The organism is Spirillospora sp. NPDC046719 (genome assembly GCF_040645715.1).
In the GTDB taxonomy this organism is placed as follows: domain Bacteria; phylum Actinomycetota; class Actinomycetes; order Streptosporangiales; family Streptosporangiaceae; genus Spirillospora.
Window position 1 is genome coordinate 1 of the sequence record NZ_JBEYYT010000026.1, and the last position, 48,796, is coordinate 48,796.

General features: G+C 73.3%; 43 protein-coding genes. 22 read left to right on the forward strand and 21 right to left on the reverse strand.

From position 1 onward, the window contains the following. Window positions 1-69 precede the first annotated feature (69 nt). From ABZ914_RS07320 to ABZ914_RS07335, 4 genes are all read right to left on the reverse strand, one after another. The gene (locus ABZ914_RS07320; RefSeq protein WP_500192209.1) at window positions 70-1,074 is read right to left on the reverse strand and encodes an amino acid ABC transporter permease; all 1,005 of its coding nucleotides are present in this window, start codon (window positions 1,072-1,074) and stop codon (window positions 70-72) included. Beyond that, window positions 1,071-1,754 carry an amino acid ABC transporter permease gene (locus ABZ914_RS07325; RefSeq protein ID WP_190856223.1) on the reverse strand — a complete coding sequence of 228 codons (684 nt, stop codon included), beginning with the start codon at window positions 1,752-1,754 and terminating at the stop codon, window positions 1,071-1,073. Before ABZ914_RS07325 ends, ABZ914_RS07320 begins: the two co-directional genes overlap by 4 nt. A 105-nt stretch (window positions 1,755-1,859) precedes the next feature. After that, entirely contained in the window at window positions 1,860-2,729 is an 870-nt protein-coding gene (locus ABZ914_RS07330; RefSeq protein ID WP_500192210.1) for a glutamate ABC transporter substrate-binding protein, read from the reverse strand. A gap of 40 nt (window positions 2,730-2,769) precedes the next feature. After that, window positions 2,770-3,492: an amino acid ABC transporter ATP-binding protein gene (locus tag ABZ914_RS07335; RefSeq protein ID WP_307799460.1), complete on the reverse strand. Its 723-nt coding sequence runs from the start codon at window positions 3,490-3,492 to the stop codon at window positions 2,770-2,772. Window positions 3,493-3,753: 261 nt separating this feature from the next. Between ABZ914_RS07335 and miaB the strand changes: the two genes are divergently transcribed. Together miaB and ABZ914_RS07345 are read left to right on the forward strand one after the other, a co-directional pair. Beyond that, a complete protein-coding gene (gene miaB, locus ABZ914_RS07340) occupies window positions 3,754-5,283 on the forward strand; it encodes a tRNA (N6-isopentenyl adenosine(37)-C2)-methylthiotransferase MiaB (protein WP_500192211.1) in 1,530 nt (509 codons plus the stop codon). A gap of 64 nt (window positions 5,284-5,347) precedes the next feature. Further along, window positions 5,348-6,121, forward strand: a complete 774-nt coding sequence (locus ABZ914_RS07345) for a class III extradiol ring-cleavage dioxygenase family protein (protein WP_500192212.1) — start codon at window positions 5,348-5,350, stop codon at window positions 6,119-6,121. Here the strand turns inward: ABZ914_RS07345 and ABZ914_RS07350 are convergent. Beyond that, the gene (locus tag ABZ914_RS07350) at window positions 6,118-6,339 is read right to left on the reverse strand and encodes an antitoxin (protein WP_500192213.1); all 222 of its coding nucleotides are present in this window, start codon (window positions 6,337-6,339) and stop codon (window positions 6,118-6,120) included. The genes ABZ914_RS07345 and ABZ914_RS07350 overlap by 4 nt on opposite strands. A 126-nt stretch (window positions 6,340-6,465) precedes the next feature. On the opposite strand from ABZ914_RS07350, the gene miaA reads away from it, so the two are divergent. Together miaA and dapF are read left to right on the forward strand one after the other, a co-directional pair. Further along, window positions 6,466-7,356, forward strand: a complete 891-nt coding sequence (gene miaA, locus ABZ914_RS07355; RefSeq protein WP_500192238.1) for a tRNA (adenosine(37)-N6)-dimethylallyltransferase MiaA — start codon at window positions 6,466-6,468, stop codon at window positions 7,354-7,356. Between the two features lie 30 nt (window positions 7,357-7,386). Next, window positions 7,387-8,220: a diaminopimelate epimerase gene (gene dapF / locus ABZ914_RS07360; protein ID WP_500192214.1), complete on the forward strand. Its 834-nt coding sequence runs from the start codon at window positions 7,387-7,389 to the stop codon at window positions 8,218-8,220. 262 nt (window positions 8,221-8,482) lie between these two features. On the opposite strand, the gene ABZ914_RS07365 is transcribed toward dapF, so the two are convergent. Next, complete coding sequence (locus ABZ914_RS07365) at window positions 8,483-10,447, reverse strand: sensor histidine kinase (RefSeq protein WP_500192215.1); 1,965 nt, start codon at window positions 10,445-10,447, stop codon at window positions 8,483-8,485. 326 nt (window positions 10,448-10,773) lie between these two features. On the opposite strand from ABZ914_RS07365, the gene ABZ914_RS07370 reads away from it, so the two are divergent. From ABZ914_RS07370 to ABZ914_RS07385, 4 genes are read left to right on the forward strand one after another with little or no spacing between them, the layout of a single operon-like run. Continuing rightward, the gene (locus tag ABZ914_RS07370) at window positions 10,774-11,775 is read left to right on the forward strand and encodes an ABC transporter permease (protein WP_500192217.1); all 1,002 of its coding nucleotides are present in this window, start codon (window positions 10,774-10,776) and stop codon (window positions 11,773-11,775) included. After that, window positions 11,772-12,683 carry an ABC transporter permease gene (locus tag ABZ914_RS07375; protein ID WP_500192218.1) on the forward strand — a complete coding sequence of 304 codons (912 nt, stop codon included), beginning with the start codon at window positions 11,772-11,774 and terminating at the stop codon, window positions 12,681-12,683. Before ABZ914_RS07370 ends, ABZ914_RS07375 begins: the two co-directional genes overlap by 4 nt. Further along, window positions 12,680-14,719 (forward strand): dipeptide ABC transporter ATP-binding protein, encoded by a 2,040-nt coding sequence (locus tag ABZ914_RS07380; protein WP_500192219.1) that lies wholly within the window; start codon window positions 12,680-12,682, stop codon window positions 14,717-14,719. Before ABZ914_RS07375 ends, ABZ914_RS07380 begins: the two co-directional genes overlap by 4 nt. Further along, on the forward strand, window positions 14,716-16,398 hold the full coding sequence (locus ABZ914_RS07385; RefSeq protein WP_500192220.1) for an ABC transporter family substrate-binding protein: 1,683 nt from the start codon (window positions 14,716-14,718) through the stop codon (window positions 16,396-16,398). The genes ABZ914_RS07380 and ABZ914_RS07385 overlap by 4 nt, the downstream gene beginning before the upstream one ends. 14 nt (window positions 16,399-16,412) lie before the next feature. On the opposite strand, the gene ABZ914_RS07390 is transcribed toward ABZ914_RS07385, so the two are convergent. The 5 genes from ABZ914_RS07390 to aceB form a co-directional block, all read right to left on the reverse strand. After that, on the reverse strand, window positions 16,413-17,117 hold the full coding sequence (locus ABZ914_RS07390) for a hypothetical protein (protein WP_500192221.1): 705 nt from the start codon (window positions 17,115-17,117) through the stop codon (window positions 16,413-16,415). A gap of 141 nt (window positions 17,118-17,258) precedes the next feature. Next, window positions 17,259-18,545, reverse strand: coding sequence for a (Fe-S)-binding protein (locus ABZ914_RS07395; protein ID WP_500192222.1), 1,287 nt, complete (start codon window positions 18,543-18,545; stop codon window positions 17,259-17,261). After that, window positions 18,546-19,751, reverse strand: coding sequence for an FAD-binding oxidoreductase (locus ABZ914_RS07400; protein ID WP_500192223.1), 1,206 nt, complete (start codon window positions 19,749-19,751; stop codon window positions 18,546-18,548). It abuts the gene before it with no gap. Continuing rightward, entirely contained in the window at window positions 19,751-21,199 is a 1,449-nt protein-coding gene (locus ABZ914_RS07405) for an FAD-linked oxidase C-terminal domain-containing protein (protein ID WP_500192224.1), read from the reverse strand. The genes ABZ914_RS07400 and ABZ914_RS07405 overlap by 1 nt, the downstream gene beginning before the upstream one ends. A 105-nt stretch (window positions 21,200-21,304) precedes the next feature. Further along, the gene (gene aceB / locus ABZ914_RS07410) at window positions 21,305-22,912 is read right to left on the reverse strand and encodes a malate synthase A (RefSeq protein ID WP_500192225.1); all 1,608 of its coding nucleotides are present in this window, start codon (window positions 22,910-22,912) and stop codon (window positions 21,305-21,307) included. 222 nt (window positions 22,913-23,134) lie between these two features. Between aceB and hflX the strand changes: the two genes are divergently transcribed. The 6 genes from hflX (at window position 23,135) to holA (ending at window position 31,852) form a co-directional block, all read left to right on the forward strand. Beyond that, complete coding sequence (gene hflX, locus ABZ914_RS07415; RefSeq protein ID WP_387031220.1) at window positions 23,135-24,580, forward strand: GTPase HflX; 1,446 nt, start codon at window positions 23,135-23,137, stop codon at window positions 24,578-24,580. 539 nt (window positions 24,581-25,119) lie between these two features. Continuing rightward, complete coding sequence (hutI, locus tag ABZ914_RS07420) at window positions 25,120-26,334, forward strand: imidazolonepropionase (RefSeq protein ID WP_173099701.1); 1,215 nt, start codon at window positions 25,120-25,122, stop codon at window positions 26,332-26,334. A 23-nt stretch (window positions 26,335-26,357) separates the two neighbouring features. After that, the gene (locus ABZ914_RS07425; RefSeq protein ID WP_500192226.1) at window positions 26,358-27,203 is read left to right on the forward strand and encodes a DegV family protein; all 846 of its coding nucleotides are present in this window, start codon (window positions 26,358-26,360) and stop codon (window positions 27,201-27,203) included. A gap of 101 nt (window positions 27,204-27,304) precedes the next feature. Beyond that, window positions 27,305-28,027 (forward strand): ComEA family DNA-binding protein, encoded by a 723-nt coding sequence (locus tag ABZ914_RS07430; protein ID WP_500192227.1) that lies wholly within the window; start codon window positions 27,305-27,307, stop codon window positions 28,025-28,027. A gap of 635 nt (window positions 28,028-28,662) precedes the next feature. Next, window positions 28,663-30,756 carry a ComEC/Rec2 family competence protein gene (locus ABZ914_RS07435; RefSeq protein ID WP_500192228.1) on the forward strand — a complete coding sequence of 698 codons (2,094 nt, stop codon included), beginning with the start codon at window positions 28,663-28,665 and terminating at the stop codon, window positions 30,754-30,756. Between the two features lie 145 nt (window positions 30,757-30,901). After that, window positions 30,902-31,852, forward strand: a complete 951-nt coding sequence (holA, locus tag ABZ914_RS07440; protein ID WP_347256656.1) for a DNA polymerase III subunit delta — start codon at window positions 30,902-30,904, stop codon at window positions 31,850-31,852. A 514-nt stretch (window positions 31,853-32,366) separates the two neighbouring features. Here holA and ABZ914_RS07445 read toward each other — a convergent pair. Next, window positions 32,367-32,786 carry an SRPBCC family protein gene (locus ABZ914_RS07445; protein ID WP_387031213.1) on the reverse strand — a complete coding sequence of 140 codons (420 nt, stop codon included), beginning with the start codon at window positions 32,784-32,786 and terminating at the stop codon, window positions 32,367-32,369. Continuing rightward, on the reverse strand, window positions 32,726-33,652 hold the full coding sequence (locus ABZ914_RS07450) for a LysR family transcriptional regulator (protein ID WP_500192229.1): 927 nt from the start codon (window positions 33,650-33,652) through the stop codon (window positions 32,726-32,728). Before ABZ914_RS07450 ends, ABZ914_RS07445 begins: the two co-directional genes overlap by 61 nt. A gap of 69 nt (window positions 33,653-33,721) precedes the next feature. On the opposite strand from ABZ914_RS07450, the gene ABZ914_RS07455 reads away from it, so the two are divergent. After that, window positions 33,722-34,246 (forward strand): hypothetical protein, encoded by a 525-nt coding sequence (locus ABZ914_RS07455; protein ID WP_500192230.1) that lies wholly within the window; start codon window positions 33,722-33,724, stop codon window positions 34,244-34,246. On the opposite strand, the gene ABZ914_RS07460 is transcribed toward ABZ914_RS07455, so the two are convergent. Further along, window positions 34,191-34,724 carry an RNA 2'-phosphotransferase gene (locus ABZ914_RS07460; RefSeq protein WP_433139200.1) on the reverse strand — a complete coding sequence of 178 codons (534 nt, stop codon included), beginning with the start codon at window positions 34,722-34,724 and terminating at the stop codon, window positions 34,191-34,193. The genes ABZ914_RS07455 and ABZ914_RS07460 overlap by 56 nt on opposite strands. 90 nt (window positions 34,725-34,814) lie before the next feature. Continuing rightward, the gene (gene rpsT, locus ABZ914_RS07465) at window positions 34,815-35,084 is read right to left on the reverse strand and encodes a 30S ribosomal protein S20 (protein ID WP_190856199.1); all 270 of its coding nucleotides are present in this window, start codon (window positions 35,082-35,084) and stop codon (window positions 34,815-34,817) included. Between the two features lie 269 nt (window positions 35,085-35,353). On the opposite strand from rpsT, the gene lepA reads away from it, so the two are divergent. After that, window positions 35,354-37,195 (forward strand): translation elongation factor 4, encoded by a 1,842-nt coding sequence (gene lepA, locus ABZ914_RS07470; protein WP_190856198.1) that lies wholly within the window; start codon window positions 35,354-35,356, stop codon window positions 37,193-37,195. A 96-nt stretch (window positions 37,196-37,291) separates the two neighbouring features. Here the strand turns inward: lepA and ABZ914_RS07475 are convergent, their stop codons facing one another. The 3 genes from ABZ914_RS07475 to ABZ914_RS07485 all read right to left on the reverse strand — a co-directional run bounded on the left by ABZ914_RS07475 (window position 37,292) and on the right by ABZ914_RS07485 (window position 40,448). Next, complete coding sequence (locus ABZ914_RS07475; RefSeq protein ID WP_500192231.1) at window positions 37,292-37,837, reverse strand: DUF4870 domain-containing protein; 546 nt, start codon at window positions 37,835-37,837, stop codon at window positions 37,292-37,294. A gap of 139 nt (window positions 37,838-37,976) precedes the next feature. Then, complete coding sequence (locus tag ABZ914_RS07480; RefSeq protein WP_500192232.1) at window positions 37,977-39,410, reverse strand: hypothetical protein; 1,434 nt, start codon at window positions 39,408-39,410, stop codon at window positions 37,977-37,979. 126 nt (window positions 39,411-39,536) lie between these two features. Next, on the reverse strand, window positions 39,537-40,448 hold the full coding sequence (locus ABZ914_RS07485; protein WP_500192233.1) for a hypothetical protein: 912 nt from the start codon (window positions 40,446-40,448) through the stop codon (window positions 39,537-39,539). A gap of 205 nt (window positions 40,449-40,653) precedes the next feature. Between ABZ914_RS07485 and ABZ914_RS07490 the strand changes: the two genes are divergently transcribed. Then, the gene (locus tag ABZ914_RS07490; protein WP_190856194.1) at window positions 40,654-41,094 is read left to right on the forward strand and encodes an antitoxin YezG family protein; all 441 of its coding nucleotides are present in this window, start codon (window positions 40,654-40,656) and stop codon (window positions 41,092-41,094) included. 30 nt (window positions 41,095-41,124) lie between these two features. Then, window positions 41,125-42,333, forward strand: a complete 1,209-nt coding sequence (gene hemW, locus ABZ914_RS07495; protein ID WP_500192234.1) for a radical SAM family heme chaperone HemW — start codon at window positions 41,125-41,127, stop codon at window positions 42,331-42,333. Window positions 42,334-42,657: 324 nt separating this feature from the next. On the opposite strand, the gene ABZ914_RS07500 is transcribed toward hemW, so the two are convergent. Beyond that, the gene (locus ABZ914_RS07500; RefSeq protein ID WP_433238518.1) at window positions 42,658-43,470 is read right to left on the reverse strand and encodes a DUF3097 domain-containing protein; all 813 of its coding nucleotides are present in this window, start codon (window positions 43,468-43,470) and stop codon (window positions 42,658-42,660) included. Window positions 43,471-43,657: 187 nt separating this feature from the next. Here ABZ914_RS07500 and hrcA point away from each other — a divergent pair, with 187 nt between their 5' ends. The 3 genes from hrcA to ABZ914_RS07515 all read left to right on the forward strand — a co-directional run bounded on the left by hrcA (window position 43,658) and on the right by ABZ914_RS07515 (window position 46,629). Then, window positions 43,658-44,668, forward strand: a complete 1,011-nt coding sequence (gene hrcA / locus ABZ914_RS07505) for a heat-inducible transcriptional repressor HrcA (RefSeq protein WP_190856191.1) — start codon at window positions 43,658-43,660, stop codon at window positions 44,666-44,668. Next, the gene (dnaJ, locus tag ABZ914_RS07510) at window positions 44,669-45,808 is read left to right on the forward strand and encodes a molecular chaperone DnaJ (protein ID WP_151596929.1); all 1,140 of its coding nucleotides are present in this window, start codon (window positions 44,669-44,671) and stop codon (window positions 45,806-45,808) included. 89 nt (window positions 45,809-45,897) lie between these two features. After that, a complete protein-coding gene (locus tag ABZ914_RS07515) occupies window positions 45,898-46,629 on the forward strand; it encodes a 16S rRNA (uracil(1498)-N(3))-methyltransferase (RefSeq protein WP_500192235.1) in 732 nt (243 codons plus the stop codon). A 66-nt stretch (window positions 46,630-46,695) separates the two neighbouring features. Here ABZ914_RS07515 and ABZ914_RS07520 read toward each other — a convergent pair whose 3' ends face one another. After that, window positions 46,696-47,394, reverse strand: coding sequence for a hypothetical protein (locus tag ABZ914_RS07520; RefSeq protein WP_500192236.1), 699 nt, complete (start codon window positions 47,392-47,394; stop codon window positions 46,696-46,698). Beyond that, on the reverse strand, window positions 47,391-47,978 hold the full coding sequence (locus ABZ914_RS07525) for a SigE family RNA polymerase sigma factor (RefSeq protein ID WP_190856284.1): 588 nt from the start codon (window positions 47,976-47,978) through the stop codon (window positions 47,391-47,393). Before ABZ914_RS07525 ends, ABZ914_RS07520 begins: the two co-directional genes overlap by 4 nt. Window positions 47,979-48,278: 300 nt before the next feature. Between ABZ914_RS07525 and ABZ914_RS07530 the strand changes: the two genes are divergently transcribed. Then, complete coding sequence (locus ABZ914_RS07530; protein ID WP_500192237.1) at window positions 48,279-48,623, forward strand: histidine triad nucleotide-binding protein; 345 nt, start codon at window positions 48,279-48,281, stop codon at window positions 48,621-48,623. Window positions 48,624-48,796 lie beyond the last annotated feature (173 nt).

Here is a 48,796-nt window from a genome sequence, read left to right on the forward strand (position 1 = left end):
GGGCGCCACCGCAGACCGGTGGCGCCCCGCGAGGCGGCCGGGAGCGGTCGGGCCCGCTCCCGGCGCAGGTCAGATCGCCGCGGACCCCATCTCGCCCGCGGTCACGTTCTTGACCGACAGCTCGCCCGCCGCCGAGGTCCCGGCGCCGAGCGTCCTCCCGCCGGTCTTGCGGTCGCGGCGGCCGCGGCCCTCCAGCCACGTCGCGAACCGGCTCACCGCCATGTTGATCGCGATGTAGACGACCGCGATGACGATCCCGGCCTGGATCTTGTTGTTGTGGTAGTTCGCCGGGATCAGGTTGAAGCCCGCGTTGAGCAGCTCGCTGTAGGCGATGATGAACCCGAGCGCGGTGTCCTTGAGCAGGACGACGATCTGGCTCACGATCGCCGGCATCATCACCCGGATGGCCTGCGGCAGCAGCACCAGCCGCATGACGCCGTTCTTGCGCAGGCCGATGGAGTAGGCGGCCTCCGCCTGCCCCTTCGGGATGGACAGCACGCCCGCCCGCACGACCTCCGCGAGCACCGAGCCGTTGTACAGCACGAGGCCGAACACGACCGCGGCGAAGGCCGGCACGACGATGACACCGGCGTTGATCTTCACGCCGAAGAGCGAGAAGAAGTCGTCCACCAGGAGCCGCTGGAGCGTGCCGAACTGCGAGTCGGCGATCGACGGGCTGATCTTGTTCGGCACGAAGAACGCCAGGAAGATCAGGATCAGCAGCGGGATCGCGCGGAAGAACTCGACCACCGCGCCCGCCGGGATCCGGATCCACCAGTGGTCCGACAGCCGGCCGAGGCCGAACACGATCCCGAACAGCATCGCCAGCACGGCGGCGACCGCGGCGGCCTTCAGCGTGTTGCCGAGGCCCGGCAGGATCAGCTCTTTCCACACCGTCCACTTCAGGAACGGGCTCCACAGCTCGCCCGCGAACTGGCCCTTCTCCTTGAAGCGCCAGATGAGGGCGGCGAAGATCGCCAGCAGGACGACCGCCGAGACGACGGTCATCACCCGGTTGCGCGCCTGCGCCCGCGGGCCGGGGGCGTCGAAGAGGACCGTCGCTTCCTTGCTCATCGCGCCACCGCCATCCGCTTGGCCAGCCAGCCGAAGAAGAACCCGGTCGGCAGGATAAGGATCATGAAGCCGACGGCCACCCCGATGAACAGCGGGATCGCGCCGCCGGTGAAGGTCGGCGCGTCCAGCAGCGTCTTGCTGACCAGCGCCGCCTCGGCGTAGCTGGCCGCGGCCGCCACCGTCGTGTTCTTGATCATCGCGATGAGGATGCTGCCCATCGGCGCGATCACCGAGCGGAACGCCTGCGGGAGGATGATCATCCGCAGCGACTGGGTGAAGGTCAGCCCGATCGACCGCGCCGCCTCGGCCTGGCCGAGCGGCACCGTGTTGATGCCCGAGCGCAGCGTCTCGCAGACGAACGCGCCGGTGTAGCCCGACAGGCCCAGGACCGCCCACCAGTAGTACGTCGTCGAGGAGTTCGACGAGAACGTCAGGTGCAGCGTGTCGTTGAGCCCCTGGGCGCACAGCAGCAGCACCAGGGTCAGGGGGGTGTTGCGGACGATGTTGACGTAGCCCGCGCCGAAGGACCGCAGCACCGGCACCGGGGAGACCCGGAAGCTCGCGAGGAGCGTGCCGATGATGAGGGACAGGACCGCCGACGCCGCGGCCAGGCGGATCGTCGCCCAGAACCCCTGGAGGATCTCGTCGAAGTGGTCGAAGAAGGCGCTGAAGTCAAACATTGCTTAGCTGTTCCATAGCGTTCCAGCCGGTCGAGTCCACGCCGGTGCCTCCCCGGGAGCGCGTCTCCGGGGAGGCACCGGCCGAGGGGGAGCCTCAGCCTGGGATCAGGCGCAGCCTTCCATCTGCGGGACGGTCGTGTTGAGCTTCAGGCCCGTGCCCGTGAAGTTCTTCTCCAGGTACGTCTTCGCGCTGCCGTCGGTGTACATCTTCTGGATGGCGGCGTTGACGGCCTCGCAGGTCTCCTTGTCGCCCTTCTTGATGCCGACGCCGTACTTCTCGTCGGTGAAGGGGTCGTTGATGACCTTGAACTGGCCGGGCTGCTGCGCGGCGAAGCCGGCGAGGATCAGGTCGTCGGTGCTGACCGCGTCCAGGGCGCCGGCCTTCAGCTTGCTCACGCAGTCGGAGTAGCTGTTGGCGTCGACCAGCGTGACGCCCTTGATGTTGAGCTTGCCGTCCGGCGGCGGCTCGGTGACGCGGCGGAACGAGTTCGACCCGGCGGCGCGGCACAGCTTCTTGCCCTTGAGGTCCTGGGCCTTCTTGATGCTGGTGTTGCTCGCCTTGACCATCGTGTCCTGGTGCGCGACGTAGTACGGACCGCCGAAGGTGATCTGCTGCTTGCGCGCGTCGGTGATGGAGTAGGTCGCCACCACCAGGTCGACCTGGCCGCCGCCGAGGAACGACTCGCGGTTCGCGGAGGTCGTCTCCTTGAAGGTGATGCCGCTCTCGGGGACGCCGAGCTGCTTGGCGATGTACCGGGCGACGTCGACGTCGAAGCCGGCGAACGTGCCGTCCGGCTTCTTCAGCCCGAGCGAGGGCTGGTCGAACTTGATGCCGATCGTCAGCTTCTTGTCCTCTTTGGCCTTCTGGACGACCGTCTTGGCCTCGGTCTTCTCCTTGTCACTGCCGCAGGCCGACACGGCCAGCGACAGGGCAAGGCCCGCGCCGATCAGAGCGCCGAAACGCTTGAATCGCATTGCTCGTCACACCTCTGCTTCTCTGCCGGAGCCCCGCGGCTCAGTGCGTGAGGATCTTGGAAAGGAAGTCCTTCGCGCGGTCGGTGCGCGCGTTGGTGAAGAACTCGTCGGGGGTGTTCTCCTCCACGATCTGCCCGTCCGCCATGAACACGACCTTCTGCGCGGCCCGGCGGGCGAAGCCCATCTCGTGGGTCACCACGATCATCGTCATGCCCTCCCGGGCCAGGCCGGTCATGACGTCGAGCACCTCGTTGACCATCTCGGGGTCGAGCGCCGAGGTCGGCTCGTCGAAGAGCATCACCTTGGGCCGCATCGCGAGGGAGCGGGCGATCGCGGCGCGCTGCTGCTGCCCGCCCGAGAGCTGGGCGGGGTACTTGGCCGCCTGGTTCGCGATGCCGACGCGCTCCAGGAGTTCCATCGCGTGCTTCTCGGACTCCTGCTTGCCCTGCTTGCGGACCTTCACCGGGCCGAGCGTGACGTTCTCGAGGATCGTCTTGTGGGCGAACAGGTTGAACGACTGGAACACCATGCCCACGTCGGCGCGGAGCCGCGCCAGCTCCTTGCCCTCCTTGGGCAGCTCCTTGCCGTCGACGAGGATCCGGCCGCCGTCGATGGGCTCCAGCCGGTTGATCGACCGGCAGAGGGTCGACTTGCCGCCGCCCGAGGGGCCGATGACGACGACGACCTCGCCGCGGTCCACGGTGAGGTTGATGTCCTTGAGCACGTGCAGCTCGCCGAAGTGCTTGTGGACGTGCTCGACCACGACGAGCGGTCCCGTGCCGGTTGCGGCGGCCTGCGTGATGGCGTCCTCCGGCCCTTGCCCCTTGGTCAGGTCGGGCCCGCCTTCGCTGTCCGTCATGCGGTCGGACTCTACGTCATCCCATTGCGTGCGTTGGTTCCGTAGCGGTACCGATCCGATCACGACTGCGCAGTTCGGCGGGTAGATGACGCGTCGCAGAGTGATCATCCGTGCCCGGCGCGCACCCTCCGGCGCGTACGCTTGGGGACTGTCATGAGTGCGCCTATGGAGACGAGCCCCCGCACGTACGAGATCCGTACCTACGGGTGCCAGATGAACGTCCACGACTCCGAGCGGCTGTCCGGGCTGCTGGAGGCGGCCGGCTACGTGCGCGCGGGCGAGGCGGAGCCCGACGTGGTGGTGTTCAACACCTGCGCGGTGCGGGAGAACGCCGACAACCGGCTCTACGGGAACCTGGGCCATCTCCGGCCCGTCAAGGACGGTCACCCGGGCATGCAGATCGCCGTGGGCGGCTGCCTGGCGCAGAAGGACCGCGACACGATCGTCAAGCGCGCCCCCTGGGTGGACGTGGTGTTCGGGACCCACAACATCGGGTCGCTGCCCGCGCTGCTGGAGCGGTCGCGCGTGCAGAGCGAGGCGCAGGTCGAGATCGAAGAGTCGCTGGTGACCTTCCCGTCGACGCTGCCGACGCGCCGCGAGTCCCCCTACGCCGCGTGGGTGTCGATCTCGGTCGGCTGCAACAACACCTGCACGTTCTGCATCGTCCCGTCGCTGCGCGGCAAGGAGAGGGACCGCCGGCCCGGCGAGATCCTCGCCGAGGTCGAGGCGCTGGTGGGCGAGGGCGTCCTGGAGATCACGCTGCTGGGGCAGAACGTCAACGCCTACGGCTCGGGCTTCGGGGCCCTGGCGGCGGCGCCGGACGAGGTGCGCGCCATGACGGAGGGCGGCCAGTCCGCCTTCGCGGGCCTGCTGCGCGCGTGCGGGAACGTGGATGGCCTGGAGCGGGTCCGGTTCACCTCGCCGCACCCCAAGGACTTCACCGACGACGTGATCGCGGCGATGGCCGAGACCCCCAACGTCATGCCGTCGCTGCACATGCCGCTGCAGTCCGGATCGGACGCGGTGCTGCGGGCGATGCGCCGGTCCTACCGGCAGGAGCGCTACCTCGGCATCATCGAGAAGGTGCGCGCAGCCATCCCGGACGCCGCGATCACGACGGACATCATCGTGGGCTTCCCGGGCGAGACCGAGGCGGACTTCGAGCAGACCCTGCACGTGGTGCGCGAGGCGCGGTTCTCCTCGGCGTTCACGTTCCAGTACTCCAAGCGGCCGGGGACGCCGGCGGCCACCATGGACGGGCAGCTGCCCAAGGAGGTCGTCCAGGAGCGGTACGAGCGGCTGGTCGCCCTCCAGGAGGAGATCTCCTGGGCGGAGAACAAGAAGCAGCTCGGCCGCACTCTCGAGGTCCTCGTGGCCGAGGGGGAGGGCCGCAAGGACGAGGAGACCCGCCGCCTGTCGGGCCGCGCGCCCGACAACCGCCTGGTCCATTTCCGGGCGCCGGACGAGCCCGTCCGTCCCGGCGACATGGTCACCGTGGAGGTGACCTACGCGGCGCCCCACCATCTGGTGGCCGACAAGCCGGTCCAGGGCGTCCGGCGTACGCGGGCGGGCGACGCGTGGGAGGCGCGCCAGGGCGAGGGCACGAAGGGCGTCTCGCTGGGCATGCCGACGATCGGCCGTCCGGCGCAGAGCCAGGCCGCCGCACCCGGCTGCGCCGCCCCGACGCCCGCATGACCGCTCGGGACCCGGAGCGCCGAGCCGCCGGGCGAGGCCGCCGGGCCGAGGGCGCGGGAACGCGGTGCTGATCTCGGCGGCGGTGTGCCCGCACCCGCCCATCCTGGTGCCCGACCTGGCGGCGGGGGCCGCGCCGGAACTGGACGATGTGCGCGCGGCCTGTGACGAGGCCGTCACCCGGCTCGGGGCGCAGGACGCGGACGCGCTGATCGTCGTGGGCGGGGCTCAGGCCACGCGGGCCTACGGCGCCGGTGCCTACGCCACGCTCCGCCCGTACGGGCTGGAGTGGACGAGCCCGGTCGATCCGGCGGGCGGGTACGGCGGTGAGGCGCTGCCGCTGTCCCTCACCATCGGGTGCTGGCTGCTCCAACGGCACGGCCTCGCGGCGGACGCGCGCTACGAGTCGGTCGCGTTCGACGCCGATCCGGACGCCTGCCTGCGCCTGGGCGCCGAACTCGCCGGTTCGGCGGAACGCGTCGCGCTCCTGGTGATGGGCGACGGGTCCGCGTGCAGGACCGAGAAGGCGCCCGGATACCTCGACGAGCGCGCTCAGGGCTATGACGAGGGCGTCGCGCATGCCCTCGGCAAGGCTGACGCCGCCGCCCTCGCCGCCCTGGATCCCGTCGTCTCCGGCGAACTCCAGGTGGCCGGGCGCGCGGCATGGCAGGTGCTCGCGGGCGCCGCCACGCCCAGCACCTCCACCAGCACGGCCGCCGGCCCGGCGAGCGCCCCGTCCGCCGGGGCCGCGTCGGCGGCGGCTCTGCTGGCGGATGAGGCGCCCTACGGAGTCGGCTACTTCGTGGCGAGCTGGTCCTTCGAGAGCGGTAGGACGCGCTAGCGGGGCTCGTTCGGGCCCTGCTGGCCGCCGGTGCCGCCCTCGTCGCCGCGGTCGCCGCGGTCGATGTAGTCGTCCGCCTTGTCCTGGACCTTGTCGACCTTGTCGGCGTACTTGCCGCCGGTCTTCTGGTCGAACATGTCGCCGCCCTTGTCCACGCCCTTCTTGGCCTGGTCGGAGTGCTGGCCCAGCATTTCCTTGACCTTGTCGACGAAGGACATCGCGATTCCCCCCGGATCCCTCGGCTCGGCGGCCCCCGGAGGCCTGGCAGCGGCCTCGCGCGGAGCCCGTACAAGCAGGGCCATACCCAATCTGTTGCCACAATTGCAGGCGTGACCTCTCCAGATGTGATCGCGGTCGTGGGGGCGACGGCCGCGGGAAAGTCCGATCTCGCCGTGGAACTGGCGCTCCGCCTCGGCGGGGAGGCCGTCAACGCCGACTCGATGCAGCTCTACCGCGGCATGGACATCGGCACGGCGAAGCTGACGCCGGCCGAGATGCGCGGGGTCCCGCACCACCTGCTGGACGTCTGGGACGTCACGGAGACGGCGAGCGTCGCCGAGTACCAGCGGCTCAGCGCCGACGCCATCGCGGAGATCCGCGCGCGCGGGCGCCTTCCCGTCCTGGTCGGCGGATCCGGCCTCTACGTGCGGGCCGCGCTGGACCGCCTGGAGTTCCCCGGGACCGACCCGGCCGTCAGGGCGCGCCTCGAAGGGGAGCTGGAACGCGAGGGGAGCGCCGCGCTGCACGCCCGCCTCCGCGAACGGGATCCCGCGGCGGCGGAGGCGATCCTGCCGAGCAACGGCCGCCGGATCGTCCGCGCCCTGGAGGTCATCGAGATCTCCGGCCGCCCGTTCACCGCCACCCTGCCCGAGCACGTCTACCGCTACGGCTCCGTCGTCCAGATCGGGCTGGGCGTCCCCCGCGAGACGCTGGACGAGCGGATCGCGCTGCGCGTGCGGCGGATGTGGGACGCGGGGCTGGTGGACGAGGTCCGGGCCCTGGAGAAGCGGGGGCTGCGCGACGGCCTGACCGCCGGCCGCGCCCTCGGCTACGCGCAGGTCCTGCGGTTCCTCGCCGGGGAGTGGACGGAGGAGCGGGCGATGGAGGAGACCGTCCGGACGACGCGGCGCTTCGCCCGCCGCCAGGAGTCGTGGTTCCGCCGCGACCCCCGCGTCCACTGGCTTCCCCACGACGCCCCGGACCTGGTCGAGCGGGCCCTCGGCCTGGTCGGATGAGCGGTCCGGGCGGGGCCGTACGATCGAGGGATGCGGTTTGTTAAGGGGCACGGCACCGAGAACGACTTCGTGATCCTGCCCGACCCGGACGGCGCGCTGGATCTCACGCCGGAGGCGGTGGCGCGGCTGTGCGACCGGCGCGCCGGCATCGGGGCGGACGGCGTGCTGCGGGTCGTCCGGACGAAGGCGATGGACCTCGGCGGCGCCGGGGGCCTCGGCGGCGCGCAGGGGCTCGACGGCGCGGAGTGGTTCATGGACTACCGCAACGCCGACGGCAGCGTCGCCGAGATGTGCGGCAACGGCACCCGCGTGTTCGCCCGCTACCTCGTCGACGCCGGCCTGGCCGCCCCGGGCGAGTGGGACATCGCCACGCGGGCCGGGCTCAAGCGGGTGACGCTTGGGGCGTCCGGGGACGTCAGCGTCGACATGGGCGCCCCCGTCGCGCTCGGCTCCGGGGAGGCGTCCCTCGCGGGCGCCGTGTTCCGCGGTGAACGCGTGTCCATGGGCAACCCGCACCTCGCGTGCCGCGTCGACCGGCCCGTGGCCGCGCTGGACCTGACGCGCGCCCCGGACTTCGATCCCGAGGTCTTCCCGGAGGGCGTGAACGTCGAGTTCTACCGTCCCGTCGGGGACCGGCACCTGGAGATGCGGGTGTACGAGCGCGGCTCGGGCGAGACCCGCTCCTGCGGCACCGGGACCGTGGCGGTGGCCGCGGCGGCCGCGGCCGGCACGGACGGGCCCAGCGAGTGGACCGTGGACGTGCTCGGCGGGCGGCTGACCGTCGTCCTCGACGGCGCGACCAGCCATCTGCGCGGCCCGGCCGTCCTGGTCGCCGAGGGGGAGACCCGGCCGGGCTGGATCTGACGAAGTCAGGTCTGACCAGGGCAGACGGTATTTCCGGCGCGGTCCCGGATCGATCGGGACAAGTGTCCCTCCGCAACGGGACCGTGCACCGCGTAATTTCTTTCTTGCACACCCTCTGGTGAATGGCCCGTATGGACCGGGATGGGAGCCCCGGCGCCGTACGGAGCCCGAGGGCCGGTGGCGACCTTCTTGGCGGGGGGCGGTCACCGGCCCTCCCACCAGGAGAGGTCCGGCGGGGAACCGCGGACTCCGGTGCGAGGACTCAGGATCGGGCGCCGTTGACGGGCAGCCGGGCGCGGACCAGCGTCCCGCCCTTGGGCCCCGGCCCCACCGTGCAGGAACCGCCGAGTTCGGCCGCGCGCTCGCGCATGGACGACATCCCGATCCCCGAGCGCATCTGCGCGGGCAGACCCACGCCGTCGTCGCCGACGGTCACGTGCAGATCGCCGTTCAGGTACAGCCGCACCACCGCCGAGTCCGCCCTGGCGTGCCGGTGCACGTTCGTCAGCGCCTCCTGGACGATCCGGTACGCGGCGACCTCGGCGGCGGCGGGGAGCCGCTCCAGGTCGCCCTCGACGTGGACGTCCACCCGCGGGCCGTCGCCCGTCGCGACGACGCCGCCGAGCGCCTGGATCGCGCCCGCGAGCCCGAGGTCGTCCAGCGCGGGCGGGCGCAGCCCGTAGACCAGCTCGCGGATGTCGCCGATGGTGCGGCCCATCATCGTCCGCAGGTTCTCCAGCAGCGCGTCGGCGGCCTCGGGGTCGGTCTTCAGGGTGATGCGCGCCGCGTCCACCGTCATGGCGAGGCTGGCGAGCGTCGGGCCGAGCCCGTCGTGCAGGTCGCGGCGCAGGCGGCGGCGCTCCTCCTCCCGGGTGCGCAGGATGCGCTCGCGGGAGCGCGCCACGTCCGCCGTGAGCCGGGCGGCGTTCGCCAGCTCGGCGAGGTTGCGGGCGAGGATGCCCGACATCCGGGCGTCCGGCGGCCGGGAGACGCCGAACAGCAGCCGGCCCACCGGCTCGCCGTGCCAGACCAGCGGGATCAGCTGCGGGCGGTCGCCGAGCACGCCGTCCTCCGCCGAGACCGTCCGGCCGTCGCGGTCCAGCACCTCGATCACGACGCCGGTGGCGTGCAGCGCCGAGCGGGCGACCTCCGCGGCGACGGCGAGCGCCGCGGCGGGGTCGACGGCCGTCTGCAGCCGCCGGTTCAGCCGGTCCGCGATCCGGTACGGGTCGCGCTCGCCGTGGATCAGCCCGTCCACGGCGCGCTGGAGCCGCCGCCGGACCGGCTCGAACACCGCGCCGGCCACGATCGCGCCGGCGAGGCCGGCCAGCGTCCCGTAGCCGTGCGCGAGCAGGCCCGCCGCGCCGACCAGCGCGAAGTACACGCCGGTGATCACCACGACCAGCCCGGCGTACACCAGCGTCCGGCTGACCACCAGGTCGATGTCGTACAGCCGGTAGCGGCGGATCGCGATCCCGATGCAGATCGGCACGGCCGCGATGCTGAGATCGCGCAGGGGGTCGCCGATCCGGCTGTTCTCCCCGACGAAGATGACGGCCTGCGCGATCACGCCGGGGTAGACGACCCACGCGATCTGCCGCCGCACGTCCGGCGACGACCGCGCGAACCGGACCACCAGCGACAGCAGGCCCCCGGCGAGCGTGCCGAGGATCAGGGCGCTGATCGGGACCGGGATCTTCTCGAACGGGTAGACGGACACGCCGTTGTGGAACCGCCGGGCGCCCGGGTCGAGCGTCAGGTGCGCGCACACGACCACCGGGACCAGCCAGGCCAGCCACAGCACGGGCCGGAACCAGCGCGTCACCACCCGGCCGTCCGGGAAGATCAGCGGCAGGACCAGGGTGAGCGCGTAGGTGTCGACGGCCCACAGCCACGTGGCGAGCCAGCGGAGGAACGCGGCCCCGGCCCAGCCGTGCAGCGTGAACCACGGCGCGAGGTTGAGGACCAGGACGTACACCGCCGCGCTGAACCCGGCCCCGAGCATCAGCCAGCCGACCCGGAGCCCGGACCGCTTGCGCAGCAGCGCGGCGGCCACCGGCGTCCAGAAGATCGCGATGACGATCTCCGGATGCCACCAGACGAGCCGCTCGCCGGCGGGCAGGAAGGCGCCGAGCAGGAGCGACGCGGTGACGGCCAGGACCGCCGCCAGGGCGAGCGGGACCGCCGCGCGTGCCGCGAGCCCGCGGCCGTGCTCGGCGGTCTCCATGGATGCCCCCCGAATCAAAAGTAATGGAATGTTAAAACGTCCGGCCCGTCCTGCTGCACTACCGGCGGCGTCCGCCTCAGGACAGAGGGTCCGCGCGGGCGGCCGGCGGCGCCGCGCGTGCCGTGATGGTAGCCGCGGAACCCGGCACACGGAACAGATGTCCCAGCTCAGGGCACTCTGGGTGAAGGCGGGCGGGAACGAGGGGGTGCCGCCGGGAACGCCGCGGCCGGCGGGCAACGGAAACGGGAACCGTCGGCGTTTCCCCCGCGCATCGCGTGATCGATCCATGACATTCTGTGATCGGCGCATGCGGCGGGAGGAGGGACATGGCGGCGTTCCTGCTGCGGCGGCTCGCGAACTACGCGGTGCTGGTCGTGGCGGCCACGAGCCTTGCCTACCTGCTCGCCGCCGCCGCGCTCGACCCCCGGTCCAACTTCGACGACCGCGCGCCCCGCCCGCCGGAGTCGGTCGTGGACGCGCGGCTCACCCGCCTCAACCTGAACGACCGCACGTCCCTGGCCGTGCGGTACGGCACCTGGGCCGCGGGCGTCCTGCACGGCGACTTCGGGCGCACGTGGGAGGGGCAGCCCGTGAACGCCGAACTGTGGCGGCGGCTCGGAGTGAGCCTGCGCCTGCTGTCCCCGGGCGCGTTCCTGGGGTCGGCCCTGGGCATCCTGCTGGGCGCCTACGCGGCGATACGGCAGGGACGCGCGGCGGACCGCTTCATCACGTTCGGCTCGTACCTGCTGCTGGCCGTGCCGGTGTTCGTGCTGGCGGTGCTGCTGCAGATCGTCGCGGCCGAGGCCAACGACGCGCTGGGGATGCACCTGTTCGCCTGGGTGGGGGAGACCACCCCGGGAGCGGCCTACGGGACGTTCGGTGCGCTCGGCGGCTTGGCGGACCATGTACGGCACCTGCTCCTTCCCACCATCACCATCGCCACCACGCAGGTCGCGTTCTATAGCCGCTACCAGCGCGGCCTGATGCTGGACGTCCTGCACGCCGACTTCGTGCGCACGGCCCGGGCGAAGGGGCTGCGCCGCCGCACGGCCCTGCTGAGGCACGGCCTGCGGACCGCGCTGATACCGATGACCACCTACTTCGCCTACTCGTTCGGGTTCCTCGTGCTGGGCGGCATGTTCTGCGAGCAGGCGTTCGGCTGGCACGGCATGGGCGAATGGCTGGTCGAGGCGATCTCGCGGGGCGACGTCAACGTGGTCGCGGCGATCAGCTGCCTCGCGGCGTGCGGCGTCCTGTCCGCCGGGCTGGCGTCGGACGTCCTGCACGGGGCTCTCGACCCCCGCGTCCGGACCGGGGCCGCCGCATGACCACCGGACTCGCCGCCCGCACCGCGCCCGAGCGGCCGGGTGCCGCCGCGCCGCCGCCTCCCGCCGGCCCGCCCTCGCTGCCGCGCCGGCTCGCCCGCAGCAGGCGGGCCGTCGCGGGGCTGGTCCTGCTCGCGGCCCTGTTCGCGGTCGCGTTCGGCGCGCCGCTGCTGTCCCGCTGGGGCTGGGACGACACCGACTTCACCGCGTTCCGGCAGGGGCCGTCCGCACGGCACTGGCTCGGCACCACGCAGAGCGGCCGGGACGTCCTCGCCCTCACCCTGCGCGGGACCCGGCGCTCGCTGGTCATCGGCCTGTCCGCGGCCGTGCTGTCGACCGGGCTGGCGGGGCTGGTCGGCGCCGTCGCCGGGTTCGCCGGCGGGCGGCTCGACCGGATCCTGATGTGGGGCACCGACCTGCTGCTGGTCCTGCCGTCGTTCCTGCTCGTCGCCGTGCTGGCGCCGGCGCTCGGCGGCGGCGCGCTGGTGCCGCTGCTCGCGGCGGTCCTGTGGATGGTCACCGCGCGGGCCGTGCGGGGCATGACGGCCTCGCTGCGCGAGCGCGAGTACGTGCTCGCCGCCCGGTTCCTCGGCGCGGGCCCGGTGCGGGTGGTCGTCCGGCACGTGCTGCCGCACCTGGCGTCGCTGCTGGTCGTGGACGCGAGCGTGAACGTCAGCGTCGCGGTCATCGCCGAGAGCGGGCTGTCCTGCCTCGGGCTCGGCGTGCGCCCGCCGGACGTCTCGCTGGGCACGCTGGTCGCCGAGGGGCAGGGCGCCGCGACCGCCTACCCGTGGCCGTTCGCGGCGGCCGCGGCGATGCTCGTGCTGATCGTCCTCGCGGTGAACCTGCTCGGGGACGGGCTGCGCGACGTCCTGGACCCGGAGGCCGGGCCGCGGCGGGGTGGCCGATGACGGTCCTCGCGGTGCGGGACCTGACGGTCCGGTACGCCTCGGGCGTGCACGCGGTCCGCGGTGTGGGCTTCGACGTCGGCGCGGGCGAGGTCCTCGGCGTCGTCGGCGAGTCCGGGTCGGGCAAGACCGCGCTGGCGCTGGCGATGGTGGGGCTGCTGCCGCCGGACGCGCGCGTGACGGGCTCGGTCCGGCTGCGCGGCGAGGAGCTGGTCGGACGGTCCGACGCCGAGCTGTCCCGGGTCCGCGGCAAGGACCTCGCGATGGTGTTCCAGGATCCGCTGTCGGCGCTGACGCCCGTCCACCCGGTCGGCGACCAGATCGCCGAGGCCGTGCGCGTCCACTCGGGCGCCACACGCGCGGCGGCGCGCGCGCGGGCCGTCGAGTTGCTCGACCTCGTCGGCATCCCCGGGGCGGCGCGGCGGGCGCGCGCCCATCCGCACGAGTTCTCCGGCGGCATGCGGCAGCGCGTGATGATCGCGATGGCGATCGCCAACGACCCGGTCGCGATCGTCGCGGACGAGCCGACGACGGCGCTGGACGTGACCGTGCAGGCGCAGGTCCTGGACGTGCTGAAGGCGGCGAAGGAGGCCACCGGCGCCGCGATCGTGCTGATCACCCACGATCTCGGGGTCGTCGCCGGGTTCGCCGACCGGATCATGGTCATGTACGCGGGCCGGGCGGTGGAGTCGGGGCCGGTGGAGGAGGTCTACCGGCGCCCGCGGATGCCGTACACGATCGGGCTGCTGCAGTCGCTGCCGCGCATGGGGACCGGCGGCGCCCGTGCCGCGGCGATCGACGGGGCGCCGGCCCCGGCGGCGGCGGGCGGCGCGTGCGCGTTCCTTCCGCGGTGCCCCGTCGCGGTGGACGCGTGCGGCGACCGCGATCCGGAGCCGGTCCTGGTCGGGCCGTCGGGGCACACGGCCGCGTGCGTCAACACCGAGGCGACCGCCGACCCCGACGCGGTGTTCCCGCTGCCCGACGCGGTGCTGCGGCCCGCCCGTCCGCCCCGGCGCGAGCGTCCCGTCGTCCTGGAGGTGGACGGCCTGGTCCGCCACCACCCGCTGTACCGGGGGACGCTGTTCAGGCGGCGCGCGGGCACCGTGCACGCGGTGGACGGCATCGGGTTCGACGTCCGGGAGGCCGAGACGCTCGCGCTCGTGGGGGAGTCGGGCTGCGGGAAGACGACGGCGCTGATGGAGATCCTGCGGCTGGCGCGCCCGCAGGGCGGGCGCGTCGCCGTGCTCGGCCAGGACACCGCCGCGCTGCGCCCGTCCCGCCGCAAGGCGCTGCGGCGCGACGTCCAGGTCGTCTTCCAGGACCCGTTCACGTCCCTCGATCCCCGGATGCGCGTCGCCGACATCATCGCGGAGCCGCTCGCCGTGCACGGCGAGCGCGCGCCGGACGGGCGCGTCCGGGAGCTGCTCGAACTGGTGGGGCTGGAGCCGGTCCACGCCGGGCGGTACCCGCACGGGCTGTCGGGCGGGCAGCGGCAGCGCGTCGGCATCGCGCGGGCGCTCGCACTGGAGCCGCGGCTCCTGCTGCTGGACGAGCCCGTGGCGGCGCTGGACGTGTCGGTCCAGGCGGGCGTCATGGACCTGCTCGAAGGGCTGCGCGCCCGGCTCGGCATCGCGTACCTGTTCGTGGCGCACGATCTGGCGGTCGTGCACCGCATCGCCGACCGCGTCGCCGTCATGTACATGGGGCGCATCGTGGAGATCGGCTCCGTGGACGAGGTGTACGGAAGGCCCGCCCACCCGTACACGCGCGCGCTGCTGGACGCGGTGCCGCTGCCCGATCCGCGCCTGGAACGCCGCCGACGGCGCGTCCCCCTGCGCGGGGACCTGCCCGACCCCACGGCCCCGCCGACGGGATGCCGCTTCCGCTCGCGCTGCCCCCGGTACACGGCGCTGGGCGAGGCGGACGCCCGCCGATGCGAAGAGCACGACCCCCTGCCCCGTCCCATGAGCACCGACCGAGAGAGCGACCAATGGGCCGCCTGCCATCATCCCCTCGTCGAGGCCGGAGCCGGCCTGTGAGGCGCCTGCTGTGCGCCCTGCTCCTCCTCGCCGCGACCACGGCCGCAGGCGGCTGCGGCGGCCCGGGGCCGGGGGAGGCGACGACCCGCGCGGCCGGGCGGCTGCCCGCGTCGGACGTCAACCCGACCCCGCGCGACCACGTCCGCAACGGCGGCACGCTCCGCTGGCCGCTCCCCGAGTTCCCCTCGCAGTGGAACTTCAACGATGTCAACGGGACGAAGGGATCGGTCGAGCAGGTGATCCAGGGCGCGCTGCCGCACCTCATGCGCGCCGACGAGAAGGCCGTCCCGCATCCGGTGCCCGAGTACCTCCGCTCGGCCGAGCTGCGGCGCAGCGGACGCGGGCAGGTCGTCACCTACCGGCTCAACCCCGACGCGCGCTGGTCCGACGGCCGGCCTCTCGGTTATCGCGACTTCGAGGCGCAGGCGCGCGCGCTGTCGGGCCGCGACCCGCGCTACGAGGTCTCCACCGTCACCGGCTACAAGCAGATCGAGCGCGTCGAGCAAGGCGCGGACCCTCACACCGTCGAGGTGACCTTCGCGGGGACGTACGCGGACTGGCGCAGCCTCTTCAGCCCCCTCTATCCGGCGGTGGCCTACTCGACGCCCGCCGCGTTCAACACGGGCTGGATGGACCGCATGCCGGTCACGGCGGGCCCGTTCAAGCTCGGGAGGATCGACCAGACGGCCAAGACGGTCACGATGGTGCGCGACCCCGGCTGGTGGGGCCCGCCCGCCAAGCTCGACCGGATCGTCTACCGGGCGATGGACACCAGCGCGATGCCGGGCGCGTTCGCCGCCAACGAGATCGACCTGATGGACGTCGGCCTGGACGCGGGCGCCCTGCACCGCGCCGAGGCCGTCCCGGGGGCCGCCGTGCGGAGGGCGGGCGGCCCCGACTGGCGGCACTTCACGTTCAACGCGGCCGGGCCGATCCTGTCCGACCTGCGGGTGCGGCGCGCCGTCATGCTCGGCATCGACCGCCGCGCCATCGCCCGCTCCGACCTGTCCGGGCTGGGCGTGCCGATCCAGACGCTCGGCAACCACTTCTACGTCAACACGCAGGACGGCTACCAGGACGACTCCGCGGAACTGGGCGGCTACGACCCGGTGGCCGCGCGGCGCATCCTGGACCAGGCGGGCTGGACCCCCCACGGCCGGTACCGGAAGAAGGACGGCCGGACGCTCGCGCTGCGGTTCGTCATCCCGTCCGGGGTTCCGATCAGCGAGCAGGAGGGGGAGCTCACGCGCGCGCTACTGCGGCGCATCGGCGTCCGGGTCGACATCGACGCCGTCCCCGCCGACGACGTGTTCGACCACTACGTCACCCCCGGGAACTTCGACATCGTCCCGTTCTCCTGGCTGGGCACCTCGTTCCCGGTGTCGCCCATGAAGGCGGTGTTCGCGCGGCCACGCGGGGACCGCATCCAGCAGAACTATTCGCGCACGGGAACGGCCGCCATCGACGCGGCCATGGACCGCGCGATCGCGGAGGTCGATCCCGCGAGGATTCACGTCCTTGTGAACGAGGCGGACCGGCTCGTCTGGCAGCAGGCCGTCGTCCTGCCCCTCTACCAGCGCCCCCAGCTCGTCGCGGTCCGCGCCGACCTGGCCAACATCGGCGCCCGCGGCTTCTACGAGCCGGGCTACCAGGACATCGGCTTCACGAGCCCGGGCTGACCCTGGGCGCCCGGCTACGGGAAGGCGATCTCGACGCCCTTGCGGTCGCTGGTGTAGCGGGCGTTCCACACGTACATCTTCAGGTCGCCGGCGGACAGGCCGTCCTTCACCGGCAGATCGGTCGCGATCCGCACCAGGTACGTCGCGCCCGCGGGCATCATCTGGTCGCCGTTGTCCTCGACCGGCGCCTTCGACCCGCCGAGCCGGGCGGTGATCTCGCTGTGGTTGGGGAGGGTGCACAGGTCGTCGGGGATGCCGGGCTGCGGCATGCAGCGGTCCTGCGCGTCGGAGGGGACCTGCGACTTCGGCATGAACAGGTCCGCGGGGAAGTCCAGCAGGACGGGCCTGCGCTGGCTGTTGGTGAGGACGTAGTCGGCGTAGGCGTACGTCGTGCCGGACGGCGGCGCCTCGGTCGCGCCCAGCGGCTGCCGGTCCGTCCCGGCCTTCACCGCGGCGAGGCTGTAGCCGTAGCCCTCGGGGGTGGTGAAGTTGACGGGCGGCCCGGTCTTCGGCGGCGGCGCGGTGCTCTGCGCCCCGGTCTCGCCCTGGCTGGCGAGCGACGGCCGGCCGCCGCCGCCCGCGGTGCCGTCCGGGCGGAAGTAGACGATCCCGGCGGCGACGGCGGCGATGCCGACGATGCCCGTGAGGGCGCCGGCGAGGCCGAGCCGGCCCGCGCCGCTCTTCCTTCTTCGGCGGTGTGAGTGGTAGCTGTTCGACACGTTTCTCGTGCTCCCTCGGGCCCGTTTCGTGCCCAGTAAGCGGGTCCTGCCTGCAGGGGCCAGACACGATACAGGACGGCCGGAACGACGGCGGCCGGGCCTCCCTCACCGGGGAAGCGGCGGAACCACCTGGTCAGGGCCTTACGAAGTGCGTCCGACAAGGGCGTCGCGGCCGAGCCCGCGCAGCGAGGCGTCCAGCACCTGCGCGGTGTGCGCGACCGCGATGGGGGCGCCGCGGCGTTGCAGCGCGGTGGCGATCTGCATGGAGCAGCCGGGGTTGGCGGCGACGAGTAGTTCGGCTCCGGTGGCGTCCACGTTCACCGCCTTGCGGTCGCCCAGTGCGGAGGCGGCCTCCGGCTGGAGGAGATTGTAGGTGCCGGCGGACCCGCAGCAGAGGTCGGGCTCGGCTATCTCCGCGACGGTCAGCTCCGGGATCCCGGCCAGCAGGGCCCGTGGCTGGGCGCGGACGCCCTGCGCGTGGGACAGGTGGCACGCGTCGTGGTAGGCGACGGTGACCGGAAGTGGCCGACGTTCCGCGCGGGGCCCGAGTTCCACGAGGAACTCGGCGAGGTCCCTGGTCTTCGCCGACAGCGCCTCGGCGCGCGCGGCCCAGGCCGGGTCGCCGGCGAGCAGCGTCCGGTACTCCTTCATCGCCGAGCCGCAGCCCGCCGAGTTCACCACGATGACGTCGGCGGACTCGAAGGTCTCGACGGTCCGGCGGGCGAAGGCGCGGGCCTCGTCTTCGCGGCCGGAGTGCAGCGACAGCGCCCCGCAGCAGCCCTGGTTCGCGGGGATGGCCACGTCGCAGCCCTCCAGCGCCAGGACGCGCGCGGTGGCCGCGTTGACGCCGGGGAAGAACTCGCCCTGGACGCAGCCCGTCAGCATCCCGACCGTCGCGCGGCGCTTCCCGCGCGCGGCGACGAACTCGGGAAGGCGCGGCGCCTTGCCCAGGGGCGGTGCGAGGCGCTCCATGGCCGCGATGGACGGCGAGATGCGTTCCAGCACGCCGCTGCGCCGCACCAGGCGGTCCAGACCCGACTTCTGGTAGGCGCGCAGCGGGCCGCGCAGCGCGCGGAGCCGACGCTTGTACGGGAACAGGCGGAAGATGGCCTCGCGTATGGCCCGCTCCTTCAGCGAACGGGGATGCTCGCGTTCCACCTCCGCCCGGGTGGTCTCGATGAGCCGGTCGTACTGCACGCCCGACGGGCATGCCGTCACACACGCCATGCATCCGAGGCACTGGTCGAAGTGCTGCACCATCGGCGCGTTGAGGGGCGCGCCCTCGACGTGCTGCTGCATGAGGTGAATGCGGCCGCGCGGGGAGTCCATCTCCTCACCCCACAGCACATAGGTGGGGCACGTCGGCAGGCAGAAACCGCAGTGCACGCAGTCGCCGAGAAGCTTCGGGAGGTCGTCCTGGGCGCTCATCTAGATTCCTCCCACGAAGCGGCCGGGGGACAGCCGGTGATCCGGATCGAACTGGTCCTTCACCCGGCGCATAAGGGAGAGGGCCGGCACGGGCCCCCACAGGTCGATCTCACCGCGCACTTCCTGCGGCGCATAGCGGACGACGGCGGTGCCCCTGTACCGGCCCAGGACGTCGCGCAGCGCGCCGAGTGCCGCGCCCACCTCCTCGGATGTGGTGCCGGAAGGGAGGCCGATCTGCCCGTGTCCGCTGCCGCTCCATGTCATCGCCACGCCGGGCCGTAGGCCGTCGACGAGGCCGACGAGTTCGCGGAGGGACGGCGGTGGTGCGGTGACGTCAATGAGGGTGGTGCCGTCCGGGTACAGGCCCCAGCCGTCCGGTGCCTCATCGGTGATCTGGGCGTCGCCGCCGAGGAGCTTCACGAGCTGCCCAGCGCGCGCGGCGACACCGTCCGGGACGCCTTCCAGTAGCGCCGCGACCGTCCCGGGACCGATGAATTCGAGGGCGCTCGGAGCCGTGGGGGAGTGCAGGACGGTCTGTACGGCCTCGTGCGCCTCGTCCGGGCCGCCGACCCGGCGCGTGACCCACGCCGTGCCGGCCGGTACCGGATGCAGGCGGAACGTCGCCTCCACGATGAGCCCGAGGGTGCCGTACGAGCCGGAGAACAGCCGCCCCAGGTCGTATCCCGCGACGTTCTTGACGACCTTCCCGCCGGAACGCGCGATCTTCCCGTCCGCCCGGACGACCGTGAGCCCGATGACGAGGTCGCGCGGCGTCCCGAACAGCGTCCGGAGCGGGCCGGCGGCCGCGGTGGCGATCGTCCCGCCGACCGTGGAGCCGGGCAGCGGGACGTCCAGGGACAGCCGCTGCCCCTTCTCCGCGAGCCGCTCGGCCAGCGCCTCCAGCGGCAGCCCGGCCTCCGCGGTGGCGACGAGGTCGCCCGAGGCGTGCTCGACCAGCCTGTTCAGCCGGTGCGTGTCCACCAGCAGATCGCAGCGCTCCGGGGGAGTCCCCCAGTCCAGCCGCGTCTCGGCGCCGCGCGGGACCACGGACAGGCCCTGCTCGGCGGCGACGCGCATCACCTCCGCGGCCTCCGCTGCGGACGCCGGCGCCGCCACCAGCGCGGGCTGCACGCCCAGCACGCCCTCCTCGGGCTCACCGGCGCGGACGTCGCCGCAGACCTTCGCCAGAGCCTCCAACGGCCGCATCAGAAGATGTCCGCCTTTCCCTCGTACGGGTGCGGGCCCTTGCGCACGCCCGGGACCTCGCCGCACAGCCGCGGCGTGGGGAACACCTTCCCCGGGTTGCACAGTCCCGCGGGATCGAACCCGCAGCGGACCATCTGCATCGTGTCCAGATCGGTGTCGGTGAACATCCGCGGCATGTAGCGGGACTTGTCGACGCCGACGCCGTGCTCGCCGGTGATGGACCCGCCGTGCTCGATGCACAGGTCGAGGATCGCGCCCGACACCTCCTCGGCGCGCTCCGCGGCGCCCGGTTCGGCGTCGTCGAACAGCACCAGCGGGTGCAGGTTGCCGTCCCCGGCGTGGAACACGTTCGCCACCCGCACGCCCGACTCGGCCGACAGCGCGTCGATCCGCGCCAGCACCCGCGGCAGCGCCGTGCGCGGGATCACGCCGTCCTGGACGAGGTAGGCGGGGCTGATCCGGCCGACGGCGGCGAACGCCGACTTGCGGCCCTTCCAGATCAGCGCGCGCTCCGCGTCGTCCGCGGCGATCCGGATCTCGAACGCGCCCGCGTCCCGGCACAGCCGCTCCACCTCGGCGAACTGCGCGGCGACCTCCGCGTCCGGGCCGTCCAGCTCCACGATCAGCACCGCGCCCGCGCCCGGCGGGTACTCGCAGCGCACCGCCGCCTCGGCCGCCTCGATGGACAGCGCGTCCATCATCTCGATCGCGGCCGGCACCATCCCGGCGCCGATGATCGCCGACACCGCCGTCCCGCCCGCCTCGATGGAGTCGAACGCCGCCAGCAGCGTCTGCACGGTCTCCGGCACCCGGGTCAGCCGCACCGTGATCCTGGTGGTGATGCCGAGCGTGCCCTCCGCCCCGACGAACACGCCGAGCAGGTCGTAGCCGGGGCCGTCCGCCGCCAGCTCCACCAGCTCGCCGTCCGGCGTCACGACCTCGCACGCGAGCACGTGGTGCGCGGTGAAGCCGTACTTCAGGCAGTGCGCGCCGCCGGAGTTCTCCGCCACGTTCCCGCCGACCGAGCAGATCTGCTGGCTGGACGGGTCGGGTGCGAAGTAGTACCCGTACGGGCGCACCGCGCGGGTCACGTCCAGGTTGATCACGCCGGGCTCCACCACGGCGCGCTGCCCCGGGATGTCGATCTCCAGGATCCGCCGCATCCGGGACGTGACGATCAGCACCCCGTCCGCGCGGGGGAGCGCGCCGCCCGACAGGCCCGTCCCGGACCCGCGCGCCACGTAGGGGACGCCCGCCTCCGCGCACGCGCGCACGATCGCCGTGATCTCCTCGGCGCTGTCGGGCAGCACGACGATCCCGGGCGTCGAACGGTGGTTGGTGAGGCCGTCGCATTCGTACGTGCGCAGCCGCACCGGGTCGGTGATCACCCGGTCGGGTCCGAGCAGCGCGTCCAGCTTCAGGGCCAGCGACTTGAGTACCGGTTCCATCCCCTCCACCATCCTCCGGGTCCCGTGCGGACGGCAAGATCGGGCCGCCTCGCCGACGGCGGGACCGGGCCGCCCCGCGCGGGGCGGCCCGGTCCCGGCATCACATCACGGGAACTGCTGGTAGGCGGGGGTGGTGAGGAACTCGGAGTACTCGTCGGCGAGCGTGACCTCCTTGAAGAGGGTCACGGCCTGCTCGTAGCGCGGCTCGTTGTAGGCGTCGCCGAGCTCGGCGCGGATCTTGGCCAGCTCCTCGTCCAGGAGCCGCTCCACCCACTCCTTGGTGATCTTCTGGCCCTCGGCGGTGGAGACGCCGTTGTAGATCCACTGCCACACCTGCGAGCGGGAGATCTCCGCGGTGGCGGCGTCCTCCATGAGGTTGTGGATGGCGACGGCGCCGGAGCCGTTCAGCCAGGTGGCCAGGTAGCGCAGGGCGACGTCGATGTTGTTGCGCAGGCCGGCCTCCGTGATGTCGCCCGGGGTGGCCTTGACGTTGAGCAGGTCGGCGGCGGTGACGCTGACGTCCTCGCGGAGCCGGTCGCGCTGGTTGGGCTTGTCGCCCAGCACGCCGTCGAAGACCTCGCGGCAGACCGGGACGAGGTCGGGGTGGGCGACCCAGGAGCCGTCGAAGCCGTCGCCGGACTCGCGGGTCTTGTCGGCCCGGACCTTCTCCAGGGCGACCTTGTTGACCTCCTCGTCCTTGCGGGACGGGATGAACGCGGCCATGCCGCCGATGGCGTGCGCGCCGCGCTTGTGGCAGGTGCGGACCAGCAGCTCGGTGTAGGCGCGCATGAACGGCGCGGTCATCGTGATCGCGTTGCGCTCGGGCAGCACGAAGTCGGCGCCGCGGTCCCGGAACTTCTTGATCACCGAGAACAGGTAGTCCCAGCGGCCGGCGTTCAGGCCCGCGGAGTGGTCGCGCAGCTCGTAGAGGATCTCCTCCATCTCGAACGCGGCCGGGATCGTCTCGATCAGCACGGTCGCGCGGATGGTGCCGCGCGGGATCCCCAGGCGGTCCTGGGCGAGGTTGAAGGCGTCGTTCCACAGCCGCGCCTCGAGGTGGCCCTCCATCTTCGGCAGGTAGAAGTACGGGCCCTTGCCCTTGTCCAGCTGCCGGCGCGCGCTGTGGAAGAAGTAGAGGCCGAAGTCGAACAGCGAGCCCGACATCGGCTCGCCGTCGACGAGGAGGTGCTTCTCCTCCATGTGCCAGCCGCGCGGGCGGACCACGATGGTGGCGAGCTCGGCGTCGTCCTTGAGCGCGTAGGACTTGCCGGACTTGGCGTCGGTGAAGTCGATGGTGCGGTCGAGGGCGTCGCGCAGGTTCAGCTGCCCCTCGATCATGTTGTTCCACAGCGGGGTGTTGGCGTCCTCGAAGTCGGCCAGCCACACCTTCGCGCCCGAGTTGAGCGCGTTGATGGTCATCTTCCGGTCCGTCGGGCCGGTGATCTCGACGCGGCGGTCCTCCAGGCCCGGCGCCGGGTCGGCGACCCGCCAGGTCGCGTCCTCGCGGACGGACGCGGTCTCGGGCAGGAAGTCCAGCGTGCCGCCCTCGGACAGGCGGCGCTGCCGCTCCGCGCGGGCCGCCAGCAGCTCCTTGCGGCGGCCGCCCAGTTCACGCTGCAGTGCGGCGAGCAGGCCGAGCGCCTCGGGCGTCAGGATCTCCTCGTACCGCTCCCCGAGAGGCCCGTTGACCTCGACACCTTCCAGTTCGGCCATCTGCTCGCCCTTTCGTATCGTGAAATTCCACTTCTGTCTTACGGAGTAACGCTACTCGGCGGTACGGAGCCCGGTCAAAGCGGGGGCGCCCCGCCGGCCGTGCCGTTGACCTCCCCGCGCGCGCGGCGGGTACGCACCTGATAACCACGTGACCCGCGAGGACGGCGCGTGAGACGATCCCCGGGAAGACACAGCCGCGCCGCGGCGTTCTACCGAGGACATATGACTCTTCCTTTCTCTGCAGACCAGACCCACGAAGACCGGACCTACGACGAGTTCGAAGCCGAGCCCATGACCGGCGAGCTCGACCTCGAGGACCGGCGGGCACTGCGCCGCGTCGCGGGACTGTCCACCGAGCTCACCGACGTCACCGAGGTCGAGTACCGCGCCCTGCGGCTGGAGCGGGTCGTCCTCGTCGGCGTGTGGACGGAGGGCACCGCGGCCGACGCCGAGAACTCGCTGCGCGAACTGGCGCTGCTCGCCGAGACCGCGGGCTCCCAGGTGCTCGAGGGGCTCGTCCAGCGCCGGTCCCGGCCCGACCCGGCCACCTACATCGGCTCCGGCAAGGCCGCCGAGCTGCGCGACGTCGTCATCTCGACGGGCGCCGACACCGTCATCTGCGACGGCGAGCTGGCGCCCAGCCAGCTGCGGCACCTGGAGGAGACCGTCCAGGTCAAGGTCATCGACCGGACCGCGCTGATCCTCGACATCTTCGCCCAGCACGCCAAGAGCCGCGAGGGCAAGGCGCAGGTCGAGCTCGCGCAGCTCAACTACCTGCTGCCGCGCCTGCGCGGCTGGGGCGGCAACCTGTCCCGGCAGGTCGGCGGGCGCGCCGCCGGCGGCGTCGGCATCGGCGGCCGCGGCCCCGGCGAGACCAAGATCGAGCTGGACCGGCGGCGGATCCGCACCCGGATGGCCAAGCTGCGCCGGCAGATCGCCGAGATGTCCAAGGCCCGCGACACCAAGCGCGGCGAGCGGCGCCGCAACGAGGTGCCCGCCGTCGCCATCGCCGGCTACACCAACGCCGGCAAGTCGTCCCTGCTCAACCGGCTCACCGGCGCCGGGGTGCTGGTGGAGAACGCGCTGTTCGCCACCCTCGACCCCACCGTCCGGCGGGCCGAGACGCCGGGCGGCCGCGCCTACACCCTCGCCGACACCGTCGGGTTCGTCCGGCACCTGCCCCACCAGCTCGTCGAGGCGTTCCGCTCGACGCTGGAGGAGGTCACCGACGCCGGGCTGATCCTGCACGTCGTGGACGGCTCCGACGCCGACCCCGAGGCGCAGATCGACGCCGTCCGGGAGGTGCTCCGCGAGATCGGCGCCGACGCGATCCCCGAGATCATCGTCATCAACAAGGCGGACGCCGCCGACGACCTGGCCATCGCCCGCCTCCAGCGGCGCGAACCGCACAGCGTCGTCGTCTCCGCCCGCACCGGGTTCGGCATGGAGGACCTGCGGGAGGCCATCGAGGCCGACCTGCCGGGCCTGGAGGCCGAGCTGCGCGCGCTGGTGCCGTACGAGCGCGGCGACCTGGTCGCGCGGGTGCACGACCGCGGCGAGGTGCTCAAGCAGGAGCACGTCGCCGAGGGCACGCTGCTGCACGCGCGCGTCCCCGAGGACGTCGCGGGCGAGCTGTCCCGGTACGAGATCGCGGCGCAGATCGTCTGACCGCGCCGGCCTCCCGGCCGCGTACGCGTTCGCACGGGCCCGGGCCGTCCGAAAGGGCGGTCCGGGCCCGTCCGAATATCGTCCCCGGGCGGATCCTGGTCGCCGAACGGTGACAGCTTCCCCAATCGGCTTGACGGTTCAGTTGAAATCCGTACGGTCGAAGGGCTAGGGGGCGGGTGATGGCTGTCGATGGGCTGCGAACGCACACAACGAGGTGCACGGACGGGCGTGCGGGCCGTGTCCGGTCGGTCGGCCGGGCCCGCTCAGAGCTTGTCGGGCGGGCCTTCAGTGCACTACCGTGACGAAACCGATATCTCCGGTCTCGTTGCCAGTGGTGGTCGCCCGATCACCCGACCCTCCAACGGTGAATCGCCGGCACCCAGTCGGCGTTTCGGATCGAGAGCAGGTGGCCCCATCGATGGCAGGTGCGAACACCGGACGGCGAGCAGGCGGCCCGCTCCGTCCCTCCCTGCTCCTTGCACACGGAGCGTCCGGTACCGCGCCCGGCGGCGCGTCGTCCCAAGCAGGTCGGTGACCCTATGACGGTACGGCTGTTGACGAACATCGGCAGGCTCTGGACGGGCACCGACGTCTGCAGCAACGCCGCCGTGCTGATCCACGACGACCGGATCGTCTGGGCCGGTCCCGCCTCGGACCTCCCGCAGAGCGTCCCGGGGATCATCGACGACATCGTCGACGTCGACCACGTGGAGAACCTCGGCGGCGGCCTGGTCACCCCCGGCCTCATCGACGCCCACTCCCACCCCGTCTACGCGGGCAACCGGTGGGCCGAGCTCGCGATGCGCACCAGCGGCTCCTCGCACTCGGCCATCGCGGCGGCGGGCGGCGGCGTCAACTCCACCGTCACCGTGACCCGCGGCACCGACCCGTGGACGCTGTGCAACGGCGTCCGGGAACGGCTGCGCCAGTGGATCCTCGCCGGGACCACCACCGTCGAGGCCAAGACCGGCTACCACCTCACCCGCGACGGGGAGCTCGCCGACATCCGGATGCTGCGGTCGCTGGAGGGCGAGCCGTCCATGCCGCGCATCCACGCGACGTTCCTGGCCGCCCACATCCTCCCGCCGGAGTTCTTCGGCCGCCGCCGCGACTACATCGAGGCCGTCCGCCTGTGGGCCGGCGACGCCGCCGTGGCCGGCGCCGACTCGATCGACGTCTACTGCGACGAGGGCCACTTCACCGCCGAGGAGGCCCGCGCCCTCCTGCTCACCGGCAAGCGCGCCGGCCTGAAGGCCCGCATGCACGCCTGCGCCAACGAGCGCATCGGCGCCGCGCAGGTCGCCGCCGAGGTCGGCTGCGCGTCCGCCGACCTGCTCACCCAGGCCAACGACGACGACATCAAGGCCCTCGCGCACGCCGGCGTCACCGCCACCGTCTGCCCCGGCAGCGCCCTCAACAGCAGCCGCGCCCCGGCGCCCGTCCGGCAGATGCTCGACCGCGGCGTCACCGTCGCGCTCGGCACCGACCACAACCCGGGCCAGTGCGGCATCACCTCGATGCCGCTCGTCATCGGCCTGTCCGTCGCGATGTTCGGGCTGAGCGTCACCGAGGCGCTGCGCGCCGCCACCCTCGGCGGGGCCGCCGCCCTGCGCGTCGGCGACCGCGGCTCCCTCGCCCCGGGCATGCTCGCCGACATCGTGCTGTGGGACGCCGACCACGAGGGCGCGTTCGCATGGGCGTTCGGCCTGCGCGCCCTGCGGGTCTGGCGCGGCGGCGTCCCGGTCCAGCCCTGACGGCCGGGGGTAATGTCCCGTTCATGGGCAGCGCCGTCGCGGTCGTCACGGATTCCACCGCCTACCTTCCGCCGGGGCTCGCCGAACGGCACGGGCTGACCGTCGTCCCCATGCAGATCTCCCTGGGCGGCCCCATGCGCGACGAAGGCGACATCGGCGGCGAGGAGGCGGTCCGTGCGCTCCGGGACCGGCGGCCCGTCAGCACGTCCCGCCCCTCACCCGGACGGTTCGCCCAGGCCTACGAGAGCGCGGCGGAGGCCGGTGCGGGAGCGGTGGTGTCCGTGCACCTTTCCGCCGCCATGTCCGGGACGCTCGCGGCCGCCCGCCTCGCCGCCGCGGACGCGCCCGTTCCCGTCCACGTCGTCGACAGCGGCACCATCGGCATGGGACTCGGGCTCGCCGCCCTCTCCGCCGCCGCCGCCGCGATGGCGGGCGCGGATGCCGAGACGGCCGCGCGCGTCGCGTCGCGCCGCGCCGCGATGTCCCGGTCCCTGCTCTACGTCGACACGCTCGAGCACCTGCGCCGCGGCGGCCGGATCGGCGCCGCCGGGGCGCTGCTCGGCTCCGCGCTCATGGTCAAACCCCTCCTGGACATCGCAGGCGGGCGGATCGTGCCGCTGGAAAAGGTCCGCACGTCCGCGCGGGCCCTGGCCCGGCTGGAGGAGATCGCCGTCGAACAGGCGGGCTCCCGCCGCGTCGACCTCGGCGTCCAGCACCTCGCCGCCGCCGCCCGCGCCGACGCCCTCGCCGCCCGGCTGCGCGACCGCATCCCGCACGTCGAGGACGTCTACGTCGGCGAGGTCGGCCCCGTCATCGGCGCCCACGTCGGCCCCGGGATGCTCGGCGTGGTGATCGCCCCGCACCTCTGACCTGTTCGCCATAACCCCTGGTCAGACGGGGTGCGTCGCGGGTTATCCACATTTTCCGCAGGCCCTGCTCGCGGGCGGGCGCCGCACCTAGCGTCGGCGTCATGACAGCCAACGACCGCCTCCAGGGCCTCGCCGACCGGCTCAGACCGCCCGCGCAGCCGCCGTCCGCCCGCCTGCGCTCCGGACCCGAGAGGGCGAACGTCCGCGTCCTGGCCGTCATCGCGGTGATCGCGGCGCTCGTCGCCGGCGGCTACCTCTGGCTGGCCCGCCCCCGCCCCGACCCGGCCCCCTCGACCGCGGACGCCGCCGCGACCGAGGTCCCCGCCGCGGCCCCGTCCCCGGGACCGTCACCCGGCGCCGTCCCCGCCGGTGCCGCGAACCCGGCGTCCGTGGTCGTCCACGTCCTCGGCAAGGTCAAGCACCCCGGGGTGGTCACCCTCCCGTCCGGCTCCCGCGTCGAAGAGGCCATCAAGGCCGCGGGCGGCGTCCGTCCCGGCGCCGGTACCGGCACCCTCAACCTCGCCCGCAAGCTCGTCGACGGCGAGCAGATACCGGTCGGCGTCCGCCTTCCCTCGCCCGCGCCCGGCACCCCGCCACCGGGCCAGCCGCCACCCGGCTCCGCCGCGCCGGGCACGCCCGTCGACCTCAACACCGCCACCGCCGAACAGCTCGACCAGCTCCCCGGCGTCGGCCCCGTCCTCGCCCAGCGCATCGTCGACTACCGCACCCAGCACGGCGGCTTCCGCTCCGTCGACCAGCTCCAGGACGTCGACGGCATCGGCGCCCGCCGCTTCGCCGACCTGAAACCGATGGTGCGCGTATGACCCGCGACCTCCGCCTGGCCGCTCCCGCCCTCGCCACCTGGATCACCGCGGCCCTGACGATCGGCTTCCCACCCGCCCTCACCTGGACCGTGGCCGCCACCACGACCGCCACCGCCATCTACCTCCTCGCCACCCACCGCCCACCCCCCACCACCCCGCCAACACCACCTCCCCAGCCCGAGAACACCACCGGCCCCTCCTCCGAGACCAACCAGCACCCCGACGGCCCCCAGCCGCGGACGTCGCCGCCGTCGCTGGCGCGCAGAAGTGGGCAACAAGCCGCCCAGGATGCGCCCTTGTCGTCGGACGCGGCGGGGAGAGGGGCGCCTTGGTCGGAGGAGGCCATTCGGTTCTCGTCTGGGAGCGGACAGGGGCAGGGTGGTGAAGAGCAGTGGACGCCGCCGGGACGAGCGTTCAGGCGCGGAGGGGCAGCCGCCGCTCGCGATCAGCCCTTGCTGGCGGACAGGGCGGTCGAGGGAGTGCGGCGCACGGCTGCGGGAGTGGTGGTCGAGCAGCGGGCGTCGGGGCGGTCGGCGACCGATGAAGAGCGCTCGGGCCCAGCACTTCTGCGGAGGGTCCGGAACTGGGTCGGCGCAGGCGGGGCTTCACGCGCCCTCAACCGGCGGCTGCTGGGAATGGTGCTGGTCTGTATCGCCGCGTCCGCGACGGGTGTGGCGTTCCGTGCGACGGCTGTTGGTACGGGGCCGGTGCGGGCGCTCGCGCAGGTCGGCGGGGCAGCAGCGGCAGAGGCGGTGCTGACAGGGGATCCGCAGGCCAGGAAGGCCGGCGGGCGGCCCATGGTGATCGTCCGGGCGCGGGTCGAGGCGGTGGAGCGGGCCCGGGTGCGCGTGCCGGTGCTGCTGATCGCGCACGACCCGCGGTGGCTCGGGCTGCTGCCGAGCCAGCGGGTGCGGCTGCGCGGCCGGTTCGAGAAGCCGCGCGGCGCCGAGCTGCTTGCCGCCGTGGTGATCGTGCGGGGCCCGCCCGCGCTGCTCGGCGGCCCGTCCGCCGTCCAGCGGGCCGCCGAATCCGTCCGGGCGCGGTTGCGCGCGGCGGTGGCCCGGCTCCCGCCCGACCAGCGGGGCGTCCTGCCCGGCATGGTCGACGGCGACACCTCCCGGCTCGATCCGGCCCTCGCCGAGGACTTCCGCACTGCGGGCCTGAGCCACCTGCTGGTCGTCTCCGGCGCCAACCTCGCGATCGTCATCGGCGCGGTGCTCTGGCTGTGCCGCGTCGCCGGGCTCGGGCGGAGGCGCGCCCCGCCGGTCGCGGCCGTCGCGGTGGCCGCGTTCGTCCTGGTCGCGCGGCCGGACCCGAGCGTCCTGCGGGCCACGGTCATGGGCCTGGTGGCGCTCCTCGCGCTGTTCACCGGACGGTCACGGCAGGGCGTGCCCGCGCTCTGCGCGGCGGTGCTCCTCCTCGTCCTGATCGACCCGGAGTTGGCGCGGTCATACGGCTTCGCGCTCTCCGTGCTGGCGACGGCGGGCCTGCTCGTCCTGGCGCCGCCCTGGCGGGAGCGGCTCGCGCGCCGCCTGCCCGGCCCGCTCGCGGACGCCCTCGCCGTCGCGGCGGCCGCCGAGATCGCCGTCGCGCCCGTCCTGGTGATGCTCTCCGGAGAGGTCGGTGTGGTGTCCCTGTTCGCGAACCTGCTCGCCGCGCCGGCCGTGGCGCCCGCGACGCTGCTCGGCGCGCTCGGGACCGCGATCGCGCCCGTGTCGCTGCCGCTCGCCCGACTGACGGTCCGGCCCGCCGGCCTGGCCGTGGGCTGGATCATCTGGATCGCACGGACCGTTGCCGCGCTCCCGTACGCCACCATCCCGTGGACGGGCGGCGGCCTCGGCGCGGTGACGCTGCTGCTGGCCGGTGGGGTCGCCGTCCTGATCCTGCGCCACCCAGGGCTCCGCACGGCCGCCGTCGCGGCGATGGCCGGGGTTCTGATCGCCGTCGTCGTGCTGCGAATCACGGCCCCGGGCTGGCCGCCGCCGGGCTGGCAGATGGTCGCCTGCGACGTCGGTCAGGGCGACGCCCTCGCGCTCGCCGCCGGACCCGGCCGCGCCGTCGTGGTGGACACCGGCCCCGTCCCCGCCCCGGTCGACCGCTGCCTCTCCGGCCTGCACGTGAAGGACGTTCCGCTGCTGGTCCTGACCCACCCGCACGCCGACCACATCGGCGGAACGTCCGGCGTCCGGCACGGGCGCACCGTCCAGGAGGTGGTGAGGACGTCCCTGACCGACGGCGCCGAGAACCGCTTCATCGCCGGTCTCCCGTCCCGTCCCGCGCTCGCCGGAGGGCAATGGCGCGTCGGCGACCTCACCCTCGTGATCCTCGCCCCTCTGGCCACCGGCCCCGCCCTGTCACCGCAGGACGACGGCACCACGATCAACAACGCCAGCGTCGTCCTCGTGGCCCGCCGTCCAGGATTCAGCGCCCTGCTCGCCGGCGACGTCGAGACCGAAGCACAGCGCGTCCTGGAGACGAGCGTTCCCCGCGTCCAGGTGCTCAAGGTCCCGCACCACGGCTCGCGCAGCCAGGATCCGCGCTTCCTGGCCGCCGCCCATGCGGCGATCTCGCTGGTCTCGGTCGGACGGGACAACGACTACGGCCACCCGGCCCCCTCGACGCTCGGCCTCCTGCACCGCCTTCGCACCCAGGTCCACCGCACCGACCAGGACGGCGACATCGCCATAGTCCGCACCCGAACCGGCATCGCCGCCGTCCCCCACCACTGACCCGCCCGCCTGACGGCGGGCGGTGACGTCCGGTGAGGGCGTCTGCTGGGAGGCAGGAGATTGACGCCGGGGGCGGGTTGGCGGAAGCGGCGGCAGGGATCGGGAGGTGGCGCGGGGAGGGGGCGGGGCGTGGCATGCTGCAAGGGTGTCCGAGGCCATCATCCTGATCGTGGGAGACGAAGAGCTGCTCGTGGAGCGGGCGATCGGCGAGGTCGCCGCGTCCGTGCGGGCGAAGGACCCGGACGCCGAGGTCATCGACCTGGCGCCGGGCGGGCTGGAGCCCGGGCGGATCTCAGAGCTGACGTCGCCGTCGCTGTTCGGGGGCGGGAAGGTGCTCGTGATCCGGTCCGCGCAGGACCTCGGCAAGGACCTCACCGCCGAGGTGCTCAAGTACGCCAAGGACCCGGCGGACGACGTGGTGCTCGTGGCCGTCCACCACGGCGGCGCCAAGGGCAAGGCCCTGGTGGACGGGCTGACGAAGCTGAAGGCGCGCAAGATCGCCTGCCCCAAGGTGACCAAGATGGGGGAGCGCGTCGACTTCGTGCGGACGGAGATCCGCCGGTCCGGCGGGAAGATCTCGCCGGACGCGGCGCGCGGGCTGCTGGACGCCGTCGGCAACGACCTGCGCGAGCTGGCGGCCGCGTGCAGCCAGCTCGTCGCCGACACCGGCGGGAAGGTCGACGACGCGGCCGTCGCGCGCTACTACCGGGGGCGCGCCGAGGTCAGCGGGTTCACCGTCGCGGACAAGGCGATCGAAGGGCAGCTCGCGGAGGCGCTGGAGCAGCTGCGGTGGGCGCTCGCGACCGGCGTGGCGCCCGTGCTGATCGTCAGCGCGCTCGCCCAGGGCGTGCGGGGGTTGGCGAAGGTCGGCGGTGCGCCCAGAGGCGCCCGTGGCGCCGCGCTGGCCAAGGACCTCGGGATGCCTCCGTGGAAGATCGAGCGCGTGCAGAAGCAGTTGCGCGGCTGGTCGGGCGACGGGGTGGCGCGCGCCCTCACCGCGGTGGCGGAGGCCGATGCCCAGGTGAAGGGCGGCGCGGCCGACCCCGCCTACGCGCTGGAGAAGACCGTCGCCGACATCGTCGCCGCCCGCAACTGACCGCCCCCCACCGCCCGCAGTTGACCGCCCGGCGTCACCCGTGGGTAACTGCCCCGCCTCTCCGTAGGTGACCGCCCTGCGTGGCCTGCGGCTTGATCGTCGTCCTTGCCCGCGTGTGACTGCCGTACGTCTTCGGTTTGATTACCCTGCGCGGCCATCGACTCGATCACCGTCTGCTGCCCACGGCTGACCGCTCTGCGTCGTCCGTCGGTGACTGCCGTCCGTCGCGCGTGGGTGATCCCGTGCGCTGCCCGCGGGTGACTGCCGTCTGGTGCCGTGGGGGATCGCTCTGCGGTGTCCGAGGGTGACCGCCCTGTGCGTCTGTCGCGTGGGTGACCGTCGTTTGTCGGGTGTTCGGCGGGGATCGAGGCGCTGGGCGTGTGGCGTCAGGGCACAGCGGCTCGGGTACGGGTTGGCGCTCGGTGGGCGGGCGGCGGCCCTGTTGAGGGGTTTAACGCCGCGCGCGGTGTGCGGGAGGCGGTGTGCGCGGGGCGGCGTGCGCTTGGCTCGCGGGTCAGGGGGACTCGGCGGCGGTCTTGAGGCCGTTGGCCTCCATGGTGACGTAGCGGCGGGTCCGGGAACCCATGAGGAGGGCGATCAGCGGGGCGAGGGGGCCGGTCTGGTCGAGGGTGAGGCGGAGGGTGCTGCCGCCCGACGGGCGGGGGAGGACTTCGTGGCCGCCGGTCGTGGTGACGCCGGGGGACGAGGATCGCCAGGTGAAGTTCTCGTTCTCGGTGAACGTGGTGACCGTCCAGACCGCGGCGGGCATCCCGGGCTGGTGGACGCGGGCGCGGGCGCCTTCGCGGAGAGGGGCGTCGAGGAGTTCGACGCGGTTCATCGAGGCGGTCAGGTCGGGCCAGCGCTCGACGTCCTTCAGCAGGTTCCAGACGGTCTCGGGGGCGGCGTCGATGTCGACGGCGATCTCGAAGTGCACGGTGGGCTCCCGGTGGTCAGCGTGGTGCGGATCCTGGTCAGCAGGCCGGTGACGAGGGGGTCGGCGTCGCGGCCCGGCAGGTGGACGGCGTAGTAGGGGACGGCGGGCAGGTCGATGATCTCGCGGAGGACGACCCCCGGCGGCGGGACGACGCAGCCGTTCACGACGGCGAGACCGGCGCGCAGGGACACGAAGTGCAGCAGGAGCGGCCAGCCCTCCGCCTCGACGGCGGCCGTCCACGGCACGCCGGCGGCGCGGAGCGCGCGCTCGAGGGCGACGCGGTGCGGGCCGGCCGGCGGCGGGACGACCAGGGACGCGCCGGCGAGGTCGGCGAGGGCGAGGGACGGGCGGGCGGCGAGCGGATGGTCGTCCGGGACCGCGAGGGCCTGCGGGTACGCGGCCAGCGGGACGGTCGCGAGGTCGGCGGGCAGGACGTCCAGGACGGCGACGCCGAGGTCGGCGCGGCCGGTGCGGACGGCGGTGAGGGTGCGCGCGCGGTCGCCGTTGATCAGCCGGACGCCGTGCCGGACGGCGTCGCCGAGCAGGTAGAGGTAGGCGCCCTCGCCGGCGGCGAGGACGGGGAGCCGGGACGGCGCGGTGCCGTCGAGGTCGGCGAGGAACGCGGAGACGCGGGCGTCGAGGTCGCGGGCGAGGCGGGCGACAGCCTCGCCGGCGGGGGTGAGGGCGATGCGGCGGCCGTGCCGGGTGTAGAGGGGGCGGCCGAGCGTCTCGGCGAGCTTGCGGATCTTGACGTGCAGGGCCGGCTGGGAGATGTGCAGGTCCTCGGCGGCGCGGGTGAAGTTGAGGCGCTCGGCGAACGCGGCGAAGGAGGCGAGCGCGTCGGTGGACACGCGGCTCAGCTCCATAGACGAGAACTATAGACCGCCGAGCATTCGATAGTTCAGTTCTAGCGGTGACGCGGCCAGGCTCAAGGCATGGAACCTCGTCTCGGCATCGATTTCGGCCGCGTGATCCAGGGCGTCTCGGCTCCGGGGACGGCGGACACGGCGTTCCTCGGCGGGTCCTTCGCGCAGGCGCTGGCGTCGCCCGCGGCGGACGGCGTGTACGACGTGCTGCCGGGGCTCGTGGACGCGTTCGGCGGCCGCGCGTGGATCATCTCCAAGTGCGGCGACCGGGTCCGCGAGCGGACGCTGGCGTGGCTCGACCACCACGACTTCTACGGCAGGACCGGGCTGGCCAGGGGGAACGTGCGGTTCTGCCGGAAGCGGCCCGAGAAGGCGCTGCACTGCGCGGAGCTCGGGATCACCCACATGATCGACGACCGGCTGGACGTGCACCGGGCGATCCGCGACGTCGTCCCGTACCGGTACCTGTTCGGGCCGCAGAACGGCGAGGTCCCGGACTGGGTGCGGCACGTCCCGTCGTGGGCGGACGCCGCGGCGATCAGCGAAGATATTCCGGCGGGACGGCGTCGGCCAGCCACACGCCGTTCGCGCTGACGCGGAACTCGTGGCCGTCGGCGGCCATCCGCCCGGCCTCGACGACCAGCACGACGGGCCGCCCGCGGCGGGCGCCGACGCGCCGCGCCGTCTCGGTGTCGGGCGACAGGTGGACGGCGTGCCGGTCCATGCGCCGCAGGCCCTCGCGCCGGATCGCGGGGGCGGCGGCCTCGGTGGTGCCGTGGTACAGCAGCTCGGGCGGCGGGACGGCGGGGAGCCCGAGGTCGACGTCGATGCTGTGGCCCTGGACGGCCCGGATCCGGTCGCCGTCGAGGGCGTAGCGCCGCTTGTCGTTGACGGCGACGACGTGCTCGAGCTCGGCGCGGGTGAACGGGAAGCCGTGCCGGGCGGCGGCGTCGAGCAGGTCGGGGACGCTCGCCCAGCCGCCGGCGTCGAGGGTGAGGCCGATCCGCTCGGGGCGGTGCCGCAGGTGCTTGGCGAGGTACTTGGAGATCTTCACCGTACGGCGAGCGTCCATGGGTCCCCGACCGCCTTCCCGCCCGGGCATGCGTCAGGGCCGGTCACGGTGGACCGGCCCCGGGCGTGCGCGTCTACCTGAGCGCCGTGCTCACTTCGCCTGCAGGGCGGCGGCCTGCTTGGCGATCGCCGACTTGCGGTTGGCGGCCTGGTTCTTGTGGATGACGCCCTTGCTGACGGCCTTGTCCAGCTTGCGGGCGGCGGCGCGCTGCGCGGCGACGGCGGCCTCGATCTCGCCGGACTCCGCGGCCTCGCGGAACTTGCGGATCGCGGTCTTCAGCTCCGACTTGACGGCCTTGTTGCGCAGCCGCGCCTTCTCGTTCTGCTTGTTCCGCTTGATCTGGGACTTGATGTTAGCCACGTCGTAGTGCCTCAGCCTTGGTTGCGATCATGGCCTGCCGTCTCGGCAGGCGCGAACAGGATGTCTGACGGGGGCGGACGGTGCCCCCGGGGCACGACGCTACGCCACACGCAGTCGCACAGCCTACCAATCGGGCCCGTCCGCCGCGAACCGGCCGGGTCCGGCGGGCCCGGGGGCGCCGCGGAGGCCGTGCACGGAGCATCAGGTCCGGCATGGGACTATGGATGTACAGATCCATTGTCCACCTGTGAGTTTGCGAACGGACCCCGGTGCCAGCGCCTGAGCCTGACAAGACCGATCCCGCGATCATCCGCAACTTCTGCATCATCGCGCACATCGACCATGGCAAGTCGACGCTCGCGGACCGCATGCTGCAGTTGACCGGCGTCGTCGAGGAGCGCCAGATGCGCGCCCAGTACCTCGACCGGATGGACATCGAGCGCGAGCGCGGCATCACGATCAAGAGCCAGGCGGTACGGCTGCCGTGGAGCTCCGGCGGCACCGACTACGTGCTCAACCTGATCGACACCCCCGGCCACGTCGACTTCTCCTACGAGGTGTCGCGGTCGCTGGCGGCGTGCGAGGGCGCGGTGCTGCTGGTGGACGCGGCGCAGGGCATCGAGGCGCAGACGCTCGCGAACCTGTACCTGGCGCTCGAGGCGGACCTGCACCTGATCCCGGTGCTGAACAAGATCGACCTGCCCGCGGCGCAGCCGGAGAAGTACGCCGAGGAGCTGGCCGGGATCATCGGCTGCGACCCGTCCGACGTGCTGCGGGTGTCCGGCAAGACCGGCGAGGGCGTGCGCGAGCTGCTCGACAAGATCGTCGCGGACGTGCCGGCGCCGGTCGGCGACCCGGACGGCCCGGCCCGCGCGCTGATCTTCGACTCGGTGTACGACACCTACCGCGGCGTGGTCACCTACGTCCGGATCGTGGACGGCCACCTGTCGCGCCGCGAGAAGAGCCTGATGATGTCGACGGGCGCGGCGCACGACACGCTGGAGGTCGGCGTGATCTCCCCGGAGCCGAAGCCCGTCCAGGGGCTCGGCGTCGGCGAGGTCGGCTACCTGATCACCGGGGTGAAGGACGTCCGGCAGGCGCGGGTCGGCGACACGGTGACCGTCGCGGGCCGTCCGGCGCCGGACGCGCTCGGGGGCTACCAGGACCCGAAGCCGATGGTGTTCTCGGGCCTGTACCCGGTGGACGGCGACGAGTACCCCGAGCTGCGCGACGCCCTCGACAAGCTGCGGCTGAACGACGCGGCGCTGATCTACGAGCCGGAGACGTCGGCGGCGCTCGGCTTCGGGTTCCGCTGCGGGTTCCTCGGGCTGCTGCACATGGAGATCGTCCGGGAGCGGCTGGAGCGCGAGTTCGGCCTGTCGCTGATCTCGACGGCGCCGAACGTCGTCTACCGGGTGGTCATGGAGGACGGGTCGGAGCACACCGTCACCAACCCCAGCGAGTTCCCCGAGGGCAAGATCGGCGCGGTGTACGAGCCGGTGGTGAAGGCGACGCTGCTGTCGCCGTCCGACCACATCGGCGCGATCATGGAGCTGTGCCAGGGGCGCCGCGGGGTCCTGCTCGGCATGGACTACCTGTCGGAGGACCGGGTCGAGATCCGCTACACGCTGCCCCTCGCCGAGATCATCTTCGATTTCTTCGACCAGCTGAAGTCGCGGACCCGCGGGTACGCCTCGCTGGACTACGAGCCGAGCGGCGAGCAGGAGTCCGACCTGGTGAAGGTCGACATCCTGCTGCAGGGCGAGTCGGTGGACGCCTTCAGCCAGATCGTCCACAAGGACAAGTCCCGCGAGTACGGCCTGATGATGACGGCCAAGCTCAAGGAGCTGATCCCGCGGCAGCAGTACGAGGTGCCCATCCAGGCCGCGATCGGGGCGCGCATCATCGCGCGCGAGAACATCCGCGCCATCCGCAAGGACGTCCTCGCCAAGTGCTACGGCGGCGACATCTCCCGCAAGCGCAAGCTGCTGGAGAAGCAGAAGGAGGGCAAGAAGCGGATGAAGACGATCGGGCGGGTGGACGTCCCGCAGGAGGCGTTCGTCGCCGCGCTGTCCACCGGTGGCGAGTCCACCGACAAGGGACGCAAGTAGCGACCCCCGCGGCCGGGCGGAGCGCCGCCCGGCCGGATTCTCCGGCGACCGGCCACGTGCCGACCGGTTACGTGCCGACCGCTACTTCACGATCGGCTATTTGACGATCGGCCAGGCGACGACGACCGGGACCTCCCGGAACTCGCCGCGGTTGGCGGCCCGCGCCGCGTAGACGAGGAAGAACAGCACGACCGCGGTGAAGACCAGCGGCACCCAGATCAGGACGTCGACGGCGAGCGCGAGCAGGCCGCCGACGATCCAGACGGCGATCGCCGCGATGCCCATGTTCAGGCCCTGCGCGGCGTGCCGGCGGACGAACGGCGAGCGCGCCTTGCCGAGGTAGACGATGGCGGGCGCGATGGCGCCGACGAGGAACTGGCCGAGGTAGGCCATCAGCGACCAGGTCTTGTCGTCGTCGCTGACGGGACCGAAATGGCCGGGCATCTGCGCGGTGCCGCGCCCCTGGGCCGGCTGCTGCCAGCCCTGGCCCGGGCCGTCCTGCGGCGGCTGCTGCCACGCGCCACCGGGCTGCGGCTGCTGCCAGGCCGATCCGGGCTGCTGCCACGGGCTCTGCTGCTGGGGCGGCTGCTGCCATCCGGGCTGCTGTCCCTGGCCGGGCGACGGGGGAGGCCCGTAGGCCATGGCGGGTGTCCTCTCCGGGTTCGCTGAGCGAGCTTTGGCGAATAGTACGACTCCTAGGACGCATCCGGAGTTCGCCCGGTTTCCCGTCTTTCCTGCCCCCGCCGCCCGGCGGACGGCCCGTAACGGCCGGCGCCGGCCGTCAGGGACGCCAGAGGACGCCCGACGGGCTCTGCGGCGTGAGCGCGACCGAGCCCTTCCACGTCAGGAACGAGCTCCCCGGCAGGTACGACGAGTCCAGGAAGAAGCCCCGGTTGACGGCGGTGACGGTGGCGGGCGCGCCGTTGTCGCCGAGCCCGGTGGGCCGCCGGATCGCCTCGACGCTCGCGATGTCGGACGGCCGCGTGCCCTCGGGCAGCTCGACCGTCGTCGCGACGGGCCCGTCCCGGTCGATCGACCAGGTCGGCTGGTCGTGGTCGGACCGGTACAGCCGCGACGGGTCGGACTTCAGCCGCACCCCGAGCGCGACGCCCGGCACGGACCCGGTCCCGGTGGCGGCGCCGGTGGTCTTGGCGAACTCGGCGAACAGGTACGTGCGCTGGTCGCCGACCGCCGTCGTCGCGGGATCGGACGGGTTCTCGATCTTGCCTTCGCGGAGCATCTCCTGCGCCATGACCCGGTACGTCCACGGCTGCTGGTCCATCACGTACTCGCGGGTGCGGTCCTGCGGGCGCGTGGCGGTGACGTCCGGCATGAAGCGCAGCGGCGAGTCCGGCGTGACGGCGTCGCACATGTTGTTGTTCACCGTGCACGTCTGGAGGACCGGGTGGTCGGCCTCGTACTTGCCGGTGAACTGCAACGTGGCGTGGTTCGGCGCCTGGTAGACGCCGGTGCCGTCCACGCGGTTCCCCTGGGCGTCGACCTCGACGCGGTAGATCCACTCGATGTCGGTGGTGCGTCCCCAGCGGGCCATGAGGGCGGGCGTGTCCGTTCCGCCGTCCTCGTTGCTCCAGACGACCGAGTATTCGAGGATCTGGTGGCCGGGGGTGGTGGCGGGCCTGGTCTCGTGCCACGCGATCAGCGGGGTGTCGGTCGTGGCGTTCTGGTACGCGTCGCCGGTCACCGCGAGGGTCCGTCCCACCACGACGGGCGCGTAGCGCAGGACGAGCTGGTCGGCGGCGGGCATCCGGACGCCGGTGCGCGCGAGCCGCACCCGCTGCGCGGCGGGGGCGCTGCCCTTGGCGAACCGCAGGGTGACCTTGTGCCGGCCCCTGCCGACGCGGCCGAGGGCGAGGCTGCGGGGCGTCGGGTCGGACGACGGGACGACGAGGTCGGTGACGTGCCGGCCGTCCACCGCGATGGACACCACGGCGGACTCGGCGCCCTTCTTCGCCCACGACACCCCGGGCGCGGACGCGGTGAAGCCGATCAGGGCCTCACCGGCGCGGCCGGCGGTGAAGGTGAACGAGCGGGCGGGACCGCCCCGCTGGACGTTGATCGTCCGGGCGGCGGCGTCGGCGGAGGGAGCGGTGTCGGCGGAGGGAGCGGCTTCGGCGGGGGCGGCGAGGGCGAGGGGAGCGGCGGCGAGGGCGGCGGCGGACAGGGCGAGGGCTGTGTGACGCGCACGGCTTCTCATGATCGGGAAACCTAGGGCGGCCGGATTGCCCGCCGGTGACGGGCCGGTCCCCGGTGGATGTCGGGATCGTTGCCGCAAGGACGATCTTCGGAACGCCCCCGCGCCCCCGGCTCCGGGCAAGACGGCTCAGGCGCCGGCCCAGAGCGGGGCGAACGGCGCCGGATGCTGCATCGACACGGCCGCGAACCGCTCCTCCCCATCGGCGGACCGCCGCGCGGGGCGCGGCGACCGGCCGTCGGGCCCGTACAGGGTGAGGCCCAGCCCGGGCAGCCGCACGGCCCGCCCGCGCCGCACCACCTCGTGGCCCAGCTCGGCGAGGAGCGTGGTCACGTCGCCGGCGGGCTCGTCCAGCAGGTCGATCCCGTCGAGCCGGAACCGCATCTCCGGATTGCCGCTCCAGCCGGGCCGCCGCGTCCCGCAGATCTCCGCCACCCGCTCGGCCCCCGTCTCGGACCGGTCCGTCGACAGCGACAGCACCCCGCGCCCGACCTGCACGCTGCGGTGGTCGGCCCACCCGCACAGGAACTGCGCCCTCGGCGGCGGCGTGCCGCACCGCTCCGCGACGGCGTCGAGCGTCGCCCAAGCGTCCGACGCCGGGGTGCTGAACAGCAGGTGGGCGTCCGGGAGCAGCGCGCCGCGGCCCGGCTCCAGCGTGATCACGAACGGGGCGACCCGGCCCGGGAACCGCGCCGGGTCCGCCTCCCGGAGCGTGACCAGGCCCTCCCACTCGACCGGGTCGTCCACCGCGAACCAGGTGATCGCGGCCTCCGCGCCGAGGTCGCCGAAGGTCGCGTCGGTGAGCCGCTCGGCGATCACGGCGCGCATCCCCTCGGCGGTCTCGGCGAGCCTGCGCCGCCACCACGGCGGCTCGGGATCGGAGCGCCCGCCGGTCTGCCAGAGGGTGCCGGGGCCGTCGAACTCGGTGCGCCGCTCCGCGCCCTTGTCGTCCACGACGACGTAGTGCCATCCGCCGGGACCGCCGCGCAGCAGCACGCGCGCGGGCACACGCCCCCAGTCCACCGGCCCCTCGTTCCGCATTCGGACGACCCTATCCGCCCAAGAGGGGCGGCACGCATCATTGCGGCCCGTGCCGCCCGCGTTCCGCCCGGCTCGACCAAGATCGTCCCGCCCGGGCGGCGATCGCGGCCGGCGGTTTCGCCGCGACACGGCCGGCGCTCCTCGATCCGGGCCCGGATGTCGGTACCGTCGGGGGCAGTGCGTCGACGGTACCGGAGGTTCGAGCGTGACCCACTCCGAGCAGGTCCTGCGTTCCCCGGAGGAGCGCGAGACCGTGAACGGCGCCGTGCGCGCGCTGCGCTCGGCCGCGCCCCTGGGCTGGGAGCGGCTCGGCTTCGAGTTCCGTGCCACCGTCGGCATCGACAGCGCGTCCTTCGAGGTGGAGGACGCCGCCGGCGAGCGCCGCAAGGCCACGCCGCCCGGCCAGGCCGTCGGCAAGATGGACGAGCTGCGCCGCGTGATGTACCGGCGCGGCAAGGGCGCGTGGTTCACCGCCCGGCTGGAGATCGAGCGCTCGGGCCGGTTCAGCGCCGAGTTCGACTACGACGGCGAGCCCGAGTTCACGCCGCCGCTGACGCCGTCCGCCTACGCGCTGGACCTCGACCGCTTCCCCCGCACCGACGCGCACATCCCCGCCTGGCTCCGCCGCAAGCTCGACCAGGCCTGACCATCCCGCCGCGGGCGGCAGACTGTAGGGGTGCCCTCTACGCTGCCCGACGGTGATCCCGTACCCGCCGACGGCGCGCTGCCCGGCAGCGCGCTGGAGGGCCTGGGCACGCGGCCGTTCGCGTTCTACGTGCACGTGCCCTTCTGCGTGACCCGGTGCGGGTACTGCGACTTCAACACCTACACGGCCACCGAGCTCGGACCGGGCGCGAGCCGCGACTCCTACGCCGACACCGCCGTCGCCGAGGTCCGCATGGCCCGCAGGGTGCTCGGCGACGCGGACCTCCCGGTCCAGACGGTCTTCGTGGGCGGCGGCACCCCGACCCTCCTCGCGCCCGACGATCTCGGACGCGTCCTGGCGGCCATCGACGCCGAGTTCGGCCTCGCTCCGGGCGCCGAGGTGACCACCGAGGCCAACCCCGAGTCGGTGGACGAGTCCTACGTGGCGAAGCTCCGCGAGGTCGGCTTCACGCGCGTCTCCTACGGCATGCAGAGCGCGCGCGAGCACGTCCTGGCCGTCCTGGAGCGGACCCACACGCCGGGCCGCGTCCCCCAGGTCGTCGAGTGGACGCGCAAGGCGGGCTTCGAGCACATCAACCTCGACCTCATCTACGGGACGCCGGGGGAGACCGACGACGACTGGCGCGCGTCCCTGGAGGCCGCCCTCGCCTGCGAACCCGACCACGTGTCCGCGTACGCGCTCATCGTCGAGGAGGGCACCCGCCTGGCGGCGCAGGTGCGGCGCGGCGAGCTCACCGCCCCCGACGACGACGCCATGGCCGACCGCTACCTGATCGCCGACGACCTTCTGCGCGCGCACGGCCTGCACTGGTACGAGATCTCGAACTGGGCCTCGTCCCCGGAGGCCGCCTGCCGCCACAACCTCCTGTACTGGACGGGCGCGGACTGGTGGGGCGTCGGCCCCGGCGCCCACAGCCACGTCGGCGGCACCCGCTGGTGGAACGTCAAGCACCCCGCCGCATACGCCGCCCGCCTCGCCGAGGGCACCACGCCCGCGTACGCGCGCGAGATCCTCAACGCCGACGACCGCCGCATCGAGCGGATCATGCTCGAACTCCGCCTCGCGGACGGCTGCCCCGCCGATCTCCTCGACGACGCCGCCGTCCGCCGCGCCATCGCCGACGGCCTCGTCGACCCGGCCCCGTACGAGCGCGGCCGCGCCGTCCTCACCCGCCGAGGCCGCCTCCTGGCCGACGCCGTAACCCGCGACCTGACCTGACCCACCCGCCCCGACCAGAACCGTGGCCCCGCACACGGCCGAGCAAAACGGAGCGGCGTCCCCGGCTCGAACCCCACCCCGACAGTTCGAACCCACGCCCGAGAGTTCGAACCTCAGCCCGAGCAGTTCGAACCCACGCCCGAGAGTTTGAACCCCAGCCCCGGCAGTTCGAACCCCAGCCCCGGCACGGGTAGGCACGCGGAGCGAGTGCAGCGAGCGCAGCGGGCATGCCCGACGGTTGACAGGCTGTTTCGCGCGGAGCGCCAGCGGAGCGGGAAACAGCCTGTCAACCGTGACGGGGGTTCCAGGGGGTCGCCCCCTGGGCTAGCAACTCACGAAGTCGATGAGCTCCTCGACGCGGCCGAGGAGGGCCGGTTCGAGGTCGGTGTAGGTGGTGACGGAGCCGAGGATGCGTTTCCAGGCCGCGCCCGTCTCGCAGTCCCAGCCGAGCGCCTCGACGACGCCCTCCTTCCACGGGACGCCGCGGGGGACGCGGGGCCAGGCGGGGATGCCGACGGCGGCGGGCTTGACGGCCTCCCAGATGTCGATGAACGGGTGGCCGGTCACGAGGACGTGCGGGGACGACACCCGCGCGGCGATCCGGCTCTCCTTGGAGCCCTCCACGAGGTGGTCGACCAGCACGCCGAGGCGGCGGCCCTCGTCCGGCGCGAACTCCTCGACGATCGCGGGCAGGTCGTCCACGCCTTCGAGGTACTCGACGACGACGCCCTCGACGCGCAGGTCGTGCCCCCAGATCTTCTCGACGAGCTCGGCGTCGTGGACGCCCTCCACGTAGATGCGGCTCTCCTTGGCGACGCGGGCGCGCAGCCCCTGGACCGCGATCGACCCGGACGCCGAGCGGGCCGGGGCGGCGGGCGCCGCGGCGGGCCGGACGAGGGTGACCGGCTTGCCGTCGATCAGGAATCCGGCCTTGGTGAGCGGGAACACCCGGCGCTTGCCGAACCGGTCCTCCAGCGTGACGCCGAACTTGTCGCAGCCGACGACGGCGCCGCAGAAGCCGCTGTCGGGATCCTCGGCGACCAGGCCCGGCTCGGCCGGCACCTCGGGGATCCGCCCCTTGCGGGGGCGGCGCCAGTCGCCGGCGAGCACGTCGTCTCCGTAGTTCTTGCTCCGCACGGTTCCGCACACTAACGGCCGGGATAAGATCACGCAGCCGCGCGCGGCCCGGCGGCGGGCCGCGGCCCCCGGAACGTCCCCTCCGGGCCGTACACTTGGCACTCGGAACTACGGAGTGCCAGCAAGGCCCCGTCGGCGGTATATCTGGACGTGAGGACCTGTGGAAGGTGCAGAAGGAGGTGACCGGGTGCTGGACGACCGGAAACTCGCGGTGCTGCGCGCCATAGTCGAGGACTATGTCTCCACGAACGAGCCGGTGGGCTCCAAGGCCCTGGTGGACCGGCACAACCTCGGCGTCTCTTCCGCGACGATTCGCAACGACATGGCGGTGCTGGAGGAGCAGGGGTACATCGCCCAGCCGCACACCAGCGCGGGGCGGGTCCCCACCGACAAGGGATACCGGCTGTTCGTCGACCGGCTGTCCACGATCAAGCCGCTGTCGGTCGCGGAGCGCCGCGCGATCGAGACGTTCCTGTCCGGGGCCTACGACCTCGACGACATCGTCGGCCGCACGGTCCGGCTGCTCGCGCAGCTGACCCGGCAGGTCGCGGTCGTGCAGTACCCGTCGCTGACCCGCTCGTCGGTGCGGCACGTGGAGCTGGTCCCGGTCGCCGAGGGCCGGCTGCTGCTGGTGCTGATCACCAATACCGGGCGGGTCGAGCAGCGCGTCATCGAGACGGGGAAGATCTCCGAGGAATCCGTGGGGCACCTGCGGGCGTTGCTCAATACGTGCCTGGACGGGCTGGGTTTCGGCGACGTGCCGTCCGCCGTGGCGGACCTGCCGGACAAGGTGGGCCCGGACGAGCGGCCGGTGGCGGCCGCGGTCCTGTCCGTCCTGCTGGAGACCCTCGTCGAGAACCACGAGGAGAAGATCGTCTTCGCCGGCGCGGCGAACCTGGCCGCCGTCGACTTCTCGCAGAGCCTGCGGGAGGTGCTGGTGGCGCTGGAGGAGCAGGTGGTCCTCATGCGGCTGCTCGGCGAGACCGGCGACTCCTCTACTCTTACGGTGCGGATCGGCACCGAGAACCCCGATGAGGGGCTCCGTTCGACCTCGGTCGTCGCAGCCGACTACGGCGTCGGCGACCTCACGCTGGCCCGGCTGGGTGTGCTCGGGCCGACACGCATGGATTACCCCGGCACGATGGGAGCGGTACGGGCAGTGGCACGCTACGTGGGACAGATCCTGGCGGGGTCGTAAGTGGCCAACGACTACTACGCGACCCTCGGCGTCCGCCGGGACGCCAGCGCCGACGAGGTCAAGAAGGCGTACCGGCGGCTCGCGCGCGAGCTGCACCCGGACGTCAACCCGGACCCGGAGACGCAGGAGAAGTTCAAGGAGATCACCCAGGCCTACGAGGTGCTCTCCGACCCGAAGAAGCGCGAGATGTACGACCTCGGCGCTGATCCGTTCGCGCCGGGCGGCGGCGCGGGCGCGGGCGCCGGGGGCTTCGGCGGCGCCGGGTTCCCGTTCAGCGACATCATGGACGCGTTCTTCGGCACCGCGACCTCCCGCGGTCCCCGTTCGCGCGCGCGCCGGGGCCGCAACGCGACGCTGCGCGTCGAGCTGGACCTGGCGGAGACCGCCTTCGGCACGACCCGCGAGCTGTCCATCGACACCGCGGTCGCCTGCACGACCTGCGAGGGGACGGGCTGCGCGCCCGGCACCCACCCGGAGACCTGCGAGACCTGCCACGGCCGCGGCGAGGTCCAGCAGGTGCAGCGCTCCTTCCTCGGGCAGGTCATGACGGCCCGGCCGTGCCCCGCCTGCGGCGGGTTCGGCTCGGTGATCCGGCACCCGTGCACCGAGTGCTCCGGCGACGGCCGGGTCCGCACCCGGCGCACCGTCAAGGTCAAGATCCCGGCGGGCGTGGAGAACGGCATCCACATCCAGCTCGCCGGCGAGGGCGAGGTCGGCCCCGGCGGCGGCCCGCCCGGCGACCTGTTCCTGGAGATCGCCGAGAAGCCGCACCCGATCTTCGAGCGGGAGGGCGACGACCTGCACTGCACGGTCGAGATCCCGATGACCGCCGCCGCGCTCGGCACCAGCGTCACGATCGAGACGCTGGACGCCGCCGAGGAGGTCGACATCAAGCCCGGCACGCAGTCCGGGCAGGTGATCACGCTCTACAACCGGGGCGTGCGGCACCTCAACGAGAGCGGCCGCGGCGACCTGATGATCCACGTGAACGTGGAGACGCCCGGCAAGCTCGACGAGGAGCAGGAGGAGCTGCTGCGCCGGCTCGCCGCGCTGCGCGGCGAGGAGCGCCCGCCCGGCAAGTTCGCGCCGGGGCAGCGCGGCATGTTCTCCCGCCTCAGGGACGTTTTCAACCAGCACTGAAGAGCCACCGTGGCGGGCTACCGCGAGGGCCGCGACGGCACGCCGCCGGCTCCGGGCGGGCCCGCCGCCGGCGGCCCGGGGGGAGGGCGATGAGTCCGCCGGTGTTCCTCGCCGACCCGGCGCGGCTGCGCGCCGACCGGGTCGTCCTGGACGGCGCCGAGGGGCGGCACGCCGCGACCGTGCGGCGGCTGCGTCCCGGTGAACGGGTCGACCTGACCGACGGCGCCGGGCTGCTCGCCGAGTGCGTGGTCGCGGCGGCCGACCGGGCGTCGCTGACCCTGGACGTGCTGTCCCGCCGCACGGACCCGGCGCCCGCGCCGCGCCTCGTGGTCGTCCAGGCGCTGCCGAAGGGCGACCGGGGCGAGCTGGCCGTGGAGACCATGACGGAGGCCGGCGTCGACGAGATCGTCCCGTGGGCGGCGGCCCGGTGCGTGACCCAGTGGCGCCCGGAGCGCCGCGAGAAGGCCCTCGGGCGGTGGCGCAACGCCGCCCGGGAGGCGGCGAAGCAGGCGCGCCGCAGCCGCCTGCCGGAGGTGCCGGATCTGGCGTCCACCGCCGACGTCGCCGACCGGATCGCCGCCGCGTCGCTCGCGCTCGTCCTGCACGAGGACGCCCAGGAGCCGCTCAGCGCCGTCCAGCCGCCCGAGGACGGGGACATCGTCCTGGTGGTCGGCCCCGAGGGCGGGATCGCCGACGAGGAGCTGGAGCGGTTCGCCGCGGCGGGCGGGCGCCCCACGCGGCTCGGCCCGACGGTGCTGCGGACCTCGACGGCCGGGGTGGCCGCCGCGTCCGTGCTGCTGGCCGCCACCGGCCGCTGGTGACCCGCCCCCGGCGAGACCGAGAGGCGGGCCGGCGGCGAGCGCGGGCGTGGTCAGGGCGGGCCGGGGCTAGGGTGCGGAGGCGCCGGTGCCCTGGTCGGTGGTGACGGCGGGAGCGCTGCTGGTGGGCGTCGTCGGCTGCTCGGTCGGCTGCGTGGGCGTCGTCGGCGGCGGAGTCGTCGGGGTCTCCGTCGGCGTCGGGCTCGTGGTGGGGCTGCCGCTCGGGCACGGCGAGGCGGACGCCTTGCCGTGGTGCGCCGCCTGGGACGGGGACGTCTTCGTGCCGCCCGCCCCGGGGGACTTGCACGGCGCGGGGCTGGACGAGACCGAGGGGGACGTCGCCGTCGAGGCGGAGGCCGACCCGGACACGCCGGGCTGGGACGGCGTGGGCGAGCCGGGGAGCACCGGGCGGCCCTGCGAGTCGACGCGGTCGCCGGTGTGGTCGCCGTGGTCGTCGCCGGACGGGCCGTTGCTGCCGACCGAGTGCTGGATGAGGTCGATCGTCTGCGGCGCGGTCACGCCGAGGCCGGCGATCGCCACGGCCGCGGCCACGGCGAGCGCGGGCCGCGCCCAGGTGAGGGCGAACCGGTCCAGCCCGAACCAGGCGGTGCCGAACCGTTCCAGGCCGAACCAGCGTCGGCGGCGCGGATCGGCTATCCGGGCCCGGATGCGCTCCAGGCCGTCGTCGGCGGGTGTGACCGAGTCCGCCTCCGCGTGCAGGGCGCGGCGCAGGATCTCGCCGTGCTCGTCGTGGGGGTCGGTGGTCATGAGAACTGCTCCAGGACGTTGCGTAGCGCGGTCATGCCGCGCGCCGTATGGCTCTTCACGGCGCCTCGGGAGATCCCCATCGCGTTGGCGATCTCCGCTTCGGACAGATCGGCGTAGTAGCGGAGGACGAGCGCCTCCCGCTGGCGTGCGGGGAGCCGGGAGAGCGCGTCGATCACCGCCGAGCGTTCGAGCTCGCCGATCGCCCCGGCCTCCGCGCTCGGCGCGTCCGGCAGCCCCTTCGGGGCGTACTTCTCGACGACGGCGCGGTGCCGCAGCACCGATCGCGACCGGTTGACCACGGACTGGCGCAGGTACGACAGGGCCTTGTCGGGGTCGCGCAGTCGGCGCCAGCCGCCGTGCATCGCCACGAACGCGTCCTGGACGACCTCCTCGGCCGTTCCCGAATCGCGCACGAGCATGGCGGCGAGACGCACGAGCGAGCGGTAGTTGGCGCTGTAGAGCGCGGTCACCGCCTGATCGGCGTCCCAGGCGACGGCCACGGCCCCCGCCGTTCCCCTGGCCACGAGGGTCTCGGTCACGTCAGTGGGACGCGCACCCTGGCCGCTGGGTTTACGAAAGGGCATTTTCCTGAGGACCTCGGTCACCTATCCGCCGCCTTCACCGTCCCCCGGCCGCCTTTCGGACGGACCTTTCGGACCGGCATCGAACCGGGTGTCCCCCACCCGCGCGAAGACGCGGCAACGCCTTCGGACCGGGGGGTACGCCCTGAGTTGACAACCTTAACCAGTGGCCGGTCGGAATGCGGCTCGACAACCGGAGATCGACGCCGGAAACCTTAGCGATCATGGGGCGCCGCGGACCATCCCCGCACCGGTCTCGATAGGATCTCGGGGCGCGGTTCCGGCCGCCGTGAGGGGAGACAGATGACCGACTGCCTGTTCTGCAAGATCGTTTCCGGGGACGTGCCCGCCAAGGTCGTCCGGGACTCCGAGCGCGTGCTGGCGTTCCGCGACATCAACCCGCAGGCGCCCACGCACGTGCTGGTCATCCCCAAGGACCACCACCCCACGGCCGCCGAGCTCGCCGCCGCCGACCCGGCGCTGCTGGCCGAGGTCCTGGGCGAGGCCCACCGGGTCGCCGTGGACGACGGCGTCGACGGCACCGGCTACCGCATCGTCTTCAACACCGGCGCGCAGGCCGGCCAGACGGTCTTCCACGTGCACGCGCACGTGCTCGGCGGGCGTGGCCTGAACTGGCCGCCCGGCTGACCGGTCCCGGACCGGCCGGGGGGGGCGGGGGCGCGGGGGGGGCCGGGGGGGGCGGGGGGATGGGGGGGGCGGCGCCCCCCCCGCGGCCGGGGAGGGGGACCTCTCCGTTGGTGGCGCCCGAGCGATCGATGATCCGGACCTTGGCGAACGTCTGGTCGAACTCGCTGAGGTAC

Bases quoted from the DNA above. Each gene is read 5' to 3' on its own strand.
- ABZ914_RS07365 (WP_500192215.1), bottom strand. From the start codon at position 10,447: ATGGAGACCGCCGAGCACGGCCGCGGGCTCGCGGCACGCGCGGCGGTC.
- ABZ914_RS07515 (WP_500192235.1), top strand. From the start codon at position 45,898: ATGAGTCCGCCGGTGTTCCTCGCCGACCCGGCGCGGCTGCGCGCCGAC.
- ABZ914_RS07450 (WP_500192229.1), bottom strand. From the start codon at position 33,652: ATGGAGCTGAGCCGCGTGTCCACCGACGCGCTCGCCTCCTTCGCCGCG.
- ABZ914_RS07325 (WP_190856223.1), bottom strand. From the start codon at position 1,754: ATGTTTGACTTCAGCGCCTTCTTCGACCACTTCGACGAGATCCTCCAG.
- ABZ914_RS07425 (WP_500192226.1), top strand. From the start codon at position 26,358: ATGGGCAGCGCCGTCGCGGTCGTCACGGATTCCACCGCCTACCTTCCG.
- ABZ914_RS07400 (WP_500192223.1), bottom strand. From the start codon at position 19,751: ATGCGGCCGTTGGAGGCTCTGGCGAAGGTCTGCGGCGACGTCCGCGCC.
- hflX (WP_387031220.1), top strand. From the start codon at position 23,135: ATGACTCTTCCTTTCTCTGCAGACCAGACCCACGAAGACCGGACCTAC.
- miaB (WP_500192211.1), top strand. From the start codon at position 3,754: ATGGAGACGAGCCCCCGCACGTACGAGATCCGTACCTACGGGTGCCAG.
- ABZ914_RS07480 (WP_500192232.1), bottom strand. From the start codon at position 39,410: ATGAGAAGCCGTGCGCGTCACACAGCCCTCGCCCTGTCCGCCGCCGCC.
- ABZ914_RS07380 (WP_500192219.1), top strand. From the start codon at position 12,680: ATGACGGTCCTCGCGGTGCGGGACCTGACGGTCCGGTACGCCTCGGGC.
- ABZ914_RS07435 (WP_500192228.1), top strand. From the start codon at position 28,663: ATGGTGCTGGTCTGTATCGCCGCGTCCGCGACGGGTGTGGCGTTCCGT.
- aceB (WP_500192225.1), bottom strand. From the start codon at position 22,912: ATGGCCGAACTGGAAGGTGTCGAGGTCAACGGGCCTCTCGGGGAGCGG.
- ABZ914_RS07395 (WP_500192222.1), bottom strand. From the start codon at position 18,545: ATGAGCGCCCAGGACGACCTCCCGAAGCTTCTCGGCGACTGCGTGCAC.
- ABZ914_RS07525 (WP_190856284.1), bottom strand. From the start codon at position 47,978: ATGCCCTTTCGTAAACCCAGCGGCCAGGGTGCGCGTCCCACTGACGTG.
- ABZ914_RS07370 (WP_500192217.1), top strand. From the start codon at position 10,774: ATGGCGGCGTTCCTGCTGCGGCGGCTCGCGAACTACGCGGTGCTGGTC.
- ABZ914_RS07520 (WP_500192236.1), bottom strand. From the start codon at position 47,394: ATGACCACCGACCCCCACGACGAGCACGGCGAGATCCTGCGCCGCGCC.
- ABZ914_RS07455 (WP_500192230.1), top strand. From the start codon at position 33,722: ATGGAACCTCGTCTCGGCATCGATTTCGGCCGCGTGATCCAGGGCGTC.
- ABZ914_RS07320 (WP_500192209.1), bottom strand. From the start codon at position 1,074: ATGAGCAAGGAAGCGACGGTCCTCTTCGACGCCCCCGGCCCGCGGGCG.
- ABZ914_RS07405 (WP_500192224.1), bottom strand. From the start codon at position 21,199: ATGGAACCGGTACTCAAGTCGCTGGCCCTGAAGCTGGACGCGCTGCTC.
- ABZ914_RS07530 (WP_500192237.1), top strand. From the start codon at position 48,279: ATGACCGACTGCCTGTTCTGCAAGATCGTTTCCGGGGACGTGCCCGCC.
- ABZ914_RS07330 (WP_500192210.1), bottom strand. From the start codon at position 2,729: ATGCGATTCAAGCGTTTCGGCGCTCTGATCGGCGCGGGCCTTGCCCTG.
- ABZ914_RS07430 (WP_500192227.1), top strand. From the start codon at position 27,305: ATGACAGCCAACGACCGCCTCCAGGGCCTCGCCGACCGGCTCAGACCG.
- hutI (WP_173099701.1), top strand. From the start codon at position 25,120: ATGACGGTACGGCTGTTGACGAACATCGGCAGGCTCTGGACGGGCACC.
- dapF (WP_500192214.1), top strand. From the start codon at position 7,387: ATGCGGTTTGTTAAGGGGCACGGCACCGAGAACGACTTCGTGATCCTG.
- ABZ914_RS07475 (WP_500192231.1), bottom strand. From the start codon at position 37,837: ATGGCCTACGGGCCTCCCCCGTCGCCCGGCCAGGGACAGCAGCCCGGA.
- ABZ914_RS07375 (WP_500192218.1), top strand. From the start codon at position 11,772: ATGACCACCGGACTCGCCGCCCGCACCGCGCCCGAGCGGCCGGGTGCC.
- ABZ914_RS07350 (WP_500192213.1), bottom strand. From the start codon at position 6,339: ATGTCCTTCGTCGACAAGGTCAAGGAAATGCTGGGCCAGCACTCCGAC.
- ABZ914_RS07485 (WP_500192233.1), bottom strand. From the start codon at position 40,448: ATGCGGAACGAGGGGCCGGTGGACTGGGGGCGTGTGCCCGCGCGCGTG.
- ABZ914_RS07460 (WP_433139200.1), bottom strand. From the start codon at position 34,724: ATGGACGCTCGCCGTACGGTGAAGATCTCCAAGTACCTCGCCAAGCAC.